53 protein-coding genes and 3 pseudogenes (2 of these 56 running past the window's edge) are annotated in these 56069 nt (G+C 71.0%); 36 read left to right on the top strand and 20 right to left on the bottom strand.

All coding sequences use genetic code 11. The features are described 5' to 3' along the window. A protein-coding gene (locus tag ACFO60_RS27050; RefSeq protein WP_380845072.1) for a TetR/AcrR family transcriptional regulator crosses the window boundary here: on the bottom strand, positions 1-128 show its beginning. It extends 1051 nt beyond the left edge of the window; the window shows 128 of its 1179 coding nt (coding positions 1-128); its start codon is at positions 126-128; the stop codon falls past the left edge of the window. Between the two features lie 150 nt (positions 129-278). Between ACFO60_RS27050 and clpX the strand changes: the two genes are divergently transcribed. Next, positions 279-1559 carry an ATP-dependent Clp protease ATP-binding subunit ClpX gene (gene clpX, locus ACFO60_RS27045; protein WP_380845069.1) on the top strand — a complete coding sequence of 427 codons (1281 nt, stop codon included), beginning with the start codon at positions 279-281 and terminating at the stop codon, positions 1557-1559. A gap of 120 nt (positions 1560-1679) precedes the next feature. Here the strand turns inward: clpX and ACFO60_RS27040 are convergent, their stop codons facing one another. Further along, complete coding sequence (locus tag ACFO60_RS27040; RefSeq protein ID WP_380845066.1) at positions 1680-2819, bottom strand: class I SAM-dependent methyltransferase; 1140 nt, start codon at positions 2817-2819, stop codon at positions 1680-1682. Between the two features lie 302 nt (positions 2820-3121). Between ACFO60_RS27040 and thrC the strand changes: the two genes are divergently transcribed. The 23 genes and pseudogenes from thrC to ACFO60_RS26925 all read left to right on the top strand — a co-directional run bounded on the left by thrC (position 3122) and on the right by ACFO60_RS26925 (position 27343). Then, positions 3122-4174: a threonine synthase gene (gene thrC / locus ACFO60_RS27035; protein WP_380845063.1), complete on the top strand. Its 1053-nt coding sequence runs from the start codon at positions 3122-3124 to the stop codon at positions 4172-4174. Positions 4175-4303: 129 nt separating this feature from the next. Then, positions 4304-5242 (top strand): homoserine kinase, encoded by a 939-nt coding sequence (gene thrB, locus ACFO60_RS27030; protein WP_380845060.1) that lies wholly within the window; start codon positions 4304-4306, stop codon positions 5240-5242. A 452-nt stretch (positions 5243-5694) separates the two neighbouring features. Then, on the top strand, positions 5695-7743 hold the full coding sequence (rho, locus tag ACFO60_RS27025) for a transcription termination factor Rho (RefSeq protein WP_380845057.1): 2049 nt from the start codon (positions 5695-5697) through the stop codon (positions 7741-7743). 233 nt (positions 7744-7976) lie between these two features. Next, a complete protein-coding gene (locus ACFO60_RS27020; protein WP_380845053.1) occupies positions 7977-9269 on the top strand; it encodes a sensor histidine kinase in 1293 nt (430 codons plus the stop codon). A gap of 100 nt (positions 9270-9369) precedes the next feature. Beyond that, positions 9370-10017: a response regulator transcription factor gene (locus tag ACFO60_RS27015; RefSeq protein ID WP_380845171.1), complete on the top strand. Its 648-nt coding sequence runs from the start codon at positions 9370-9372 to the stop codon at positions 10015-10017. A gap of 286 nt (positions 10018-10303) precedes the next feature. Next, the gene (rpmE, locus tag ACFO60_RS27010) at positions 10304-10522 is read left to right on the top strand and encodes a 50S ribosomal protein L31 (protein ID WP_380845050.1); all 219 of its coding nucleotides are present in this window, start codon (positions 10304-10306) and stop codon (positions 10520-10522) included. Positions 10523-10633: 111 nt separating this feature from the next. Further along, positions 10634-11686 carry a peptide chain release factor 1 gene (gene prfA, locus ACFO60_RS27005; RefSeq protein ID WP_380845047.1) on the top strand — a complete coding sequence of 351 codons (1053 nt, stop codon included), beginning with the start codon at positions 10634-10636 and terminating at the stop codon, positions 11684-11686. Between the two features lie 79 nt (positions 11687-11765). Then, complete coding sequence (gene prmC, locus ACFO60_RS27000) at positions 11766-12620, top strand: peptide chain release factor N(5)-glutamine methyltransferase (protein ID WP_380845044.1); 855 nt, start codon at positions 11766-11768, stop codon at positions 12618-12620. A gap of 59 nt (positions 12621-12679) precedes the next feature. After that, positions 12680-13313, top strand: a pseudogene (locus ACFO60_RS26995) (L-threonylcarbamoyladenylate synthase); the annotation flags it as partial. Positions 13314-13956: 643 nt separating this feature from the next. Continuing rightward, positions 13957-15831 carry a hypothetical protein gene (locus ACFO60_RS26990; RefSeq protein WP_380845041.1) on the top strand — a complete coding sequence of 625 codons (1875 nt, stop codon included), beginning with the start codon at positions 13957-13959 and terminating at the stop codon, positions 15829-15831. Positions 15832-15847: 16 nt separating this feature from the next. Continuing rightward, the gene (locus ACFO60_RS26985; RefSeq protein ID WP_380845039.1) at positions 15848-16228 is read left to right on the top strand and encodes a hypothetical protein; all 381 of its coding nucleotides are present in this window, start codon (positions 15848-15850) and stop codon (positions 16226-16228) included. Between the two features lie 120 nt (positions 16229-16348). Further along, positions 16349-17677, top strand: coding sequence for a serine hydroxymethyltransferase (locus ACFO60_RS26980; RefSeq protein ID WP_380845036.1), 1329 nt, complete (start codon positions 16349-16351; stop codon positions 17675-17677). A 60-nt stretch (positions 17678-17737) separates the two neighbouring features. Further along, a complete protein-coding gene (locus tag ACFO60_RS26975) occupies positions 17738-18979 on the top strand; it encodes a glycosyltransferase family 4 protein (protein WP_380845034.1) in 1242 nt (413 codons plus the stop codon). A 254-nt stretch (positions 18980-19233) separates the two neighbouring features. Beyond that, complete coding sequence (locus tag ACFO60_RS26970) at positions 19234-19662, top strand: hypothetical protein (RefSeq protein WP_380845031.1); 429 nt, start codon at positions 19234-19236, stop codon at positions 19660-19662. A 289-nt stretch (positions 19663-19951) separates the two neighbouring features. Next, positions 19952-20743 (top strand): F0F1 ATP synthase subunit A, encoded by a 792-nt coding sequence (atpB, locus tag ACFO60_RS26965; protein WP_380845028.1) that lies wholly within the window; start codon positions 19952-19954, stop codon positions 20741-20743. 83 nt (positions 20744-20826) lie between these two features. Next, positions 20827-21057: an ATP synthase F0 subunit C gene (atpE, locus tag ACFO60_RS26960; protein WP_380845025.1), complete on the top strand. Its 231-nt coding sequence runs from the start codon at positions 20827-20829 to the stop codon at positions 21055-21057. 32 nt (positions 21058-21089) lie between these two features. Then, positions 21090-21629 (top strand): F0F1 ATP synthase subunit B, encoded by a 540-nt coding sequence (locus ACFO60_RS26955; protein WP_380845022.1) that lies wholly within the window; start codon positions 21090-21092, stop codon positions 21627-21629. After that, a complete protein-coding gene (locus ACFO60_RS26950) occupies positions 21629-22438 on the top strand; it encodes a F0F1 ATP synthase subunit delta (protein ID WP_380845019.1) in 810 nt (269 codons plus the stop codon). Before ACFO60_RS26955 ends, ACFO60_RS26950 begins: the two co-directional genes overlap by 1 nt. A gap of 40 nt (positions 22439-22478) precedes the next feature. Further along, a complete protein-coding gene (atpA, locus tag ACFO60_RS26945; RefSeq protein WP_380845016.1) occupies positions 22479-24128 on the top strand; it encodes a F0F1 ATP synthase subunit alpha in 1650 nt (549 codons plus the stop codon). A gap of 3 nt (positions 24129-24131) precedes the next feature. Continuing rightward, a complete protein-coding gene (locus ACFO60_RS26940) occupies positions 24132-25034 on the top strand; it encodes a F0F1 ATP synthase subunit gamma (RefSeq protein WP_380845013.1) in 903 nt (300 codons plus the stop codon). Between the two features lie 9 nt (positions 25035-25043). Then, on the top strand, positions 25044-26471 hold the full coding sequence (atpD, locus tag ACFO60_RS26935) for a F0F1 ATP synthase subunit beta (protein WP_380845010.1): 1428 nt from the start codon (positions 25044-25046) through the stop codon (positions 26469-26471). Positions 26472-26523: 52 nt separating this feature from the next. Further along, entirely contained in the window at positions 26524-26925 is a 402-nt protein-coding gene (locus ACFO60_RS26930) for a F0F1 ATP synthase subunit epsilon (RefSeq protein WP_380845007.1), read from the top strand. A gap of 13 nt (positions 26926-26938) precedes the next feature. Beyond that, entirely contained in the window at positions 26939-27343 is a 405-nt protein-coding gene (locus tag ACFO60_RS26925; RefSeq protein WP_380845004.1) for a DUF2550 domain-containing protein, read from the top strand. Between the two features lie 393 nt (positions 27344-27736). Here the strand turns inward: ACFO60_RS26925 and ACFO60_RS26920 are convergent, their stop codons facing one another. Continuing rightward, complete coding sequence (locus ACFO60_RS26920) at positions 27737-28327, bottom strand: cob(I)yrinic acid a,c-diamide adenosyltransferase (protein WP_380845001.1); 591 nt, start codon at positions 28325-28327, stop codon at positions 27737-27739. Positions 28328-28597: 270 nt separating this feature from the next. Here ACFO60_RS26920 and ACFO60_RS26915 point away from each other — a divergent pair, with 270 nt between their 5' ends. Continuing rightward, positions 28598-28915, top strand: coding sequence for an STAS domain-containing protein (locus ACFO60_RS26915; protein WP_380844998.1), 318 nt, complete (start codon positions 28598-28600; stop codon positions 28913-28915). 244 nt (positions 28916-29159) lie between these two features. Here ACFO60_RS26915 and ACFO60_RS26910 read toward each other — a convergent pair whose 3' ends face one another. The 8 genes and pseudogenes from ACFO60_RS26910 to ACFO60_RS26875 form a co-directional block, all read right to left on the bottom strand. After that, the gene (locus tag ACFO60_RS26910; protein WP_380845180.1) at positions 29160-29564 is read right to left on the bottom strand and encodes a hypothetical protein; all 405 of its coding nucleotides are present in this window, start codon (positions 29562-29564) and stop codon (positions 29160-29162) included. Between the two features lie 9 nt (positions 29565-29573). Further along, a pseudogene (locus ACFO60_RS26905) lies at positions 29574-29741 on the bottom strand (TetR/AcrR family transcriptional regulator); the annotation flags it as partial. 106 nt (positions 29742-29847) lie between these two features. Further along, positions 29848-31335 carry an aldehyde dehydrogenase family protein gene (locus ACFO60_RS26900; RefSeq protein WP_380844995.1) on the bottom strand — a complete coding sequence of 496 codons (1488 nt, stop codon included), beginning with the start codon at positions 31333-31335 and terminating at the stop codon, positions 29848-29850. Positions 31336-31621: 286 nt separating this feature from the next. After that, entirely contained in the window at positions 31622-32239 is a 618-nt protein-coding gene (locus tag ACFO60_RS26895; protein WP_380844992.1) for a response regulator, read from the bottom strand. Then, entirely contained in the window at positions 32236-33525 is a 1290-nt protein-coding gene (locus ACFO60_RS26890) for a sensor histidine kinase (RefSeq protein WP_380844989.1), read from the bottom strand. The genes ACFO60_RS26895 and ACFO60_RS26890 overlap by 4 nt, the downstream gene beginning before the upstream one ends. A gap of 92 nt (positions 33526-33617) precedes the next feature. Continuing rightward, the gene (locus ACFO60_RS26885; protein WP_380844986.1) at positions 33618-34472 is read right to left on the bottom strand and encodes an ABC transporter permease; all 855 of its coding nucleotides are present in this window, start codon (positions 34470-34472) and stop codon (positions 33618-33620) included. Then, positions 34469-35317, bottom strand: a complete 849-nt coding sequence (locus tag ACFO60_RS26880; RefSeq protein WP_380844983.1) for an ABC transporter ATP-binding protein — start codon at positions 35315-35317, stop codon at positions 34469-34471. The genes ACFO60_RS26885 and ACFO60_RS26880 overlap by 4 nt, the downstream gene beginning before the upstream one ends. 163 nt (positions 35318-35480) lie before the next feature. Next, positions 35481-36707, bottom strand: a complete 1227-nt coding sequence (locus ACFO60_RS26875; protein WP_380844980.1) for a glycosyltransferase family 4 protein — start codon at positions 36705-36707, stop codon at positions 35481-35483. A 370-nt stretch (positions 36708-37077) separates the two neighbouring features. Here ACFO60_RS26875 and ACFO60_RS26870 point away from each other — a divergent pair, with 370 nt between their 5' ends. Together ACFO60_RS26870 and ACFO60_RS26865 are read left to right on the top strand one after the other, a co-directional pair. Next, complete coding sequence (locus tag ACFO60_RS26870; protein WP_380844977.1) at positions 37078-37650, top strand: TetR/AcrR family transcriptional regulator; 573 nt, start codon at positions 37078-37080, stop codon at positions 37648-37650. A 72-nt stretch (positions 37651-37722) separates the two neighbouring features. After that, on the top strand, positions 37723-38319 hold the full coding sequence (locus ACFO60_RS26865; protein ID WP_380844974.1) for a DUF4865 family protein: 597 nt from the start codon (positions 37723-37725) through the stop codon (positions 38317-38319). A 70-nt stretch (positions 38320-38389) separates the two neighbouring features. On the opposite strand, the gene nucS is transcribed toward ACFO60_RS26865, so the two are convergent. Further along, a complete protein-coding gene (gene nucS, locus ACFO60_RS26860; protein ID WP_380844971.1) occupies positions 38390-39049 on the bottom strand; it encodes an endonuclease NucS in 660 nt (219 codons plus the stop codon). 119 nt (positions 39050-39168) lie between these two features. Between nucS and ACFO60_RS26855 the strand changes: the two genes are divergently transcribed. From ACFO60_RS26855 to ACFO60_RS26840, 4 genes are all read left to right on the top strand, one after another. Further along, entirely contained in the window at positions 39169-40683 is a 1515-nt protein-coding gene (locus ACFO60_RS26855) for a 3-hydroxyacyl-CoA dehydrogenase family protein (RefSeq protein WP_380844968.1), read from the top strand. A 126-nt stretch (positions 40684-40809) separates the two neighbouring features. After that, on the top strand, positions 40810-41040 hold the full coding sequence (locus tag ACFO60_RS26850) for an ATP/GTP-binding protein (RefSeq protein WP_380844966.1): 231 nt from the start codon (positions 40810-40812) through the stop codon (positions 41038-41040). A 216-nt stretch (positions 41041-41256) separates the two neighbouring features. Beyond that, entirely contained in the window at positions 41257-41961 is a 705-nt protein-coding gene (locus ACFO60_RS26845; protein WP_380844963.1) for an alpha/beta hydrolase, read from the top strand. Positions 41962-42014: 53 nt separating this feature from the next. After that, entirely contained in the window at positions 42015-42773 is a 759-nt protein-coding gene (locus ACFO60_RS26840; RefSeq protein ID WP_380844960.1) for an SDR family NAD(P)-dependent oxidoreductase, read from the top strand. Between the two features lie 18 nt (positions 42774-42791). Here the strand turns inward: ACFO60_RS26840 and ACFO60_RS26835 are convergent, their stop codons facing one another. The 3 genes from ACFO60_RS26835 to mce all read right to left on the bottom strand — a co-directional run bounded on the left by ACFO60_RS26835 (position 42792) and on the right by mce (position 46277). After that, positions 42792-44066 carry an AI-2E family transporter gene (locus ACFO60_RS26835; protein ID WP_380844957.1) on the bottom strand — a complete coding sequence of 425 codons (1275 nt, stop codon included), beginning with the start codon at positions 44064-44066 and terminating at the stop codon, positions 42792-42794. 215 nt (positions 44067-44281) lie between these two features. After that, complete coding sequence (locus ACFO60_RS26830) at positions 44282-45568, bottom strand: DivIVA domain-containing protein (protein ID WP_380844954.1); 1287 nt, start codon at positions 45566-45568, stop codon at positions 44282-44284. A 280-nt stretch (positions 45569-45848) separates the two neighbouring features. Continuing rightward, positions 45849-46277: a methylmalonyl-CoA epimerase gene (gene mce / locus ACFO60_RS26825; protein WP_380844951.1), complete on the bottom strand. Its 429-nt coding sequence runs from the start codon at positions 46275-46277 to the stop codon at positions 45849-45851. A gap of 189 nt (positions 46278-46466) precedes the next feature. On the opposite strand from mce, the gene ACFO60_RS26820 reads away from it, so the two are divergent. Beyond that, positions 46467-47654 (top strand): acetyl-CoA C-acetyltransferase, encoded by a 1188-nt coding sequence (locus ACFO60_RS26820; protein WP_380845168.1) that lies wholly within the window; start codon positions 46467-46469, stop codon positions 47652-47654. A gap of 18 nt (positions 47655-47672) precedes the next feature. Here ACFO60_RS26820 and ACFO60_RS26815 read toward each other — a convergent pair whose 3' ends face one another. Continuing rightward, positions 47673-48161 carry a MarR family winged helix-turn-helix transcriptional regulator gene (locus tag ACFO60_RS26815; RefSeq protein WP_380844948.1) on the bottom strand — a complete coding sequence of 163 codons (489 nt, stop codon included), beginning with the start codon at positions 48159-48161 and terminating at the stop codon, positions 47673-47675. 106 nt (positions 48162-48267) lie between these two features. Here ACFO60_RS26815 and ACFO60_RS26810 point away from each other — a divergent pair, with 106 nt between their 5' ends. Next, the gene (locus ACFO60_RS26810; protein ID WP_380844945.1) at positions 48268-49101 is read left to right on the top strand and encodes an alpha/beta fold hydrolase; all 834 of its coding nucleotides are present in this window, start codon (positions 48268-48270) and stop codon (positions 49099-49101) included. 220 nt (positions 49102-49321) lie between these two features. Here the strand turns inward: ACFO60_RS26810 and ACFO60_RS26805 are convergent, their stop codons facing one another. After that, positions 49322-49549, bottom strand: a complete 228-nt coding sequence (locus ACFO60_RS26805; protein ID WP_380844942.1) for a hypothetical protein — start codon at positions 49547-49549, stop codon at positions 49322-49324. 178 nt (positions 49550-49727) lie between these two features. On the opposite strand from ACFO60_RS26805, the gene ACFO60_RS26800 reads away from it, so the two are divergent. Then, positions 49728-50930, top strand: coding sequence for a sensor histidine kinase (locus ACFO60_RS26800; protein WP_380844939.1), 1203 nt, complete (start codon positions 49728-49730; stop codon positions 50928-50930). Continuing rightward, positions 50927-51613, top strand: a complete 687-nt coding sequence (locus ACFO60_RS26795) for a response regulator (RefSeq protein ID WP_380844936.1) — start codon at positions 50927-50929, stop codon at positions 51611-51613. The genes ACFO60_RS26800 and ACFO60_RS26795 overlap by 4 nt, the downstream gene beginning before the upstream one ends. A 75-nt stretch (positions 51614-51688) precedes the next feature. On the opposite strand, the gene ACFO60_RS26790 is transcribed toward ACFO60_RS26795, so the two are convergent. Together ACFO60_RS26790 and ACFO60_RS26785 are read right to left on the bottom strand one after the other, a co-directional pair. Next, positions 51689-52378 carry a DUF4230 domain-containing protein gene (locus tag ACFO60_RS26790; RefSeq protein ID WP_380844933.1) on the bottom strand — a complete coding sequence of 230 codons (690 nt, stop codon included), beginning with the start codon at positions 52376-52378 and terminating at the stop codon, positions 51689-51691. Positions 52379-52409: 31 nt separating this feature from the next. Further along, on the bottom strand, positions 52410-53882 hold the full coding sequence (locus ACFO60_RS26785) for a hypothetical protein (RefSeq protein ID WP_380844930.1): 1473 nt from the start codon (positions 53880-53882) through the stop codon (positions 52410-52412). A gap of 356 nt (positions 53883-54238) precedes the next feature. On the opposite strand from ACFO60_RS26785, the pseudogene ACFO60_RS26780 reads away from it, so the two are divergent. Next, positions 54239-54742 (top strand): annotated as a pseudogene (locus ACFO60_RS26780) (MarR family winged helix-turn-helix transcriptional regulator); the annotation flags it as partial. 152 nt (positions 54743-54894) lie between these two features. Here ACFO60_RS26780 and ACFO60_RS26775 read toward each other — a convergent pair. Further along, positions 54895-56069, bottom strand: partial view of a S8 family serine peptidase gene (locus ACFO60_RS26775; protein ID WP_380844927.1) — the 3' portion only. Its footprint extends 544 nt past the window's final position; 1175 of the gene's 1719 nt are visible here — the last part of the coding sequence; the start codon falls outside the window, past its right edge — the gene reads right to left on this strand; its stop codon occupies positions 54895-54897.

Here is a 56069-nt window from a genome sequence, read left to right as displayed (position 1 = left end):
TCGGCGCGTTCGGCGATCGCGTCGATCTTCGCGTCGCGGAAGCCGCGCTCGGCGAACTCGTCTCGGGCGGCGGCCAGCACCTTGGCTCGGTTGCGCTCCTGCGTCTGCGCCCTGGTGAGCCGGCCCATCGTCCTCCTCGCTGCGGAACTGCCCCTTCCGTGCGGAGCAAAGATACCGCCGGGCATGCATATGATGTGAACATATGATAACACCATCCGAGTTCACGGCCCGGGTACCCCCGGAAGCGGCCCGCACGACCGATGAGGAGACCTTGCCGAGTGGCACGCACAGGTGACGGCGGCGACCCGCTCAAGTGCACGTTCTGCGGGAAGGGTCAGGGGCAGGTCAAGAAGCTCATCGCGGGCCCGGGACGCATATGCATCTGCGACGAGTGCGTCGAGCTCTGCAACGAGCTCATCGAGGAAGAACTCGGCGGCTCGTCGCCGGCCCGGCCGTGGGAGCCGCCGAAACCGCGCGAGATCCACGAGTTTCTCGACCAGTACGTCGTCGGGCAGGAGGGCGCAAAAAGGACGCTCGCGGTGGCCGTCTACAACCACTACAAGCGCATCCGCGCGGCGCCCGCCCAGCGGGGGCACGGCGCGCCGGTCGAGCTCGGCAAGTCCAACATCCTGCTGATCGGCCCGACGGGGTGCGGCAAGACCTACCTGGCCCAGACTCTCGCGCGGATGCTCGGCGTCCCGTTCGCGATCGCCGACGCCACCGCGCTCACCGAGGCCGGCTACGTCGGGGAGGACGTCGAGAACATCCTGCTCAAGCTCATCCAGGCCGCAGGGCACGACGTCAGGAAGGCCGAGACCGGCATCGTCTACATCGACGAGATCGACAAGGTCGCCCGCAAGAGCGAGAACCCCTCCATCACCCGTGACGTCTCCGGCGAGGGCGTCCAGCAGGCGTTGCTGAAGATCCTCGAAGGGACGACCGCGAGCGTCCCGCCCCAGGGCGGCCGCAAACACCCGCACCAGGACTTCATCGAGATCGACACGAGCAACGTGCTGTTCATCGTCGGTGGCGCGTTCGCGGGCCTTGAGCACATCGTCGAGCGGCGGACCGGCCGCCAGGGCGCCGGGTTCGGCGCGTCCCTCCGAGCCGCCGGCGACGGGGACGGCGCGAACGCCCTGGCGGAGGTCATGCCCGAGGACCTGGTCAGCTTCGGGCTGATCCCCGAGTTCGTCGGCCGGCTTCCGGTGGTGTCGACCTTCCGGCCGCTGGACGGGGCGGCGCTGGCGCGCATCCTCACCGAGCCGCGCAACGCGCTGGTCAAGCAGTATCAGAGGCTTTTCCAGCTCGACGGCGTCGAGTTGGAGTTCACCGAGGACGCCGTCGCGGCGATCGCCGAGCAGGCGCTGCTCCGCCGCACCGGCGCCAGAGCGGCCCGTGCGGTCCTGGAAGAGGTCCTGCTCAACGTGATGTACGAGGTGCCGAGCCGGGACGACGTGGCGCGCGTCGTGGTGGACCGCGAAGCCGTGCTCGACAACGTGCCCCCGACCCTGGTTCCGCGCGAGCCGCCCCGCTGGGAGCGTCGCGAGGACTCCGCCTGACAAGTCCCCGGCGCTCACGCGCGCCCGCGCGTAGGCGCGGGTTCGCGCCCCGCGAAGGCGCGGGTCCGCCCTCGGAGGAGGGCCGGGGAGGACGGGCCCGGCGCGCCGCCGGGCGTCCGGTCAGGGTTCCGAGCGGCTGGGGAGGGCGGGTCGTTGAGGCGGGGGAGAGGCAGGGCCGGCGATGACCACGGGGCGCTGAGGGCCGGACACCGGCGGGGTCTCGCGGAGCGAGGAGTACCGGATGCGACGGTATGCCGTGATCAGGCGCCATGCCCTGGACCGGCGCAGGCGGGCGATCAGTTCCCGGTACTCGGCGAGGCGGCTCTCGAGGTGGCGCATCCGGTGGACGAGACGGGTCGTCTGGGCGCGCAGTTCGGCGTTGCGGCCGAGCAGATCCTGCCCGGCACGGGTCAGGACGGCCTCGCGGCCGGCCAGTTCCGCGCATAGAGCGCGCAGTTCGGCGATCTCGCCGTGCAGGTGCCGCTCGCGCTGGAGGAACGCGGTCTCGGCCCGGCTGAGCGCGAAACCGGGGGTGCCGCGCGGCTCGTCCCTGCGTACGGCGACGCCGGCGAGGTGGTGGCGCAGGACGGTCAGCTCGCGGATCTCGAAGAGCGGTTCCACCAGGTGCCGCAGGCTGCCGTGGTAGAACACCCGGCGCCGCTCGGCGTCGTCCCCGCCGGGCTCGTCCGTCCGGTCGTTCCGGTCCGCCGCGTCGCCTTCGTCCCGTCGCGCCCCTTCGTCCCGTTCTGCCGTCTCGTCCTGGCCGGTTCCGTCGTCCTCGTCCCGTTCCGCCGCTCCGCCGCCGGCGGCGTGGGCGAGACGCAGGACGGCCTCGTTCACGCCGTAGGGGACCGTGAAGACGAGCGTCGCCGCCGGACGGAGGGTGCGGTGGAGGGCCTGGAGCACCTGGACGGGATCGCCGACGCGGTCGAGGATCTCCCCGGCGACGGCCGCGTCGAAACTTTCATCGGGAACGCCGTCCAGCCCGTGCCCGTCCCCGACCGAGAACTCGACGCGCGCGGCGATGTCCGCCGGCAGCCGGCCCGCCCGCAGGCGCGCCAGGGCGAGGGGCGGGGCCGCGAGGTCGATGCCGGTCACCTGGTCGCCTCGCTCGGCGAGCAGCAAAGAAAGGTCGCCGTCCGCGCAGCCCAGGTCGAGGATGGAGACCGGGCGCCCGGGACGGCTCGCGGGCAGGTGGTCGAGGACCCAGTGCAGGCGGTCGCGGTCGTCCCCGGCCCGGACTATGCTCGCGGCGGTCACGGCGAGATTTCCTTCCGAGCATGGTGGTGTTGCCTCAATTGTGGGGCAAAAGCGGTTAAAGAGACAGTGAGCTTCCGGGGGTTCTTCAGGGAAGCGTTCTTGTTCGCTTCCCGTTAACCCCTCGGCGCGCCCGGCCGAGTGCCGGCGATGACGCCCCGCAGAAGCGGTCCAGCCTGTGGACAGCGGACGCGGCGGGGCCCCCGCCCCCCGTAGACTCGTTGCCTGACACCGCTGGTATAGCGGATCCACGGTTACGCGTCCTTGTGCCCACTCGACCCGGGCCGGGCGCGGGAGGAGCGACGATGGCTTGGCGTGGCCTGATCGAGGAATACCGTGACCGGCTCCCCGTGACCACGACGACGCCCGTGGTCACGTTGCTCGAAGGCGGCACCCCGCTGGTCCCGGCGCGGCGCGTCTCCGCGCTGACCGGCTGCGAGGTGTTCCTCAAGGTCGAGGGGCTCAACCCCACCGGCAGTTTCAAAGACCGTGGCATGACCGTGGCGATCAGCAAGGCGCTCGAAGAGGGCGCCAAGGCCGTGATCTGCGCGTCCACCGGCAACACCAGCGCCTCCGCGGCCGCCTACGCCGTCCGCGCCGGGCTGACCTGCGCGGTGCTCGTGCCACGCGGCAAGATCGCCATGGGCAAGCTGGCGCAGGCCCTGGTGCACGGCGCGAGGCTCCTGCAGGTCGACGGCTCGTTCGACGACTGCCTCGAGATGACCTGCAAGCTCGCGGAGAACTACCCGATCGCCCTGGTCAACTCGGTCAACCCGCACCGCCTCCAGGGGCAGAAGACCGCGGCCTTCGAGATCGTCGACACCCTCGGCGACGCGCCCGACGTGCACTGCATCCCCGTCGGCAACGCCGGCAACATCTCGGCCTACTGGATGGGCTACCGCGAGTACGCCGGGGACGCCATGGCCACCCGCACCCCGCGCATGCTGGGTTTCCAGGCCAGCGGGGCGGCGCCCATCGTCGACGGCGCACCGGTCACCCACCCGCACACGATCGCCACGGCGATCCGCATCGGCAACCCGGCCTCCTGGCACCTCGCCGAGGCGGCGCGCGACGAGTCGGGGGGCGCCATCCAGGCCGTCACCGACCGCCAGATCGCCGCGGCGTACAAACTGCTCGCCCAGGAAGAGGGCGTGTTCGTCGAGCTCGCCTCCGCGGCGAGCGTCGCAGGGCTGTTCCAGGCCCATGAGCAGGGGCTCGTCCGCCCGGGTGAGCGTGTCGTGTGCACCGTCACCGGCAACGGCCTCAAAGACCCCGACTGGGCGATCTCCGGCGCGCCCACCCCGTTGACCATCCCGGTCGACGCCTTCGCGGCGGCCGCCGCGCTCGAACTCGCGTAGCGACGCCGGGCGCGCCCCCGCCGCGCGCGCCCGGCGACCGCGCGATCATCGAGGGCGACCTCGCAGCGCGAAATGCCGGGCGCGACCGTATGATCGGCCGAGATCGACCGCATCCCTTTGAGGAAACGCATGTCACCGAGCAGCACCGTCGTGGTCCGTGTGCCCGCCACCAGCGCGAATCTCGGCCCGGGCTTCGACTCGCTGGGGCTCGCCCTCACCCTTTACGACGAGGTCGAGGTCTCCGTTCTCGACGGTTCGTCAGGCGCCGGGGACGACGTCCCGGGCATCGAGGTGCACGTCGAGGGGGAAGGCGCCGGCGAACTGGACACCGGCGAGGGTCACCTGATCGTCAGGGCCATCCGCGCCACCCTCGACCTCGCCGGCGTACCGCAGCCGCGACGCCTGCGGCTGCGATGTCACAATCGCATTCCGCACGCCCGCGGCCTCGGCTCCTCCTCGGCGGCCATCTGCGCGGGCATTCTCGCCGCCCGCGCGCTCGCCGCTCCCGCGCTCTCGGACGACGACGTCTTCGCGCTGGCCACGCGCATGGAGGGCCATCCCGACAACGTCGCCCCCTGCCTGTCCGGAGGGCTGACCATCGCATGGAGCGACCTGTCGGGAACACCGCATAAGCTTGAACTGAGTCCGCATGGGGGCGTCCGACCTGTGGTGTGCGTGCCGAGAACCCGGCTGTCCACCGAGGAGGCGCGCGGGCTCCTGCCGAAGGACGTGCCGCATGCCGACGCTGTGGCGAACGCCGGACGCGCGGCCCTGCTCATCGCGGCGCTGACCCAGCGGCCCGAGAGCGGGCTGTTGCTCGCCGCCACCGAAGACCGCCTGCACCAGGCCTACCGCGCGCCTGCGATGCCGGGCACCGCCGATCTGGTAAAACGTCTCCGCGTGGCAGGGGTTCCCGCCGTTGTGTCAGGCGCCGGTCCAACGGTCCTGGTGTTCGGAACGGCGGATATCCATGATTTGATCGCGTCGGAAGTGGGTAGTGACTGGCACATCCAGCCATTGGACGTCGATCGGTCCGGCGCGAGCGTTGAATCTCCCGAGACACGCTGATGCATCTTCGACCTTCAGGGAATAGCAGTGTGCGCTGGTGATGTTAGGCTGATAGCCGCACCAGATGCCCCCGTTGCGGGTGCGTGCTTGTCAGCCATACATCGCTGGATCGCGCCTTGCGTCGCAAGACGCAGGCCGCACAGCGGGCTTCCCGAATTCATCGCCTCCGGTTGCTCCACATCCGGTTGGCGCGTCGAGAAGCGGCGTAATCGGGGACATGCGCGTTCGACTGGCATCGACATCTGGTCGGCGGTAACCAGCCGGGGGGCGACCCCCGGGCCCCCAACGGCTCACGAATCTCGACGGTGACGGCCACGCGCCGGTTCGACGCACCGGTTTACCGACATCTTTGAGATTTCGTCCAGCCCGACCCGGTCTGTCCCGCCGGGTCGCATCACCGGGACGCCTGGCTGATCGTGGCCGACGCCCGACCCCTGGGAAGGACCTTTTAGTTGAGCGACACCACCGAACTCCTCTCCGACGCCACCGGCACAGCGCCGTCGGCCGCCGGCGACACCCCCACCCGCGCCGCGGCCAGGCCGCGCCGTCGCTCCGGCACCGGCCTCGCGGCCATGGTGCTGCCCGAGCTGCAGGCTCTCGCGTCGAGCCTCGGCATCAGCGGGACCGGACGGATGCGCAAGAGCCAGCTCATCGCGGCCATCCAGGAGAAGCAGGGCGTATCTGCTGACGGTGCCTCCACCTCCGCCCCCGCCGAGCCTGTCGCCGCCCCGGCTCCCACGGTCACGGCCGAGCCGGTGGCCGAGCGCCCCACCCGTACCCGTCGGGAACGTTCCCGCCCTGCGCCGGTCGAGACCGCCGTCGAGACCCGCGAAGAGCGCGTTCCCGCCGTCGAGACGCAGGCCCCTGAACAGGCCCCCGTCGCCGCGGCCGCCACCGCCTCGGCCCCGGTCGAGGCCCCGCAGTCCGAGGGCCGCCCCGAGCGCGGCGAGTCCCGCCGCGAGCGCGGCGAGCGCCGCGGCCGTGGCAGCGACCGTCGCGAGCGTGGCGACAACCGCCCCGACAACCGCAACGACAACACGCGTCCCGAGCAGCGCGCCGCCGACGCGGGCGACGCCCCGGGCCGCCGTGAGCAGTCTCGCGACCAGGGCCGTGACCAGTCCCGTGACCAGGGCCGCGAGCAGTCTCGCGACCAGGGGCGCGAGCAGACCCGCGACCAGGGCCGTGACCGCGACCAGGGCCGCGAGCAGACCCGCGACCAGGGCCGCGACCAGGGTCGGGACCGCGACCAGGGCCGCGATCTCCAGGGTGACGACGACCGCCGCGGCCGCCGCGGCAGGTTCAGGGAGCGCAACCGGCGCGGCCGCGACCGTTTCGACAGCAACGAGCCCGTGATCGGTGACGACGACGTCCTCATCCCGATCGCCGGCATCCTCGACATCCTGGACAACTACGCGTTCGTCCGCACCAGCGGCTACCTGCCCGGCGCCAACGACGTGTACGTCTCGCTCGCGCAGATCCGCCGCAACGGCCTGCGCAAGGGCGACGTCATCACCGGAGCGGTGCGCCAGCCCCGCGACGGCGAGCGCCGTGAGAAGTTCAACGCCCTTGTGCGGCTCGACACCGTCAACGGCATGGACCCCGAGCAGTCGCGCAACCGCCCCGACTTCTCCAAGCTCACCCCGCTCTACCCGCAGGAGCGGCTGCGCCTGGAGACCGACCCCAACATCCTGACGACGCGCATCATCGATCTGGTGGCGCCCATCGGCAAGGGCCAGCGCGGCCTCATCGTCTCCCCGCCCAAGGCCGGCAAGACGATGGTGCTCCAGGCGATCGCCAACGCGATCACCCGGAACAACCCCGAGTGCCACCTGATGGTCGTCCTGGTGGACGAGCGTCCCGAAGAGGTCACCGACATGCAGCGGTCGGTGAAGGGCGAGGTCATCCACTCGACCTTCGACCGTCCCGCCGAGGACCACACCACCGTCGCCGAGCTCGCCATCGAGCGCGCCAAGCGGCTGGTGGAGCTCGGCCACGACGTGGTCGTGCTCCTCGACTCCATCACCCGCCTCGGCCGGGCCTACAACCTGGCCGCCCCGGCGTCCGGGCGCATCCTGTCCGGTGGTGTCGACTCGACCGCGCTGTACCCGCCCAAGCGGTTCTTCGGCGCGGCGCGCAACATCGAGAACGGCGGCTCGCTGACGATCCTCGCCACGGCGCTGGTCGAGACCGGCTCCAAGATGGACGAGGTCATCTTCGAGGAGTTCAAGGGCACCGGCAACGCAGAGCTGAAGCTCAACCGCTCCCTGGCTGACAAGCGCATCTTCCCCGCGGTGGACGTCGACGCGTCCGGCACCCGTAAGGAAGAGATCCTGATGTCCAGGGACGAGCTGCAGATCGTCTGGAAGCTCCGCCGCGTGCTGCACGCGCTCGACATGCAGCAGGCGCTGGAGCTCCTGCTGGAGAAGATGCGCGAGACGCAGTCCAACGCCGAGTTCCTGCTCCAGGTGCAGAAGACGACGGTCAGCTCCGATCGCGACTGACCTTCGTCCGCTCCACCCACGGCAAACGCACTCGCCCGGCCAGGCCGGAGCTCTCGCTCCCGCGCCCGGCCGGGCCTTTGCGTTCACCCGGCCGGCGCAAGCGGTCCATGAGGTGGGGCTGGCCACAGCCCTCCTCGGGTGGTAACTCCATGGCGTGGGGCGCGGCGGCTTGGCAGGCTCTTCCCGTACGACCTGACAGGCCTGCGGGCGCGGCTCGACGTGAGGGGTGTGGCATGGCCGGCGAGGCGGTGACGGGGCGCCCGCCCCTGCGCATGCGGGTGCCGTTCGGCTCCCGCGGCCCGCTGGGCCTGCTGGTCGACCCCATGACCTGGCGGGCGGTGCCCTACCTGCTGCTCAGCATGTTCTGGGGCGTCGCCTGGTTCGTCATCCTGGTGTCAGGGCTGACGCTCTCCTTCGCCCTGCTGGTGATCTGGGTGGGCCTGCCCATGCTGGTGGTGACCATGCTGGTCTGGCGGGGCGGCGCCATGCTCGAGCGGCGGCTGCTGCGCCTGGCGTTCGGCGTCACCATTCCCCACCCCTACCAGCCGAGCGAAGGCGAGGGCGTCATGCGCGCTCTGCGCCGGCTGTTCGCCGATCCCGCCACCTACAAGGATCTCGGCTACCTGTTCCTGCTGCTCCCGCTCGGGCTGGTCGAGTCCTTCGCGACGTTCGCCATGGGAGCCTCCTCCATAGAGCTGATCGCACAGCCCGTCCTGGTCCTGTACGGCGTGCGCACGCAGATCAACGACCGGCTCGTGCTCGACACCGTGCCCGAGGCGCTGCCCTGGGCGCTCGGCGGCCTGGTCCTGCTGTGCGCCACGCTGTACGTGGTGCGCGGCATGGCCTGGCTCCATGGCACGCTGGCCATGGCGCTGCTCGGCCCCGGCGACGAGGCACGGGTGAAGCATCTGCGTGCCAGCCGGGCCAGGGGCGTGGACGCCGCCGAGGCGGAGCGCCGCAGGATCGAACGCGACCTGCACGACGGCGCGCAGCAGCGGTTGCTGGCCGTGGCCCTCGACCTCGGCAGGGCACAGGCGAAGTTCGACACCGAGCCCGACGAGGCGCGTGCGCTGCTGGCGCAGGCCCACCTGGGCACCAAGGCCGCCATCGCCGAGTTACGCGACCTGGCGCGCGGCATCTATCCCGCGATCCTCACCGACAGGGGCCTCGACGCCGCCCTGTCGGCGCTGGCCGCCCGCGCGCCGGTGCGCGTGGAGGTCAGGGTGGAGATCGCCGACCGGCCGCCCGCGGCGGTCGAGAGCATCGCGTACTTCATCGTCGCCGAGTCGCTGGCGAACATCGCCAAGCATTCGGTGGCGACGGAGGCGTCGGTCCGGGTGGGCCGCCAGGAACAGCGCGTGGTGGTGGAGGTACGCGACAACGGCGTCGGTGGCGCCCACGCCCGGCCGGGGGGCGGGCTGGCGGGTCTCGCCGACCGCGCGGCCACCATCGACGGCACGCTCGCGATCGAAAGCCCGTCCGGGGGCCCCACACTCATCAGGGCGGCGTTACCGTGCGAGTGGTGAGGTCCCCGGCGCCGGCCGTTCCCTGGCGCCGGCCGTTCCCCGGTGCCGCCGGACCGGGTGGGCGTGACGGCGTGATCGAGTGAGGGTGGGGGTGCCCGGGGTGCGGGTGGTGATCGCGGAGGACTCCGTCCTGTTGCGCGAGGGCCTGATCAGGCTGCTCGGCGACGGCGGCATCGAAACGGTCGCCGCGGTGGGCGACGGGCCGGCTCTGGTCGAATCGGTGCGCGCGCATCGGCCCGACCTCGCGGTCGTCGACGTGCGGATGCCGCCGAGCCACACCGACGAAGGGCTCCGCGCCGCCCTGCAGGCGCGGTCGCTGGTGCCCGGCCTGCCCGTGCTGGTGCTGTCGCAGTACGTCGAGGAGCGGTACGCCACCGAGCTCATCGGCCGGGGCGCCGCCGCGGTCGGCTACCTGCTCAAAGAGCGCATCGCCGACGTGACGGAGTTCCTCGACGCGGTCCGGCGGGTCGCCGCGGGCGGGACGGTCATCGACCCCGAGGTGGTGGTCCAGCTGCTGAGCCGCCGCGGGAGCCATGAGCGCCTGGACTCCCTGACGGCCAGGGAGGCGGAGGTGCTGGGGCTGATGGCCGAGGGGCGGTCGAACAACGCGATCGCCGCCCGCCTGGGCATCAGCGAGGGCGCCGTCGAAAAACACATTTCCGGCATCTTCGGCAAGCTCGGCCTCGACCCCGCTCCCGACGATCATCGCCGCGTCCTGGCCGTGCTGGCCTACCTGCGCAGAGTGTGACCGCCGAACTCCGGCACCGGGCACTGTTACCGAACTTTTGCGGTCGCACGGGGGTGATTTCGCCGAACCTGTGCGGCCGGGGGCCTAAGCTCGGCGGGTCACCCCGGCAGCCGGGAGGGCAGGTGCCGGGTCCGGCCTTCGCCGGGAATGAGCGATGGCCTGGCGGGGTTACAGGATCTGGCACACTGGTAGCCGACCGAACGGCGGTTCCGGTTCCCGCCCGTCCGCGTGTCAGCTGACCGCGAGAGACGAAGGCGACCCGGCGACCGCGCCAGAGAGGATTGAGATGAAGCCCGACATTCACCCGACTTATGCCACCACGCAGGTGACCTGCAGCTGTGGCGCCAGCTTCACCACCCGCAGCACCGCCAAGAACGGCGTCATCCACGCCGACGTGTGCTCCGCCTGCCACCCCTTCTACACGGGCAAGCAGAAGATCCTGGACACCGGCGGCCGGGTGGCCCGCTTCGAGAAGCGCTTCGGCAAGAAGCCCGCGAGCAAGTAGCTCCGCGACCGACGCCGGCTCGGCATGCCCCCGCGCACGGGGGCATGCCCGGGTCGGCGTTCTTGGTGATGACCCAGGTTCTCGCCGGTGGTGAGGGAAGAAGGACGCACGGTGAATCTCGACGAGTTGCTCAACGAGTACGCGGAGCTTGAGCAGAGGCTCGCCGATCCCGCTGTGCACGCCGACCAGAACCAGGCCCGCACCCTGGGCAAGCGCTACGCGCAGCTGACCCCCATCGTGTCGGTCTACCGCGAGCTGGAGGGCGTCCGCGACGACCTCCAGGCGGCCAAGGAGCTCGCCACCGAGGACTCGGCGTTCGCCGAGGAGGCCACGCAGCTGGAAGGGCGCATCGCCCCCCTGGAGGAACGACTCAAGCACCTGCTGATCCCGCGCGATCCCAGCGATGACAAGGACATCATCATGGAGATCAAGGCGGGGGAGGGCGGCGAAGAGTCGGCGCTGTTCGCCGGCGACCTGCTGCGCATGTACCTCCGGTACGCCGAGCGCGTCGGCTGGAAGACCGAGATCATCGACGCCCAGCACTCCGATCTCGGCGGCTACAAGGACGTCACCGTCGCGGTGAAGGGCAAGGGCGCCGACGGCGTCTGGTCGCGCCTGAAGTACGAGGGCGGCGTCCACCGGGTCCAGCGGGTGCCGGTCACCGAGTCGCAGGGGCGCATCCACACCTCCGCGGCCGGCGTCCTGGTGTATCCCGAGGCGGAGGAGGTCGACGTCCAGATCGACCCCAACGACCTGCGCATCGACGTCTTCCGCAGTTCCGGTCCCGGGGGCCAGAGCGTCAACACGACCGACTCGGCGGTGCGCATCACCCACGTCCCGACCGGCGTGGTCGTCTCCTGCCAGAACGAGAAGAGCCAGCTCCAGAACAAGGAGTCGGCGCTGCGCATCCTGCGTGCGCGGCTGCTGGCGATCGCGCAGGAAGAGGCCGACGCCGCCGCTTCGGCCGAGCGCAAGTCGCAGGTGCGGACGGTCGACCGCTCCGAACGCGTCCGCACGTACAACTATCCGGAGAACCGCATCTCCGACCACCGCGTAGGTTTCAAGGCGTACAACCTCGACCAGGTGCTGGACGGCGACCTGTCCGCGGTCATCCAGGCGCTCACCGACGCCGAGACGGCCGACAAGCTCGCCGCGCACACCTGACCCCGTGAACCCACCCGACCCGCGAAGTGGCCAGACACCCTCCACGACCCCGTCGACGACGTATCTTGCGAAAACTCCCATGACGCTGCTGATGGACGAGATAGCCCTCGCCACCGCCCGGCTCGCCGAGGCGGGGGTGCCCTCACCGCGCACCGACGCCGAGGAGATCGCGGCGTTCGTCCACGGTGTGCGGCGCGGCCAGCTCCACACGGTGCCCGATTCGGAGTTCGACGCCCTGTTCTGGGAGGGCATCGCACGGCGGGAGGCACGCGAGCCGCTTCAGCACATCACCGGACGTGCCTACTTCCGCTACCTGTCGCTCGAGGTGGGGCCCGGCGTGTTCGTGCCGCGCCCCGAGACCGAGGTGGTGGCCGGCTGGGCCATCGACCGGCTCCGTGAGATGGACGTCGCCTCCCCGCTCGTGGTCGACCTCGGCACCGGCTCGGGCGCCATCGCCCTGTCGATCGCCCAGGAGGTCGCGCTCGCGCAGGTGCACGCCGTCGAGGTCGACCCGGTCGCCTACGGCTGGGCCAAGCGCAACATCGTCGAGCACGGGCAGGGGCGCGTCTCCCTGCACCCGGAGGACCTCGCCGACTGCCTGCCCGAGCTGAACGGCCAGGTGGACCTGGTCATCTCCAACCCGCCCTACATCCCGCCGGGCGCGGTGCCGCGCGACCCCGAAGTGCGCGACTACGACCCGTCCCGTGCCCTGTACGGCTCGGGGGAGGACGGGCTGGACGAGGTCCGCGCCGTCGAGCGCACGGCCCGGCGCCTGCTGCGGGCGGGCGGTCTGGTGGCGGTGGAGCACGCCGACCAGCAGGGGTCGGCGGTCTATCTGGAGTTCTCCGAGGACCGCGGCTGGCGTGACGCGCGAGACCACGCCGACCTGGCCGGCCGCGACCGCTTCGTCACGGCCCGTCACGGCCAGGAATGACGGCCGACGCGGGGGATCCCGGCTCGGGCCGGCCCGCCCGCATGGGAGGATGACAAGTCGTGAGCCGACGTTATGACTGTTCCACCACCGAGCAGCGTGCTGCCGGGATCGCCGACGCCGCGTCCGCCATACGGGCCGGCGAGCTGGTGGTCATCCCGACGGACACGGTTTACGGCATCGGGGCCGACGCCTTCACGCCCTCGGCCGTCACCGCCCTTCTCGAGGCCAAGGGCCGCGGCCGGGACATGCCCGTCCCCGTCCTGGTCGGCACGGTACGGGCCGCCTCCGCCCTCATCGAGGATCTCGGCACCTACGGGCAAGATCTGATCGACAACTTCTGGCCAGGGCCGCTGACGATCATCTGCCGGGCGAGCCGCTCGCTCAACTGGGATCTGGGTGACACCAAGGGCACCGTCGCGGTCCGCATGCCGCTGCACGCCGTCGCGCTTGAGCTCCTCAAGGAGACGGGGCCGATGGCGGTGAGCAGCGCCAACCGGTCCGGCGCGCCGCCCGCGACGACCGCCGCCGACGCCGAGGAGCAGCTCGGGGAGTCCGTGGCCGTCTACCTCGACGGCGGCGCCTGCGCCGACACCACGCCTTCCACGATCATCGACCTCACGACGGCCGTGCCACGGGTTTTGCGCCAGGGCGCCATCCCGGTCGAGAAGCTGCGCAGCGTCATCGGCTACGTGGCCACCGACGCGGGCCCGGACACCGATGTCTCGGGTCTGGCGGGCGCCAAGGAAGCCCTCACCGAGGCCACCGCGACCACCGACACCGCCGAACCCACCGACACGCCCAAGCCCGCCGACACGGCCGACACGGCCAAGCCCGCGGACACGACCGACACGGCTGACACGGTGAAGCCCGCGGACACGGCCGACACGGCTGACACGGTGAAGCCCGCGGACACGGCGGAGCCGGTCGATGCCGTCAAGCCCGCGGACGCGGCCGGGTCCGCCGATACGGCCAAGCCCGGTGTCTCCGCCGAGCCGGCCGAGACGGTGAAGCCCGCGGACGCGGCCGAGCCGGTCGACGCCGTCAAGCCGGTCGACGCCGACGGGGCGGCCGGGGTGGGGCAGGTTCCGCCCGCCGAGACGCGAGGGCAGGCCGACAAGCGGCCGTGACGGCCGAGGTCCGTGCCGTCACCGCCGTGACTCATGCCGTATGGCTATCGTGCGGGCTCGTGGCCGGAGCGTCTCAGTAGCGTGAGGTGCGTCTGTGCTCTTGAGCGATCGCCTGTGGCAGGGGAGCATGGCTGCGAGCGGGCGCGAGCCCTTTGGAGTCGCAATGGGCGCACCAAGGGGAGCGGCGGTCACGACCACGGGAGACGCCCATGGGCAAGCTGGACGGAATGGACCCGAAGCTGGTCCGTGAGCTGTTGGCCGAAGTGGGACGCGCCGGGAAGCAGATGCGCAGCGTCGAGGCGCGTGTCACTCAGCTGACCGGCGCGGCCGGCCTGTCCGTGCCCACCACGTACCGGCCGGTCCAGGTCGCCGACGCCGGCGAGACGCTCGTCCGCGATGTCAGCGCCCGGCTCGTCCTTCTGGAGAAGAAGGAGAAGCAGAACGACACGGTGACCGGTCCCAAGAGCATGAACCAGACCGATCCCGACAAGCATGACTCCAAGTCCGGCGACGGCAAGACGGACAAGACGGAGAAGACCCACACGGCCGACAAGGACGGACATTCGAAGTCCGACAAGGGTGGCAAGGACGCTCCGCCGACGGCCGACAAGGACGACTCACCCAAGAACGACAAGAGCGACAAGGGCGACAAGAACGACGCCCCCAAGGCCGACAAGCCGGACAAGAACGACGCCCCCAAGGCCGACAAGAACGACGCGCCGAAGGCGGACAAGCCGGACAGGGACGATTCGCCGAAGAACGACAAGAACGATCAGCCCGACCAGAAGCACGAGCCGAAGGCCGATAGGTCCGATCCTCCGCCCAAGGCGGACAAGCACGACGCGCCCACGTCCGACCCGCAGGACAAGACGGACAAGCCAGACAAACACGAGCCGCCGAAGGTCGACAAGCCCGACAAGGACGACGCCCCGAAGGTCGACAAGCCCGACAAGCCCGAACCGCCGAAGGCCGACAAGCCCGACAAGCCGGAGGGGCCGCCGCAAGGTGGCGAGCCACAGTACGTGTCTCCATTGGCGGAGAGTCCGCAGGCCGGCCCGGACGCGCAGCAGCAGATCCCGCCCACCGAGAGACCTGACGCTCCCGACCAGCAGCCCGTCACGCCCGATCGGCAGCCGGATGTGGTGGATCGGGAGCCGGTGTCGCCTGATGGGCAGCCCGACGCGCCTGATCGGCAGCCCGTCGCGCCTGATGGTCAGCCGGATGTGGTGGATCGGGGGCCGGTGTCGCCTGATGGGCAGCCCGACGCGCCTGATCAGCAGCCCGTCGCGCCTGATGGTCAGCCGGATGTGGTGGATCGGCAGCCGTATGCGGCCGATCAGGGGCCCGGCACGCCCGCCCAGCAGAGTGTGCCGCCCGACCAGCGGCTCGACACGCCGAATGTCGACAACCCCGACGACATCGACACCACGCACGAACGGACGCGGGTGATCGAGGTCGACGGGGTGCGGGTCGTCGAGGTCACCATGAAGCCTCCGAGCGCCGAGCATCTTCGCTGGCTGATGCAGAACATGGACAAGATCCCGCCGATGGAGCAGCCGGTGGTCGTCCCGCCGGACGGTGCGCAGCCGGGGCACCCCCAGCCCGATGGGCCGGTGGGCCACATCCAGCCCGAAGAGCCGTCCGGTTCGGCCAGGCCGTCGGCTCCGCTCCCGCCGGACACGCCCGACCCGGCCGCGGGCTCGGGTACGCCCGACTCGGCCGCCGGCTCGGGTTCGTCCCATTCGGCCGCAGGGTCGGGTTCGTCCCACTCGGCCGCGGGTCCGGCTTCGTCCTACTCGGGCGCCGATGCGGGTTCGTCCGACCGTGGAACGGGTGCTTCGCACGGTCGGCCCGACCAGGGGACCGGGTCTTCCGAAGGCGTACGAGGAGCGAGTGGCGATCAGGGGCAGCGAGGTCCTCAGGGGCTCGTACAGCAGGAAGGGCACCTCAGGTCCGGTCTGTACTCGCCATCCGGGGTAGAGGGCCGATACGGCCATTTCAGCGCCGACGATGGCCATGGCGTGACGTCCGCGTCGGATGTCCCGTCAGAAGACGCCGAGCCTGGCTCGTCGACCGATTCGTGAAGGAGGGCCGCCAGAGATGCACGCCGATCCCCCGGCTCCGCAGCCGCTCCAGCCCGGTGAAGGGCCGCCGACCTCCTCGGCCGACCCGTTCAACCCCGATGGGCAGGCGACCAGCTGGCGGTTCAACCCCGAGTACCAGAAGCTCGTCGATCTGTGGCAGCAGGTGCTGCCGCTGCTCGAAGGGCTGACCACTTCCCTGGACAAGGCGCAGCAGATGAGTCGCAGCAGGGACGTCTGGGACGCGCCGGTCGCGGAGCGGTACGTGCAGGACATGAACGAGTGGCGCAACCGCCTGAGCATGTACCGCCAGTCGGTGCTCAGCGCGATCAGCGACCAGGCCGCGGACACCCCCCGGTGGGTGCCGGTCGCGGCGGGTGCCCCGCACGCCTACAGCTGACCGCCCGAGACGGTCCCCGAGCGGTCGCCGGGGGGCCGCGGATGGCCGGCCTTACAGTGGGGAGACCAGTGTCCTTACCTCGTGCGGTCCCGTACGGGGGGAAGGAGTGGTGAGCCGGCCATGCGTACGACACGGCGCGACCACGAACGCGATCACGAACGCGACCACGAGCCTGCCGGCGTCGCCGGCGGTGACGCGGAGTTCTACGGACCCGACTTCGCGCAACTGAGGCGGCAGGATCCCGAGATCGCCCGAGTGCTGATCGACGAGGTGGAGCGGCTTCGCGGCGGCCTGCAGCTCATCGCCAGTGAGAACCTCGCCTCGCCCGCCGTGATCGCGGCCCTGGGTTCCACTCTGACCAACAAGTACGCCGAGGGTTACCCGGGCAGGCGGTACTACGGAGGTTGCGAGGTCGTCGACCGGGCCGAGACGATCGCGGTCGAGCGGGCGAAGGCGCTGTTCGGCGCCGATCACGTCAACGTCCAGCCGCACTCCGGCGCGTCGGCGAACCTCGCCGCGTACGCCGCGCTGCTGCGGCCGGGCGACACGGTCCTGGCGATGGCGTTGTCGCACGGCGGCCATCTGACCCACGGATCCAAGGTCAACTTCTCGGGCCGCTGGTTCGACGTGGTGGCGTACGGGGTGCGGCGCGACACCGAGACCATCGACTACGACGAGGTGCGCGACTTGGCGGTGCGGCACCAGCCAAAGATGATCATCTGTGGCGCCACGGCGTATCCGCGGCTCGTGGACCACGCGGTGTTCCGGGGCATCGCCGACGAGGTCGGCGCGTGGCTGCTGGTGGACGCCGCCCACACGATCGGCCTGGTGGCGGGCCGGGCGGTCCCCTCGCCCGTGCCGCACGCCGACGTGATCACGTTCACGACGCACAAGGCGATGCGCGGGCCGAGGGGCGGCGGCATCCTCTGCACCGCGGAGCTGGCCTCGCGCATCGACCGCGCGGTCTTCCCGTTCACGCAGGGAGGGCCCCTGATGCACGCCGTCGCTGCCAAGGCGGTGGCCTTCGGGGAGGCGCTGCGGCCGGACTTCCGGGCGTACGCAGCGCAGGTGATCGCGAACGCCCGGGCGCTGACCGACGCGCTGGCGGCCGAGGACATGCGCCCGGTTTCCGGCGGGACCGACACCCACCTGGCGCTCATCGATCTGCGGGACCTCGGGGTGACCGGGGTGGCGGCCGAGCGGAGTTGCGCGGCCGCGGGAATCATCCTCAACCGCAACGCCATCCCCTACGACCCGGAGCCGCCGACGGTGACCTCGGGCATCCGGCTCGGCACCCCCTGCGTGACGACGCAGGGCATGGGGGTGAGCGAGATGAAGGAGATCGGGTCGATGGTGGCGCAGGCCGTGCGCCGTCCAGGTGCGATAACGTCGGTGGCCGAGCGGGTGACCCGGCTCACGCGGGGTCATCCGGCGTATCCACGTGGTTAATGTGCAGTTCTGTGCAATTTTCCGGTCACATTTGGCCGAACAATCCGGGAAACTGGGGTCGTGCGCGAATACCTCCTCATGGCGTCGGTGACGGCGGTGGTCACCTACCTGCTGGTGCCGCTGGTCAGGGTTTTCGCCCTGCGCATCGGCGCCGCGCCCGAGATCCGCGAGAGAGACGTGCACACGGTCCGCACGCCACGCCTCGGCGGCCTGGCGATGTACGCGGGCATGCTGGCCGGCCTGTTCGTCGCGAGCCGGCTGGAGCACATCGGCCCCAAGCTCGCCGATCCGCGGATGGGCGACGGCCAGACGGTCACCGCCCTCGCCCTGGCCGGCGGGGTCATCGTGCTCATCGGCTTCCTGGACGACTGGTGGGGCATGGACGCCTTCGTCAAGCTGGGCGGCCAGATCGCCGCGGCGGGGCTGCTGGTCGCCTTCAAGCTCACCCTGCTGTGGATCCCGCTGCCGAACGGCGGGACGGTCAGCCTGGACAACACGCTGACCACGATCATCACCATTCTCGTGGTGGTCGTCGCCATCAACGCGGTGAACTTCGTGGACGGCCTGGACGGCCTGGCCGCCGGCATCGTCTGCATCGCGGCGATGGCCACCTTCGCCTGGACCGTCGCGCTGACCGACAGCCTCGACCAGGGACGTCTCAGCGTCACGGCGGCGATCACGGCGATCCTCATCGGAATGTGCCTGGGCTTCCTGCCGCACAACTTCCATCCCGCCAAGATCTTCATGGGCGACACCGGGGCGATGCTGATCGGCCTGGTGCTGGCCACCTCGGTCGTCACGGTCACCGGCACGGTCGACTACAACGGGGCCGGCGACATCAACCGCTTCCCGGTCGTCCTGCCCATCCTGCTCCCGCTCGCGGTGATGGTGCTCCCGCTGGCGGACCTCATCATGGCCGTGGTGCGGCGCACGTCCTACGGCAAGTCGCCGTTCGCGCCCGACCGCGGTCACCTGCACCACCGGCTGCTGCAGATCGGCCACTCGCATCGCCGTACCGTGCTGATCATGTACGCGTGGACGTTCCTGTTCGCCGCGACCGTCGTGGGGCTGTCGGTCGGCGGCGTCCCGCTGATCGTCTTCCCGGTGGTCGTGCTGCTGGCGCTGGCCGTGCTGGTGATGATGGGCCTGCCGGTGTGGCGGTCCGGCCGGGGCGGACGCGGCGGCGGCGCCCATGCGGTGCGCCCGGGACCGCAGCCGGGGCCCGGCCCGGTCCCCGAAGATCCCTCGGTTCCCGGCGCGGCCACGACGTCGTCCTCGGCCACGGTCACCACCACCGGCTGACCCACCCCGGGCCGGTCACCCGACCCGTCCGCAGGCGCCGGTCTCATCCCTCGCGCCCGGGGCGCGCCAAGGAGGTCGGCGCAGATCATCATCTGCTCTCGCCTGGCCGTTCACCTCCACGAAATCGCAGGTAAAGGCGGCCCTCCCTGAGCTTGTGATATCTTTCACTAGCGGTGGGCCCGGCAAGGTCCGGGCATCGCTCGCCCTGTAAGGTAGCAATCGCTCGCTTGCCAACCGATGCCCTGGAGCGCCCGATGCAGGACAACGATCTCCGAATGCTCAGAGCGGCCGCGATCCCGACGGCTCTGGTCGGGCTGATCGCCGTCGTGGTCGCCGCGTTCCTCGTGGGCTCCAAAGGGGCGCTGGGCGCGGGCATCGGCGTCGTCGTCGTGGCGGCCTTCTTCACCATCAGCCTGATCGCCGTCGCCTACGCCGCGCGCATCTCCCCGGTGATCATGATGGCGACCGCGATGGGCACCTATCTGGTGAAGATCCTGGTGCTGGCGGTGCTGCTCGAACGCTTCGCGGACGCCACCACGTGGGACCCCCAGTCGTTCAGCCTGACGGTCATCGCCTGCACCATCTGCTGGACCATCGGCGAGGCGCGCGGCTTCCTGCGCCTTCGCATGCTCTACGTCGACCCTGAGGTCAAAGTTCCCGGTTCGATCGAGGAGAAGAGGTGAGCCGTCATGTTCCGCGACGCCGCTTCCCTTACAATCTCATCGGCAGACGGGGCATGACGAGTCGTCGTCGGGCGCCCGAGATGACGATCTCTCGAGGCTGGCTCGATATGACTAGTCAGGGCCGCGCCTGCTATTGTCGCGTGCGCGGTAAACAAGGTCGGGGAACATCTGTCGGAGCCATCGAGCCCTGGCCCCCCCGCTCTCTTTCTACTTCTCATCCGGCCCGCCCGTCCGCGGTGTGGTCACTGGATGGCCACTTGACCGATCAACACGACGAAGGGAACGACGAGTGAGCGCCACGCTGACGCCTCTCGCCTCCGATGAGTTCACGGCTCCGGGGCTCGGCATTTTCGACTGGCCGCCGCTCGTCGAAGGTGCTGCCTGGTTCAACAAGCCGGCTCTGCTCGCGCTGGTCGGCACCCTGCTCGTCATGGTGCTCACCTATGCCGCCTTCGCCCGGCCGAAGCTCGTGCCGCGGGGCTTCCAGAACGTCGGTGAGCTCGCCTACCAGTTCGTCCGCGAGCAGATCGCCCGGCCGAACCTCGGCAAGGACAGCGACCGCTGGATGCCGCTGCTGTTCACCCTGTTCCTGTTCACGCTGGTCATGAACCTGTTCGGGTCGGTCATCTTCATCCAGTTCCCGGTGATGTCCCGCATCGGCTATCCGGCGATCCTGTCGCTCTTCGTCTGGCTGCTGGTCATGTACCTGGGCATGAAGCACCAGGGGCCGATCGGCTTCTTCAAGAACGTGATGTTCCCCCCCGGACTGCCCGGCTGGATCTACGTGCTGATCGCGCCGATCGAGTTGATCTCCACCTTCTTCCTGCGCCACATCACGCACGCGGTCCGGCTGTTCGCCACGATGATGGCCGGTCACCTGATCATCGCGCTGTTCTCCGAGGTCGGATGGCACTTCCTGGCCGTCAAGCTGACCCCGCTGGGTGCGCCTCTCGGCGTCCTCGGCGTCGCGATGACCATCCTGCTGACCGCCTTCGAGCTGTTCATCCAGGCGCTGCAGGCCTACGTGTTCGCGCTGCTGGCGGCGATGTTCATCAACGACGCGCTGCACCCCGCCCACTAGAGTCCCGCGCTCGCACATCGTTCCTCCCCGACCGACAACTCCGGTGGACTTCCCCACTGGTCGATAGAAAAGGAAACCTAAGCATGTCTGGTGTTCTCGCCGAAGTGACCGGCAACCTCGGCTCTATCGGGTACGGCCTCGCTGCGATCGGCCCCGGCATCGGCATCGGCATCATCTACGGCCAGGGTGTGCAGGCCATCGCCCGCCAGCCCGAGGCCTACGGCCTGATCCGTCAGAACATGATCCTCGGCTTCGTCTTCGCCGAGGCGCTCGCGCTCATCGGTATCGCGCTCGCGTTCGCCTTCCGGGCCTGACACAAGACCTGCTCTGAAGGAAGGCGGCATCCATGTACGCGATAGCGGCAGAAGAAGCGGTGAACCCACTCCTCCCGCACCCGGCCGAGATGGTCATCGGTGGAGTGTCGTTCCTGATCGTTCTGTTCTTCATCGGCCGCCTCCTTGTGCCCCGCATCCAAAAGACGCTGGAGATGCGGACCGAGGCCATCGAGGGCGGTCTCAAGAAGGCCGAGGAGGCCCAGGCCGAAGCCCAGCAGACGCTGGAGGACTACCGGGCCAAGCTGGCCGAGGCCCGGCACGAGGCCGCCCGCATGCGCGAGGAGGCACGCGAGCAGGCCGCGCAGATCAAGGCCGAGCTGCGTGAAGAGGCCCAGACCGAGGCGCGACGCCTGATCGAGGCGGCGCACGCCCAGATCGAGGCCGACCGCCAGCAGGCGTTCACGCAGCTGCGCGCCGAGCTCGGCCGCCTGTCCATCGAGCTGGCGAGCCGCATCGTCGGCGAGTCGCTGGAGGACCAGGCCCGGCAGAGCGGCGTCGTGGATCGCTTCCTCAACGAGCTGGAGTCCGCCGGCGAGGCGGCGGTGCGCTGATGAGAGGTCTGAGCCGTAGCTCGTTCGCCGAGGTCGAGGAGCGCTTCAACGCGGTGGCGGCCACGGCCGACCTCGGCCGGCTGGCGGAAGACCTGAGCTCGGTCGCCGTCCTGCTCGACGCCGAGCACGGGCTGCGCCGCAACCTCGCCGACCCCGCCCGGCAGGCGGAGCAGAAGGCCGAGGTCGTGCGCGCCCTGCTGGGCGGCAAGATCAGTGACGCGGCTCTCGAGACGGTCATCGCGGCCGTCTCGGTCAGGTGGTCGAGGTCGCCCGACCTGTCGGACGCGCTCGAGCGTCTCAGCGTCATCGCCTCCGCCGCCGAGGCCGAGTCCGCCGGCAGGCTGGACGACGTGGAGGACGAGCTCTTCCGCTTCGGCCGCATCGTCGAGGCCACCCCGGCGCTGCGCATGGCGCTCGTGGACCCCGCCGTCCCCGCGGACGCCAAGCGGGGGCTGATCGCCGATCTGCTGAGCGACAGGGTCGCGCCGACGTCCCTTCGGCTGATCACGCAGCTCGCTTTGCACCCGCGAGGGCGTAGTTTGGAACGAGGGCTGGAGGAGTACGGCCAGCTCGTGGCGGAGCAGCGACAGCAACTTGTCGCCGTGGTGCGCAGCGCGGTTCCGCTGACCGACGGGCAGAGGCAGCGCCTCACCACCTGGTTGCGCACCACGTACGGACGGGACATCCACCTCAACACCGAGGTGGACCCGCGGGTGCTCGGTGGGTTCTCGGTCCGGCTCGGCGACGAGCTGATCGACACCACGATCGCAGGACGTATTGAAGAAGTCCGCCGCCGGTTGGCCGGCTGAGAGTGTCAGGGCGGCCGATGATTAGGGAGACTGAAGAGAGATGTCGGAGCTGACGATCCGGCCGGACGAGATCCGGGACGCGCTTGAGCGCTTCGTTCAGGCGTACGAGCCGGAAGGCGCGGCGCGCGAGGAGATCGGGACCGTCGTGGACGCCGGCGATGGCATCGCCCACATCTCCGGCCTTCCCTCGGCGATGGCGAACGAGCTGCTGGAGTTCGAGAACGGCACGCGCGGCCTGGCGCTGAACCTGGACGTCCGCGAGATCGGTGCGGTCGTCCTGGGCCAGTTCAGCGGCATCGAGGAGGGCCAGTCGGTCCGCCGCACGGGCGAGGTCCTGTCCGTGCCGGTGGGCGACGGGTTCCTCGGCCGCGTGGTCGACCCCCTGGGCAACCCGCTCGACGGCAAGGGCACGATCGAGGCCGAGGAGCGCCGCCCGCTGGAGGTGCAGGCGCCGTCCGTCGTCCAGCGGCAGCCGGTGAAGGAGCCGCTGCAGACCGGCCTCAAGGCGATCGACGCCATGACGCCGATCGGCCGCGGCCAGCGCCAGCTGATCATCGGCGACCGCGGCACGGGCAAGACCGCGATCGCCGTGGACACCATCCTCAACCAGCGCGAGAACTGGGCCACCGGCGACCCGACGAAGCAGGTCCGCTGCGTCTACGTCGCGATCGGCCAGAAGGGCTCGACGATCGCGCAGGTGCGGGCCCGCCTGGAGGAGGCGGGCGCGATGGAGTACACCACCATCGTCGCCGCCCCGGCCTCCGACCCGGCCGGCTACAAGTACCTGGCGCCCTACACCGGTTCGGCCATCGGCCAGCACTGGATGTACCAGGGCAAGCACGTGCTCATCGTGTTCGACGACCTGACCAAGCAGGCCGACGCCTACCGCGCCGTGTCGCTGCTGCTGCGCCGCCCGCCGGGTCGTGAGGCGTTCCCCGGCGACGTCTTCTACTTGCACTCCCGTCTGCTGGAGCGCTGCGCCAAGCTCTCCGACGACCTGGGCGGCGGCTCGATGACCGGTCTGCCGATCATCGAGACCAAGGGCAACGACGTCTCGGCGTTCATCCCGACCAACGTGATCTCCATCACCGACGGTCAGTGCTTCCTGGAGACCGACCTGTTCAACTCGGGCGTCCGCCCGGCGATCAACGTCGGTGTGTCGGTGTCCCGAGTCGGCGGCTCGGCGCAGATCAAGGCGATGCGCAAGGTCGCCGGCACGCTGCGCCTGTCGCTTTCGCAGTACCGCGACCTCGAGGCCTTCGCGGCCTTCGCCTCCGACCTGGACGCGGCCTCCCGCGCCCAGCTGGAGCGCGGCGCCCGCCTGGTCGAGCTGCTCAAGCAGCCGCAGTACACCCCGTTCGCGGTCGAGAGGGAAGTCGTCTCGGTCTGGGCCGGCACCAGCGGCGAGCTGGACGACGTCCCCCTTGAGGACATCCGGCGCTTCGAGGCGGAGTTCCTGGAGAACCTCTCCACCTCCTACAAGGGCGTCCTGGACGCCATCCGGGAGACCAAGGAACTCGGCGACGACACGGTCACGACCCTCAAGGACGCGATCACCGAGTTCAAGAAGGGCTTCCAGACCTCCTCCGGCGAGATGCTCGTGCAGGACGAGCCGATCGAGGCTCTGAGCGCGGACGAGGTCGGCCAGGAGAAGATCGTGAAGCACGTCCGCACGGCCGAGAAGAAGTAGCTCATGGGTGCCCAGCTAAGACTGCTGCGGCGGCGGATCCGGTCGGTCAAGTCCACGGCGAAGATCACGCGCGCCCAGGAGCTCATCGCCTCCTCCCGCATCATCAAGGCGCAGCAGCGCATGGAGGCGGCCGTCCCGTACGAGCGTGAGATCACTCGCGCGGTGTCGGCCGTCCTCAGCAACAGCGCTGAGATCGACCACCCGCTGACCGTCGCCAAGGAGCGGCCGGCCTCGGCGGGCGTGCTCATCATCACCAGCGACCGCGGCTTCGCCGGAGGCTTCAACGCCAACGTCCTGCGCGAGGCCGAGGCGCTGGCCGGTCACCTGCGCGGTCGCGACATCGAGGTCAAGCCGTTCGTCGTCGGGCGCAAGGGCATCACCTGGCACCGTTTCCGCAGCCGGGAGATGAACGGTGAGTGGTCGGGCTTCTCCGACAACCCCACCTACGCCCACGCCAAAGAGATCGCCGGCGCGCTGGTCTCGGCCTTCGAGGACGAGAACGGCATCGACGAGATCCACGTCGTCTACACCGGGTTCGTCTCGATGCTGACGCAGGACGTGCAGGTCACGCGCATCCTTCCGCTCCAGGTGGAGGAGACCACCGAAGAGCCGGCCGAGGGTCCGCTGCCCTACTACGAGTTCGAGCCGACCGCGGGCGAGGTGCTGAACCAGCTCCTTCCCCGCTACATCGAGTCGCGCATCTTCAACGCGCTGCTGCAGTCGGCCGCCTCCGAGCACGCCTCGCGCCGCCGGGCGATGAAGTCGGCGACCGACAACGCCAACGAGCTCATCCGCGTGTTCACCCAGCAGATGAACCAGGCTCGCCAGGCCGAGATCACCCAGGAAATCAGCGAGATCGTCGGCGGAGCGAACGCGCTCGCCGACGCCTCTGCGGGGAAAGAGTGAGAAACCACAATGACTGTTGAGACCGTCGCGACCGCCGTAGGTCGTGTGGCCCGGGTCACGGGTCCCGTCGTCGACGTGGAGTTCCCCGTCGAGGCCATGCCCGAGATCTACAACGCCCTGAACGTCGACGTCACGATCGGCGAGACCACCAGGACGCTGACCATGGAGGTCGCCCAGCACCTCGGCGACAACCTCGTCCGCGCCATCTCCATGCAGCCCACCGACGGCCTGGTGCGCGGCGCCGCCGTCAGCGACAGCGGCGGCCCCATCTCGGTGCCGGTCGGCGACGTCGTCAAGGGCCACGTGTGGAACGCGCTCGGCGAGCCGCTGGACACCGACAAGGCGTCCCTGCAGGTCAGCGAGCGCTGGGGCATCCACCGCCCGTCGCCCGCCTTCGACACCCTCGAGTCGCGCACCGAGATGCTGCCCACCGGCATCAAGGTCATCGACCTGCTCACCCCGTACGTCAAGGGTGGCAAGATCGGCCTGTTCGGCGGCGCCGGCGTCGGCAAGACCGTCCTCATCCAGGAGATGATCCGCCGCGTCGCGCTGAAGTTCTCCGGCACGTCGGTGTTCGCCGGCGTCGGCGAGCGCACCCGCGAGGGCAACGACCTGTGGCTGGAGATGGAGGAGGCCAACGTCCTGAAGGACACCGCCCTGGTGTTCGGTCAGATGGACGAGCCGCCGGGCACCCGCCTGCGCGTCGCCCTGTCGGCGCTCACCATGGCCGAGTACTTCCGCGACGTCCAGAAGCAGGACGTGCTGCTGTTCATCGACAACATCTTCCGGTTCACCCAGGCCGGTTCCGAGGTGTCGACGCTGCTCGGCCGCATGCCCTCCGCCGTGGGTTACCAGCCGACGCTCGCCGACGAGATGGGCGTGCTCCAGGAGCGCATCACCTCGACCCGCGGTCACTCGATCACCTCCATGCAGGCGATCTACGTCCCCGCGGACGACATCACCGACCCGGCCCCGCACAACGCGTTCGCGCACCTCGACGCGCAGACCGTTCTGTCCCGGCCGATCTCGGAGAAGGGCATCTACCCCGCGGTGGACCCGCTCGACTCCACCTCCCGCATCCTCGACCCCCAGATCGTCGGCGAGGAGCACTACCGGGTCGCCCAGGAGACCAAGCGCATCCTGCAGAAGTACAAGGAACTGCAGGACATCATCGCCATCCTGGGCATCGACGAGCTCTCCGAAGAGGACAAGGTCACCGTCCAGCGGGCGCGTCGCATCGAGCGTTTCCTGTCCCACCCGATGTACGCCGCCGAGGCGTTCACCGGCCAGCCGGGAGAGTTCGTGCCGGTCGACGAGACCATCCACTCCTTCAAGGGACTGTGCGAGGGCGAGTACGACCACCTGCCCGAGCAGGCGTTCTTCATGGTCGGCGGCATCGACCAGGCCCTCGCCAAGGCCAAGGAACTGGCCCGCTGACGACTGGGTGCCGGTACGGCCGGGCCGTACCGGCATTCGAGGAAGGTGTGTGATGGCAAAACTCCGCATCGGAGTGGTTTCGCCGGAACGTGAGATCTGGTCCGGCGAGGCCGACATGGTGATTGCCAAGACCGTGGACGGCGAGATCGGTATTATGCCGAACCACGCGCCCGTGCTCGGTGTCCTCGTCGAGGGCGGCGTTCTCCGCGTCCGTCGAGGCGACGGCGACGAGCTCGTCGCCGCCGTCCACGGCGGGTTCATCTCGGTGGCCAACAACGACGTGTCGGTGCTGGCCGAGTCGGCCGAGCTCGGCTCCGAGGTGGACGTAGCGGCGGCGCGCGACGCGCTCCAGCGCGCGCTCGCCTCCGTCGAGACCGACAACGAGGACGCCGACGCCCAGATCGAGGCCAAGCGTGCTCGGGCCCGGCTGCGTGCGGCCGGCGAAGAGGTCTGATAAATACACCGACATGAACGTGGGGGCGGCAATGGCGGCGCTTGACATACTGGTGAGCGTTGTGGTCATCGCCGCCCTGATCGTTCTACGCGGCATCGTGCTCGCACGATCCCGGGGCAATGTCGTATGCAGTCTGAGGACCAAAGATCGCGCCTGGAGGAGTGGAGTAGCCCGCTACGCGGGCGGGGAACTTCACTGGATCCCCTTCCTAGGAGTGCGACTGAGGCCGCGCCACGCGATCGCGAGGCGCGGCCTCACGGTTTCCACCCGTCGCCCCCTCGCGGGGGACGAGGGCCCGGCCGGCTACTGGACGGTCGACTGCGCCGGCGTCTCGCTGGCCATGAGCGAAGACGCCCTCACCGGCTTCCTCGCCTGGGTGGAGTCCGCCCCACCCAGCGCCCACCTCGACGCTGCGTAGCTTTGCTGTGTTTGCTTTGCCTCGCTTCGCTCGGCGGGCTCGGGGCGCCTTTGAGGCGACGCCCTTCGTCGTCGTTCACGAGCGCTCGTCCTGTGTTTGCTTTGCCTCGCTCCGCTCGGCGGGCTCGGGGCGCCCTTGAGGCGGCGCCCTTCGTCGTCGTTCACGAGCGCTCGTTCCTCGCACTCGCTCTCTCCTCCTCAGGACACCGCCGCGCCCCGAGCAGCGCTTGCTCTGCCTCGCTTCGCTCGGCGGGCCCGGGGCGCCCTTGAGGCGGCGCCCTTCGTCGTCGTTCACGAGCGCTCGTCCCTCGCACTCGCTCACTCCTCCTCAGGACACCGCCGCGCCCCGAGCGGCGTGGCTTGGCCTCGATTCGCTCGGGGCGGGTGAGGGGGGTCAGCGGGTTGCGCCGGGTTTCCAGAGGAGTTCCTGGCCGTCGGCGGTGACGCGGCAGAGGATGAACATCAGGTCGCTGAGGCGGTTCAGGTAGGTGGCGGTCAGCGGATTCACGTCGTCGTGCGCCTCGAGAGCCGACCAGGCCGTCCGCTCGGCTCGCCGGACGACCGTGCGGGCCACGTGCATGAGGGCGGTGCCGGGGGAGCCGCCGGGCAGGATGAAGCTGCGCAAGGGCTTCAGTGCCTCGTTGAAGCGGTCGCACTGAGCCTCCAGCCATTCGACGTACGACGGCTCGACGCGCAGCGGCGGGAACTCGGGGTCGGGCGTGACCGGCGTGCACAGGTCGGCCCCGACGTCGAACAATTCGTTCTGGATGCGGGCCAGCACCTCGGCGACCTCGGCGGGCAGGTCGCCCATGGCCAGGGCGACGCCGATGGCGGCGTTGGCCTCCTCCACGTCCGCGTAGGCGGCGAGCCGGGGGTCGGTCTTGGGCGTGCGGCTCATGTCCCCGAGGTTGGTGCTGCCGTCGTCTCCCGTGCGCGTGTAGATCTTCGAGAGGACGACCGGCTTGTCGTTGTCGGCTCGCGTCATGCCGCCCAGCGTAACGGGAGCGGTTGTTGCGCCTCGCTCCGCTCGGGGTTCCACTCCCTCCACCACAGGACGTCGCCGCCGCGCGCCGGTCTCCCTCCGTTCGGCGGGGGCGGGGCGTTCCTGGGGCGTCTCAGGGGCAGGAGAGACGACCTGTTGCCCGCTTGCCGGGGGTGACGCCTGAGGGCTTGACCCAAGAGAAGGCATGGGGGAGGTGTCAGCGGGCAGGGAGACCATGCGGCCTGGACAGGTCGCCGGACATGAGGAGGCGGCATGCGAAGCCGGATGAGTCCGGGAAGCCAGGAGGTCCGCGTCGGGTCCCGGCTCGACGTGGGCACCGTCGCGATGCTGCGGCCGCGCCTGCACGAGGCGGTCGAGAGCGGCGACGGTGACATGATCGTCGATCTCTCCGACCTGGAGATGATCGACTCTGCCGGCCTGGGGGTACTCGTCGGCACGCATCGCCGCGCGCTACGCGCGGGTCGCCGCCTTGTTCTACGGGGGGTGCCACCGCGTGTCATGCGGGTGCTCGCCATCACCCGGCTGCACCGGGTGCTCCGGGTCGAGCTTCCTGTGGCCGCTGTGGCCTGATCGCGCCTCCGGCGCGCGCCAGGGCTGCCGCCGGCGTCGCGCATATGGGGAGGCGCCCTGTGGCGCCGTCTCGAACCCGGGGAGTGGGGGTCGTCAAGGCGCCTGCTCCCCGGTCGTTCAGGGCGGTCCCGGCTCCGTCCGGAGCGACGACGACGCCGCCTAGAACTGCTCTGCGGGTTTCGTGGCGGTGCGGTCCGGCGGTTCTCGCCGTGTCCGCCCGCCGTCCGAGGGCCCGCTGTGGAGCTCAGGTGCCGAAAGAGCGGCGGAAGATGTGGACGGCCGTCTCGACGAGGTGGTCCAGGGGCGGCCGTTCCTCGGCCAGCACCCATTCGATCAGCAGCTCCTGCAGCGCGCCGACCACTCCGAGCGCGAGCAGGTGGGTCTTGTCGGGGAGGCCGCCGGGCAGATCACCGAGGCTCGCCTCGATGATCTCGGTGAATCCCTTCACCGCGCGCTGCCGCTGGGCGGTGAGGATGTCTCCGGCGCGCCGCACTTCCAGGTGCATGATGCGGGCGCGGCGCGGGTCGTGGGTGACGAAGGAGATGTACTCCTTGATGCCGGCGCAGATCCTGCTGTCGGGATCGGCCGGCGCGTCGCCGATGGCCTTGGAGACCGCGAGTATGGTCTCCTCGACGCAGCGGTCGTACACCGCACGCATAAGATCTTCGCGTCCCGTGAAACATTCATAGAACGCGCGGTTGGAGATGCGTGCCGAGGCACACAGCCGCTCGATGGTGGTAGCGATGAAACCCGCGTGTGCGAACAGCGTATATGCGGCGGTCAGCAACCGCTCCCTGCGGTCGGCTAATCGCTGTTCCGCTGTCATACCGCGGTAGTCGCGTCCGGTCGCCACTGCTCACCTCGCGTCCTGCTGGCCCCGTAGGAACCCATCATTATGGACGCAAGATCGTTTTTCGGGAAGTATAGGACAACTACCTCTTGCGTCTGCCGTGCAGGAATGTGATCAGTTTCACAAGGCGTTCCATGTCGGCCGGCGTGCGGCTGAAGGACGTGATGGTCATCCCGGGCAGGGGGAAACGCTGCCGGGCGATCGACTTCGGCCGCGCGAACTCGCGCAGACCGTCCGCGCCGTGGATGCGCCCGAACCCCGAGTCGCCCACGCCGCCGAAGGGCAGCGACGGCACGCCCGCGAAGGAGATCACCGAGTTGATCGCCGTCATCCCGCTGAGCATCGTCCGTGCCAGCTCCGTCGCGCGCCGGGCGTCGCCGGAGAAGATGGTGCCGCCGAGGCCGTAGGACACGGCGTTGGTCTTCTCCATGGCCTCCTCGGCGCTGGCGACCTTGCGCACGGTGATCGTCGGCCCGAAGGTCTCTTCCCGCACCGCGCTGGAGTCCTCGGGCACGTCGGTGAGCACCACCGGGTCGACGTACGGAGGCCGCACGGACTCGGTGCCGCCCACGACGGCCGTGGCCCCCTCGGCGAGGGCGTCGCCGACGTGCCGGCGGATCACCTCGGTCTGCGCCGGCATGGTGATCGGCCCGTAGTCCTCCCCGGCGCGTACGGCACGCGCCCGCTCGGTGAGCTCGCGCATGAAGGCGTCGTAGACGCGCTCGACCACGTACACGCGCTCGACGCCCACGCAGGTCTGTCCGGCGTTGGACATCGCTCCCCAGAGTGCCGCGTCCGCCGCGGCGGCGACGTCGGCGTCCGCGTCGACGATGAGCGCGTCCTTGCCGCCGCACTCGGCCACCATCGGCGTGAGGTTGGCCGCGCAGGCGGCCATCACCCGCTTGGCGGTGGCCGTCGAGCCGGTGAAGGCGATCTTGCCAACGCCCGGATCGCCCGCGAGCGCCGCCCCGGTCTCGCCGAGCCCGGTGACCACCTGGAACACCTCGCGCTCCGGGACGCATCGCCGGAACAGCTCGGCCAGCAGCACGCCGACCCCGGGGGTGAGCTCGCTGGGTTTGAACACCACGGCGTTGCCGGCGGCGAGGGCGTAGGAGATGGAGCCCATGGGAGTGAAGACGGGGTAGTTCCACGGCCCGATGACGCCGACAACGCCCAGGGGCAGGTACTGCAGAGTGGCGGCGAGGTTCGCGCCGAGCAGGCCCGGCGAGACGCGGCGCGGGCCGAGGACCTTACGGGCGTTGCGCGCGGCCCAGTCGAGGTGCGTGATCGTCAGCACCGTCTCCAGCGTGGCGTCGCCGATCGGCTTGCCGGTCTCCTTGCGCACCAGGGCGGCGATGCGGCCGAGGTTGGCGACGAGCACCGCCTTGTAGTCGAGGAGCCGCCGCTTGCGCGCGTCGAAGCCCAGCCCGGCCCACCAGCGGGCCGCCTCGCCGGCGCGCCGCACGGCCGCCTGGACGGCCTCGGCGTCGTGGCGGGGGTGGGTGCCGACGACGGCGCCCGTCGCGGGGTTCAGGGAGTCGAAGGCGGCCTGCTCGGTGGCGGTCGTCATGGCGTCTCCTCCTCGGGCCTCGCGGCCTTGCTCGCGCTCCGGATGCGCCCTCCGGGGACCACGACGGCCCCCATCGGGGACCTGTGGTCACCTTAGTCCTGCCGCGACACCGGAGACCATCTCCCCGGAATATTGTTCCGCAGCCCGCAGCCCGCAGCCCGCAGCCCGCAGCCCGCAGCCCGCAGCCCGCAGCCCGCAGCCCGGACGGGCGGTGCGCGCCGTGTCGTACCCCGCGTAGCCGGTCGCACTCCGCGGTCGGTGTCCGCGGGCGGTTCCCCGCCGCCGGCTAGAGCAGGCCGCGGGAGAGGGCGGTGGTGACGGCGGCGGTGCGGTCGGAGACGCCGAGCTTGCCGAAGACGCGCAGCAGGTGGGTTTTGACCGTCGTCTCGCTGATGAACAGCTCCCGGCCCACCTCGGCGTTGGTGAGGCCCCGTGCCACCAGCGCCAGCACCTCCGTCTCTCTCGGGGACAGCGACTCGGCGGCCGGGGCACGCATGCGCGAGACCAGCCTGGTCGCGACCGCCGGGGACAGGACGGTCTCGCCCCGCGCCGCGCCGAAGACGGCGGCGACCAGGTCGGCGCGCGAGGTGTCCTTCAGCAGGTAGCCGGCCGCGCCCGCCTCGACCGCCCGCACGATGTCCTGGTCGGTCTCGTAGGTGGTCAGGACGATCACCCGCGTCTCCGGGCGCGCGGCGAGGATCGGCGGGATGGCGCCCACGCCGTCGCCGCCGGGCATGCGCAGGTCCATCAGGATCACGTCCGGGCACAGCTCGGCGGCGCGCACCACCGCCTCACCGCCCGAGCCGGCCTCACCCGCCACGGTGATGCCGGAATCGGCCTCCAGCATGCCGCGCAGGCCCTCACGGACCACGGGGTGGTCGTCGACGATGAGCACGTTTATCACGCGATGTCGTCCTTCTGGGGAAGCCGGACGGTCAGTGTGGAGCCGTGCCCGGGTGCGGTGTCCAGTTCCACGGTGCCTCCGGCCTGCTCGACGCGGCCGCGCATGGCGCGCAGGCCGAATCCGGCGGCGGGGGAGAGGCCGTCGAACCCGGCCCCGTCGTCGCGCACCCGCAGAACCACCTCGTCCTCGCGGTAGGAGAGTTCGACGGCGGCCGAGGCGGCCCGGGCGTGCTTGCGCACGTTGGCCAGCCCTTCCTGCGCCGCCCGGATCAGCACCACCTCGGCGCCGGCGGAAAGGGCCCGCGAGCGGCCCTCGACGGCGCAGGAGACCGGGATGCCGAGTTCCTCGCCGACGCGCGCGGCGACGCGGGCCAGCGCCTCGTCCAGCGTCGAGCCGTCCAGCGGGGGCGGGCGCAGGGCGGCGATCAGCCCGCGCGCCTCGTCCAGGTTCTCGCGGGCGGTGCGCATGGCGAGCGCCAGATGCCGGGACGGGTCGGGCTGGGCCTCCGCCGCCTGCAGCAGCATGATGATGCTGGTGAACCCCTGGGCGAGCGTGTCGTGGATGTCCCCGGCCAGCCGCTCGCGCTCGGCGAGGGCGCCGCGCTCGCGCGAGAGCCGCTCCACCTCGGCCCGGCTGGCCGAGAGCTGCTCGATCAGTTCGGCCCGCTCGGCGCTCTGGTTGACGATGCGGGTGATCCAGCGGCCGCTGACCATGGAGAAGGTCGCCCCCACCACGCCGGTGACGGTGAAGACGATGACGTCCCCGAGCTGGACGCCGGGCGTCACGAGGTAGCGGACCGCCGGGACCGTGTTGAGCAGCACCACGACGGTGACCGCCCACCGCACCGGCAGGACCATGAACAACTGCGGGCACAGGGCGAACAGGACGAACGCCGCGGCGGGCGCGACGATCGCGGCGGGGACGAACGTCGCCAGCGCGATGCCCGCGTAGAGCATCCCGAATCGGATGTCGTCGCGTCGCGCCTCGAGCGCGGGCCGCCCGACCAGCAGGTAGGCGACGGCGCACACGCCCAGGGAGCCGATGGCCACGGCCTTGGTGATCCCCGCCACGCGCCCGTCGACGGCCACCAGGCCGACGGACACCACGAAGGTCACCGCGTAGAGCGTCTCCCAGCCGCGCAGGAGCTGCCAGGCGTTGGCGACCGGACCGTCCGCCCCGTGCGCGGTCGCGCTCGCGGGGACGTCCGTGCTGGACGGGGCCCCGCGCCCTCGGCGCCTGCGGGACCCGCCGATCGAGGACGCGGCTTCCGCGCCGTCCGTGGACACGCGAGCCGGGCCGGCCGCGGACACGCGAGCCGGGCCGCCCGGGGGCGCGTGACCCGGACGGCCGGGGAGAAGGCCGGAGAATGTGCGCCGCGTCATCCGTCGCGGCGGCTCTTCCAGCGGAACGTCGTCAGGCACAGGACGAGACCTCCGGCGGCCCACGCTGCCAGGACCAGGGCCACCCGGTCCAGTTCGTAGGATCCGGACGGTTCCAGGGCGGCCCCCGCGTCGCCCAGGAAGACGGACCTGAATCCCTGACACATCCACTTCAGCGGGAAGAACGAGGCCAGCCTGACGAGCCAGTCGGGCAGCTCGCTGATGGGGATGAACACCCCCGAGACGAACTGGAGCACCACGAACGGCAGGCTGATCACCGCCGAGGCGCTGCGGGCCGACCGCGGCAGGCCGCTGACCGCGATGCCCAGCAGTGAGGAGGCCGTGATGCCGAGCAGGAAGACCCAGGCGAAGGTGACCCAGTGGGACAGGTCGGAGGGCGGCGAGACGTCGTAGGCCACCACGCCGATGGCCAGCAGGATCGCCACCTCCAGGAAGGCCACCAGCAGGACGTGCAGGATCTTGCCGACGAAGTAGGCGCTGGGCGGCATGGGGGTGCCGTACAGGCGCTTGAGCGTGCCGTCGTCGCGGTCGACGGCGATGCCGATGCCGAGGTTCTGGAAGCTGGCGCTCATGACCCCCGCGCCGATGAGCGCCGCGGTGTAGAGCTGTGAGGCGGTGATCGCGGTGCCCCCGGGCCGCCCCGTGAAGATCGATCCGAAGATCGCGAGCAGCACGATCGGGAACGCGAACGTGAAGACGACCGCGTCCCTCTCGCGGAAGAACATCTTGGTCTCGACACCCGCTCTCGACCAGCCGAGGGCGAGCGCCGAGGGCCGGCGCGCCGGGACGGCCGGGGGCGCGGCCGCCGTGGAGGCGGTGACGGCGCCGCTCATCGGGGCACCTCCGCGATGAGGTTCATGTAGACGTCCTCCAGTGAGGGCCGGGTCACGGTCAGTTCGGGGATCTCTCCGCCCAGCCGGCCGCTCAGCTCCACGATCGTCTCGGTCGGGGCGCCGGTCTCGACGCGCCGCCGTTCGCCGCCCTCCAGCCAGCTGACCGTGGCCTTGGCGCTCGCCCGGCCGCCGAGCGTGGCGGGGCGGCCCTCGGCCACGATGCGGCCCTGGGCGATCACCGCCACCCGGTTCGCCAGCGCCTCGGCCTCGTCCAGGTAGTGCGTGGTCAGCACGATCGTGGTGCCGTCGCGGGCCAGGTCCTCGATCAGCTCCCAGAACCGGCGCCGCGCCTCGGGGTCGAAGCCGGTGGTCGGTTCGTCGAGGAACAGCAGCCGCGGGCGGCCGACGATGCCGAGGGCCACGTCGACGCGCCGCCGCTGGCCGCCGGAGAGCTGCCTGATGCGCTTGCCGGCCTGCTCCGTCAGGCCGACCCTGGCGATCACCTCGTCGGGGTCCCCGGCCGTGGGGTAGTAACCGGCGAAGTGGCGGACGGTCTCGCGCACGGTCAGCTCGGCCGTGTCGTTCGCCGTCTGGAGCACGATGCCGATCCGATCACGCCACTGCCGGGTCGGGTGGGCGGGGTCGACGCCGAGCACGGAGACCTCCCCGGCGTCCCGCCGGCGGTATCCCTCCAGGATCTCGACCGTGGTGGACTTGCCCGCCCCGTTCGGGCCGAGGATGGCGAACACCTCGCCCTCCGCGATCGTCAGGTCGATGCCGTCCACCGCCCGCACCTCGCGATAGCGCTTCGTGAGGCCGCGGACCTTCACTGCTGTCTGCGTCATGTCACCGAGCATCGCGGACGCGTGGCCGGTGCGGCACCACCGGTGGACCGACCCCGGTGTCCTCCGTTCGATGGACAACCGGGGACGGGGAGAACGTTCCAGCGCAGGCCGCAGGCCGCAGGCCGCCTGAGAGCGCGCTCGCCGGAGCGCTCACGGACGACGGTCAGACGGGCGTGCCGAGCGAGCAGTCGGGGAGCGGCCGGCGTTCGTCCAGGTCCGCCAGCAGGGCCTCCCACTGCGCGCCGATCACCTCCATGTCGTAGTCCGCCGCGGTGCGCAACGCGCTGGCGCCCAGCTTGCGGCGCAGCTCCTCGTCCTCGATGAGGCGGCAGATGCCCGCGGCGAGCTCGGCGGCCTTTTTCGACCGGATGAGCAGCCCGTCCTGCTCATGGGTGATGATCTCCTTGGGGCCGTGCGGGCAGTTGAAGCTCACCACCGGCACGCCCTTGCTCATCGCCTCCAGGATGGTCATGCCGAAGCCCTCGTAGCGCGAGCTGACCGCGTAGATCGACGACTTGGACAGCTCGACGCCGATCTCGGGCGTGGGGCCCATCAGGACGATCTTGTCCGACAGCCCGGCCTCGTCGATGCGGTTCTGCAGCTTCTCCTCGCGTTCGGGGGTGCCGCCGCCGTAGATGCGCAGCACCCAGTCGGGGTGCGTCACGGCGACCGTCTTCCAGGCGTTGACCAGACGGTCGAACCCCTTGGCCCACACGATGCGGCCGATGCCGACCACGACCTTCTCCTCCAGAGAGGAGACCTCGCCGGCCAGGTCGGGAATGGCGTTGGGGATGCGCAGCAGGCGCTTGGGCGGGTTTCCCTTCAACGCCTTGGTGTACTCCTTCAGATCGGCCTTGGTGAGCGTCGTGAAGGCGTCCAGCCTGCCGTACCGCCTCTTGATCTGGGCCTGCAGCTCGGGGCCGTGGGACTCCAGGGTGACGTGCTCCTGGCCGATGGTGAGCACCTCCGGCGGCGCGAGCAGGCCCATGGCCAGGTTGAAGGCCGGACGCGTCCCGATGACGACGCCGCCCCTGAGGGAGCGCAGGTAGCGAGCCAGCCGAAGGTCGGTCAGCAGGCTCATGTTGAGATAGGCCTTCTCCTCTTCGGGGACCAGCCTGCTCGGGCGGCGGGCGAGGAACTCGGCGAACCGGCCGCGGGGGACCATCCGGTCGTCCAGGAACCGCACCCGCACGCCGGGCGGCATCTCGAAGAACGGCTCCTCGTTGGTGCGGGTCAGACTGACGATCTCCACGTCGTGGTCGCGCGCCAGGTAGCCGGCCAGGTTCAGCACGGTCCGGATCGTTCCGCCCATCCCGTACGCGTGCAGCAGCAGGATGTGCACGTTCTTGGTGCTCCGCGGCCGAGCCCCGCGCGCGCGTCGCGCGTTCACCAGATCGAGCAGCGTGACCGCCGCTCGTGCGATCGCCTTCCGTCCCCACGTTAACACCCCGAAGACCCCTCGAATCGTGCGGTCATTGACATGCCCCTCGTATCCTCTTATGCCATGTCGATCCGGAGGCATGCGTGACCCCGGTGAACAAAGAGCTACTTCCCGCGGTAGGTAAGGATTCTGTTAGCGCACCCCTTGCCCTACCTCCGCTCGCAAGATCTAGACGCTCTAGGTCGTCTCTTACGTTGCACCGATTTCTCAGAAATTCATGCCGTAACTGACCGGTCGCGAACAGTGCGGTAAAGGAGGGCGTCGACTTCCGCGCCTATCCGGTGTGTCTTCTGTACCTACTGGTATGTACAGTGGTCGCGTGGACACGGTCGAACGGCTCATCCAGAGCACCCAGGAACTGCTGTGGGAGCGCGGGTACGTGGGCACCAGCCCCAGAGCCATCCAGCGACGAGCCGGCGCCGGACAGGGCAGCATGTACCACCACTTCAGCGGCAAGCCCGACCTCGCGCTCGCGGCGGTGCGGCGCAGCGCCGAGCAGATGCGGGCCGCGGCGGACGCCGCGCTCTCCGCTCCGGGCACGGCGGTCGAGCGGGTCTCGGCCTACCTGCTGCGCGAACGGGAAGTCCTGCGCGGCTGCCCGATCGGGCGCCTCACCCAGGATCCCGACCTCATCGCCAGTCCGGACCTGCGGCAGCCGGTCGACGAGACCTTCGCCTGGCTGCGCAGGCGCATGGCCGAGGTGCTCGCCGAAGGAAGGGCCGGCGGGGAACTGGCTCCCGGGCTGGTGCCCGAGGAGACCGCCGCCGCCGTCGTCGCGGTGGTGCAGGGCGGCTACGTGCTCGCCCGTGCCGCCGCCTCGCCCGAGCCGTTCGACCAGGCCGTGCGGGGCGCGCTCGCCCTGCTCGCCGCCGGGGCGCCGGCCGCCTCCTAGCGGCCGCCACTGTTCGAGCCGGTCCCGATCGCCTCGGGGGCCGGCCGATATCGAAGGGGACGGAGAGTCGTCATGCATGCCATGCAGTACGAGATCACGCTGCCGGCCGATTACGACATGCGGGTGATCCGCCGCCGCGTCGCGACCAGAGGCGGCGCGCTCGACGCCTTTTCCGGTCTCGGCGTCAAGGCGTTCGCGATCCGGGAACGAGGGGTCGACGGCTCGCCGGTCAACGAGTACGCGCCTTTCTATCTGTGGAACTCACTCGACGGAATGAACCGATTCCTATGGAGTGACGGGTTTCGCAATCTTTGCGATGATTTCGGGCGGCCGGTCGTCCAGCATTGGACGGGCGCCGCCTTCGAACGGGGACCGGCCTGGGCCCGCGTCCCGCGCACGGCCACCCGTTCCATCGAGGCCGTCGCTCCCGGAAGCGACGCCGCCGCCGCCGTCGGCCGGGCGATCGACGGCCTGCGCGAGCGGGCCGCCACGCCGGGCGTCCACTCCACGGCCCTGGCGGTCGACCCCCGGCACTGGGAGATCGTGCACTACACCCTCTGGGAGCCGGACGCCCCGGAGGTCCCCTGCGGCGCCGCCACGGCCCGCTACACCGTCTTGCACCTGTCGGCGCCCGAGGTCGCCCGCCTCCCGACCGGCCGGCACTGGTAGGCCGGACGCCGCCTGCCGGCCCGCGCCTCGCCGATAAGGGAGAAGGGATCGATGGGGCGGCGACGCGGCGTCAGAACAGGGTGTCGGTGCGCTCGATGCCGCGCAGGGCGTCGTAGTCGAGCGTGACGCAGTCGATGCCGCGGTCGGCGGCCAGCACCCTGGCCTGGGGCTTGATCTCCTGGGCGGCGAAGACGCCCTTGACCGGCGCCAGCAGGGTGTCGCGGTTGAGCAGCTCAAGATAGCGGGTGAGCTGTTCCACCCCGTCGATCTCGCCGCGCCGCTTGATCTCGATGGCGACGGTGCCGCCCAGGTGGTCGCGGCACAGGATGTCCACCGGCCCGATCGCCGTCGGGTACTCCCTGCGGATCAGCGTCCAGCCGGCGCCGAGGGTGGCGATGTTGCCGGCCAGCAGCTCTTGCAGGTGGGCCTCGACGCCGTCCTTCCGCAGGCCGGGATCGACGCCGAGCTCGTGGGAGGAGTCGTGCAGGATCTCCTCCATCGTCAGGATGAGCTGCTCGCCGGTCTTGCCGTGGGTGACCGTCCAGAGCCCTTCCTGCTCGCGCAGCTTGCACGGAGGGTTCATCCAGTTGAGCGGTTTGAACGCCCGGTCGTCCGCATGCACCGACACCGAGCCGTCGGCCTTCAGCAAGATCAGACGAGGCGCCATCGGGAGATGCGCCGTGAGCCTTCCCACGTAATCCACGCTGCAACGCGCGATGACCAGCCGCATGACGGCCAACCTTACCCCCCGTCCCGCTCGGCGGTGCGCCGTTCGCGAGGGGCGCCGGGCGGGAAGGGCCGCGCCTTTCTGGGAGACTTGCCGCCAGGACGCGTCGGCAGGGGGGCAGCATGGCACGCACGTTCCAGACCGTCGGGGTGGTCGGTCTCGGCACCATGGGCGCCGGCATCGCCGAGGTGTTCGCCCGCGCGGGGCTGCGCGTGGTCGGCGTGGAGGTGGACGCCCAGGCGCTCGACCGCGGCAGGGGCAACCTCCACAGGTCCACCGAGCGGGCCGTGAGCCGGGGGAGGCTGAGCCAGGACGAACGCGACGGCCTCCTCGCCAGGACGACCTTCACCGGTGAGCTCTCCGACCTCGGCGACGCCGACCTGGTGATCGAGGCCATCCCCGAGGTGATGGACTACAAGCGCGCCCTGTTCGCCGACCTCGACCGCGTCTGCCGGCCGGACGCCGTCCTCGCCACCAACACCTCTTCCCTGCCGGTCACCGCGATCGCGGCGACCACGTCCCGGCCCGGCCAGGTCGTCGGCATGCACTTCTTCAACCCGGCCCCCGTCATGGGGCTCGTCGAGGTCGTCCGCACGGTCGTCACCGAGGACGGGGCGGCCGACGACGTCGCGGCGCTCGCGCGGCGCGTCGGCAAGACGCCGGTGATCGTGGGAGACCGGGCCGGGTTCGTGGTCAACCGGCTGCTGTTCGGCTACCTCAACCACGCCGTGACGCTGCTGGAGCGCGGGGTGGCGGCCAAGGAGGACATCGACACCGCCATGAAGGCCGGCGCCGGCCTGCCGATGGGCCCGTTCACGCTGCTCGACCTGATCGGCCTGGACGTCTCCCACGAGGTGTGCGAGGTGCTGTTCCAGGAGAGCCGCGACCGCGTGCACGCGCCCGCTCCGCTGCTGCGCGAGCTGGTGACCGCCGGGCTGCTCGGGCGCAAGAGCGGCCGGGGCTTTCACGACTACGACGGCGCGGCGGCCCGTGCCGCCGCCGAGCCCGCCGCCACCCGGCGCGCCGCCGGTGCCGCCGCCGGGGCCGGCGGCAGGCTCGGCGTGGCGTCGGTCCACGTGTTCGGCGAGGGTGCCGACGATCTTTCCTCCAGGCTCTCGGCCGCCGGGTTCGAACCCGGCGAGGCGGACGAGGCCGACGTGGTCATCGCGCTGTCGGGCACCCCGGTCGTCGAGCACGCCGCGCGGCTGCCGCGTCCTGAGCGCCTGACCGGGCTCCACCTGGTGGGCGAGCGGGTGGCCGAGGTGGTCTCGACGGTGCTCACCGCCCCGGAGGCGGCGCGCGCCGTCGCCGACCTGGTCAAGGTGCTCGGACGCACCCCGGTGGCGTGCGCCGACCGCGCCGGGTTCGTGGTGGGCGCGCTGCTCTACCCCTACCTCAACGACGCGGTCCGCATGTACGACTCCGGATACGCCTCCGTCGAGGACATCGACACCGCGATGCGGCTCGGCTGCGGATACCCCGCGGGACCGTTCGAGACCCTCGAAGCCGTCGGCCTGCGGACGGTGCGCGACGGCCTGCGGGCCCTGTACGCCGAGTACCGCGAGCCGTTCTTCGCGCCCACTCCCTTGCTCGATCGCCTGGTGACCGCCGGCGTGACGAGCGTCGGGGAACGGTGACGGAAGAACACCCGCGACGTCGACGTTTGTGCCGATATGAGTCCCCGCCGTGCCCGCCGTTCCGACCCTCGAGACAAGGGTCGCGGTCCAGACGCGCCGCGCCCGCTCGACGGCGTTCTGCGCGGCATGGAGCGGGTAGAGGAGGGACCGGACGGCGAGTGGAAGGTGCGCAACGTCTCCGGGGCCGGCGCGGACAAGTCATACCGCTGCCCGGGGTGTGACCACGAGATCCGTCCCGGGCTGCCGCACGTGGTGAGCTGGCCGAACTGGACCGGCGGAGAGGGGGAGCGCCGCCACTGGCACACCGCCTGCTGGCGCAAGCGGGTCGACCGCGGCCCCGGCCGTTCCCGCTACTGATCCCTCCCGCGCCCGTCGCTCCCGGTCGTTCCTCCGTCCCCGTCCCCCGCCTCACCCAGCCGCCCGCCTCACCCGTCCGCCGCTCCTTCTCATCCGCTTCGTTCACCGCCCGCCCCGCTCACGCCCGCCCGTTCACGCCCGCCCGTTCACCGCCCACCCCTTTCGGCCGCCCGGACCGCCGGGCCGGCCCCGCGACCGCTACCCGAGGAGTCCGCATTGGAGATCCGCTCGTCGACGGTGCTGCCCGCCGTGCGGGAGGACATCGAGCTGCACACGGCCGACGGCCTCACCCTGGTGGGCGAGCTGGCGCTGCCCCCCGAGGGGCGCCCGGTGGCCACGCTCATCTGCCTGCACCCGCTCCCCACGGCCGAGGGCATGATGGACAGCCACGTCCTGCGCAAGGCCTCCTACCGGCTGCCCGCTCTCGCCGGCGTCGCGGTGCTGCGCTTCAACACCCGGGGGACCGCCTCCGAGCGCGGGAAGTCCGAGGGCGCGTTCGACGAGGGGGAGGGCGAGCGGTTCGACGTGGCCGCGGCCCTCGAGTACGCCGAGTTCCACGACCTGCCGAGCCCTTGGCTGCTCGGCTGGTCCTTCGGCACCGAACTGGCGCTCAAGTGGGGGCACGACCCGCTGGTCAAGGGCGCGATCCTGCTGTCGCCGCCGCTCAAGCGGGCCGGCGACGCCGACCTCGCGGCGTGGGCCGAGTTCGGGCGGCCGCTGGTCGCGCTGGTGCCCGAGTTCGACGACTACCTGCGGCCGGAGGAGGCGCGGCGGCGCTTCGCGGCCGTCCCCCAGGCGGAGGTGGTCGGCGTGGACGGCGCCAAACACCTGTGGGTCGGCGAGCCGTACGTGCGCATCGTCCTCGACGAGATCGTCAAGCGGGTCAACCCGGCGGCCTCGCCGTTGCCGACCGAGGTGTGACGGCGGGCGCGGCAGCCCATAGAATCTTGTTCGGTTCCAGCGAGGAGGCTGCTATGCAGGCGTTCGATCTATCGGGGCGCAAAGCGTTCGTCACCGGCGCTTCGCGAGGCATCGGCCGCGCGATCGCCCTGGCCTACGCCGAGGCGGGCGCGGACGTGGTGCTGGTCGCGCGCTCGCCCGAGACCCTGGCCGCGGTGGCCAAGGAGGTCGAGGCGCTGGGCCGCGTCGCGCACGTCATCCCGTGCGACCTGTCCGACCGGGACGCGGCCGCGGCGGCGGTGCGGCAGGCGCTCACTGCGTTCGGCCACCTCGACATCGTCGTCAACAACGCGGGCGGCTCCAACTTCATCGTCCCGTTCAAGGACCTGCGGCTGTCCGGCTGGGACAAGATCATGAAGCTCAACCTGGACTCCGCGATGGCGGTGTGCCACGCCGTCGCGCCCCACCTGCTGGAGCGCGGCAGCGGCTCGGTGATCAACGTGGCCTCCGTCGCGGCGCAGGGCGCCCCCTTCATGGCCCCGTACGCCGCGGCGAAGGCCGGCGTGGTCGCCCTGACCAAGACCCTGGCGCTGGAATGGGCCGCGAGCGGCGTGCGCGTCAACGCCCTGTGCCCCGGCTGGACCGCCACCGACCTCAACAGCAGCCTGCGGGCGGACGAGAACGCCGGCCGGGCCATGGTGGCGAACGTCCCCATGGCGCGCTGGGGCACTCCCGAGGAGATGGCCGGGCCGGCCGTCTTCCTCGCCGCGTCCGCGTCCTCCTACCTGACCGGGCAGGTGCTCTTCGTGGACGGCGGGCTGACCACCACCTGACCGGTCCGGGGGCGGCCGCTAGAGCCGGGCCTGGCGGGGGAGGACGACCTCCCGGACGATCAGCGCCACCGCGGCCGCCACCGGGATCGCCAGCAGCGCGCCCACCGCGCCGAGCAGCGCCCCGCCGAACAGCGCGGCGATCACCGACACCGCGGGGGCCACGTCCACCGACCGGCTCATCACGCGCGGATAGATGACGTAGTTCTCGACCTGCTGGTAGACCACGAAGAAGATCACGCAGGCGATGCCGAGCGGCCACGACTGCAGGAACCCGACCGCCGACACGAGCACCGCGCCGACCGTCGCGCCCACCAGGGGGATGAGGTCCATCACGGCGATGACGAGGGCCAGCGCCAGGGCGTACCTCGCGCCGGCGACCGTCAGGAACAGCCACGACAGCCCGCCCGCGATCACCGAGATCAGCACGTTGCCCGCCACGTACCCGCCGATGCCGTCGAGGATCTCGTCGCCGATGGCGCGCGTGCGCGGGCGGCGGCTAGCGGGAACCAGCAGGAGCAGGTACTCCTTGATCGTCGGCAGCGAACCCAGGAAATAGAGGGTCAGCACGAGCAGGGTGAATCCGGAGAAGAAGGCGTTCAGCACGACCGCCCCGGCGCCTAGGATGCCCCCGGCCACGGCCGTGCCGAGCCCTCCGCTCGTGACGTACGCCTGGAGGTTGGCGAGGATCTTGTAGTCCTCGTCGAGCTGCCTGATCGTCGGGTTCGCCGACAGGCTCTCCACGTATTCCGGCACCGCGCTCAGGAAGTCGCTGGTCTCCTGGCCGACCGGCGGGACGATCGCCAGGCCGAAGAGCGCGAAGAGCATGATCACGCCGAGGAAGACCACCGAGATCGCCCAGCGACGGCTCATGCCGCGCCGCTGCAGCATCTCGACGACCGGGTTGAGCCCCACCGCCAGGAACGCGGCCACCACGATCAGCACGATCACGCTGCGCGAGCTGACCAGCGCCTGCGCGAGTCCCCACGCGGTCAGCACGCCGAGCGCCGCCGTCAGACCCCACAGGAAGGGCCCTCTGGCCAGCGGCTTGCCGGGCATGCCGTACGGCAGGTCGGCCGGCGCGCGGTCGTCGGCCGGGTCCCCGGCGGCGGACGGCGCCCCGCGGGCGTGAGAGGCCGTGGTCCGCGCGGACGATCTCCCGCGAGCCGCGGAGGGGGCGGCCAGCGCGGGCAGGACGTCGGTCACCTCCGCCGCGTCGGCGTGGCCGCCACGCGCGCCCCGGGCCCTCCCTTGAACGTCGGACGCGGGCATCGCGTCCGGAGGAAGGTCGCGCACGATTCGCTCCTCGGCGTCGGGGGAAGGCGGGGCCCGGCAGGGGGCGCACAACAAAGGAGAGCCTAGCGACCTATGATCGCCAGGCTCTCCTGTGAACCGTCCCCAAAGCCCCGTCGTGTCCTTCGGCCTCGCTCCGCTCGGCCGGCTCGGGGTGCCTGCGAGGCGCCCAGAGCCTGCTTCGGCCTAGCTGTGTCCGGCCGGCGCGAAGGTGCGGGTCACTCCTGCCACCACTCGGAGTCGTCCTCGGCCGGGGCGGCGCTGCGCTGCGGGGCCGGGGAAGGCTTCTCGCTCATGGTGGGCGTGGCCGCCAGTGCCGGCTTGGGCGCGGGCGCGGCGACCGCCGGAGCCTCGTCCATGCCCGGCAGGGCGGCGCCGCCGAGGAGCTGGCGGAGCTGGGCGAGGTGGCTGGTGATGCTGTCGCGCTGGCGGGTGAGCTCGTCCACCTGGCGCTGGGCGAGGGTCCTGTTGCGCTCGGCCTCGGACTTGGCCTCGGACACGATGGAGTCGGCGCTGGCCTTGGACTCGGCGACCATCTGGTCGGCGTTCTTGCGGGCGTTGGCGAGCAGCTGCTTGGCGTGGGTGTCGGCCTCGCGCCGGGTCTGCTCGGCCTGCTGGGTGGCCTTGCTCGCCCGCTGCTCGGCCGTCGCGGCCCGCTGCTCGGCCTCGGCGACCATCTTCTGCGTGTTGGCCTGCGCGGTGGCGTGGCGCTCGGCCTCCAGGCGCTCGGCCTCCTCGCGGCGGGAGGCGAGCTGGATCTCGAACTCGGCCTCGTCCTGCGCGCGCTTGGCCTCGGACTCCTCCAGGACCCGCTGGGCCTGGGCGCGCATCTCGTCGGCCTGACGCTTGGCCGTGGTGAGGACCTCGTCGCGCTCGCGCTTGGTGGACGCGCGCAGCTGCGCCACCTCGCGCTCGGTGGTGGTGCGGAGCTTGGCGATCTCACGCTCGGCGTCGGCGCGCTTCTCGGCGACCTCGTGGTCGGCCGTGGCGCGGAGCTTGGAGACCTCGCGCTCGGTGGTCGAGGTCAGCTCGTCGGCCTCGCGCTTGGCGGTCGAGCGGATCTCCTCGGCCTCCCGCTCGGCCATGGTGCGCATCTCGTCGGTCTCGCGGGTGGCGAGCGCCCGCTTCTCGGCGGCCTCGTGCTCGGCGGCCGCCCGGACGTCCGCCGCGTCCACCTTCGCCGCGGCCTTTATCTCGTTGGCCTCGGCCCTCGCGGCCTGGACCAGCTCGGTGGCCTGCTCCTCCGCGAGACGCAGCAACTGCTCGATGCGGGCGCCGAGACCGGAATAGGTCGGGCGTTCCTGCTCCTGCAGCTGCCGCTGGGAGTCGGACAGTTCACGCTGCAAGGCGGAGAGCTGCTCACGGGCCTGCCGCAGGTCGGTGTCGAGCTGCTTGAGGTGGTCGTGCACCTGATGCCGGTCGTAGCCACGGAGAACCACGTCGAATTCCCGCGTGGGGGCGTCTTCAAAGAAATTATTCAGCTGGGCGTCGATGTCGGACTGCATGAGGCTCGATCCTGGGTTGTCGAGACGGCTACACGGGCCGGACGGGGGGGCGGACATCCGAGCCGGGGACCCGGTGCCTACAGGCGTGCTCGCCCGGGCACTCGCTCGCAGGGGCGCGCTGTCGCTCGCGCCCCCAGTGTCCTCGTGCCCCGGCTCGCCCGTCCATGGCGGGTCCACGTACCGGATGGTAGGCCAGCGTACTCCGGTGTTGCCGAATTGGAGGTCCCGTCCGACTTTCTGCGCGACTTGTTACGAATAAGCCATTGTTAAGTTTCGTCAGCTAGGACGGACGAGGAGGGGACTCGACCAGCTCTGTCAAGACTCCTCCCACATCTTTCGGATGAAGAAACGCGATTGAGGTGCCCATTGCGCCGTGACGGGGGTGCAGATCGATCAAACGCACCCCCGTGCCGCCGATCGCCTCGAGGGCGCTGGTGACATCGCTCACACCGTAAGCCACATGGTGGACGCCCTCACCCCGTTTGGCCAGGAACTTGCCGACCGGTGTGTCGGCGTGCACCGGCTCCAGGAGCTGGATGTAGGAGCCGCCGCCCTCGCCGTCCGCCACGTGCAGCATGGCCTCTTTCACCCCCTGCTCTTCGTTGACCTCGCGACTGACCACGGTCACCCCGAAGGTCGACTCGTAGAACGCGATCTTCTCTTCGAGATTCTCGCAGGCTATGCCCACGTGGTCGATTCTCAGCAGCATTGCGTGTCCTCTCATCGGTGGGGCGGCGGCGGGGCCGGAATGCCCCTGGGGAGGCTCCGCCGAGCCGGTGGGCGCGCTCCGGCGAGACCTCGCTGGGGTCGTCCTGTGTGTCGTAGGTATGGTGGCAAAGTCGCCGAAGACCCCATCATGGAGGCCCTGGTGTCCCATTCTTCCGCCGGCTCGCCTGGCATGTCGCGATCGGTCATCGTAGCCGGGGCCCGCACGCCCGTCGGCCGTTTGCTCGGCGCGCTCTCAGATCTTTCCGCCGTCGAGCTCGGCGGGCTGGCGATCAAGGCGGCGCTCGAGCGCTCCGGCGTGGCGCCCGAGCAGGTCGAGTACGTGATCATGGGGCAGGTGCTGCAGGCGGGCGCGGGCCAGATCCCGTCGCGGCAGGCGGCCGTGAAGGCGGGCGTCCCGATGAGCGTGCCGTCGCTGACGATCAACAAGGTGTGCCTGTCCGGCTTGGACGCCATCGCGCTGGCCGACCAGCTCATCCGCGCCGGCGAGTTCGACATCGTGGTCGCCGGCGGCATGGAGTCGATGACCAACGCGCCACACCTGCTTCCCGGGCTGCGCAAGGGCGTCAAGTACGGCGGGGCCGAGGTCCTCGACGCGATGGCGTTCGACGGGCTCACCGACGTGTTCGACCAGGTGTCGATGGGCGAGTCCACCGAGCGGCACAACACCCGCCTCGGCATCGGGCGCGAGGAGCAGGACGCCTTCTCCGCCCGCTCCCACCAGCTCGCGGCTGCCGCCGCCAAGGACGGCAGGTTCGACGACGAGATCGTCCCGGTCACGCTGCCCCAGCGCAAGGGCGACCCCCTGGTCTTCTCCGCCGACGAGGGCGTACGCGGCGACGCCACCGCCGAGACGCTGGCGCGGCTGCGGCCTGCCTTCGCCAAGGACGGCACGATCACGGCCGGTTCGGCGTCCCAGATCTCCGACGGCGCCTGCGCGGTCGTGGTCATGTCCCGCGCCAAGGCCGAGGAGCTGGGCCTGACCTGGCTCGCCGAGATCGGCGCCCACGGCAACGTCGCCGGGCCGGACAACTCGCTGCAGTCGCAGCCGGCCAACGCCATCCGCCACGCTCTCGGCAAGCAGGGGCTGACCGTGGACGACCTGGACCTGATCGAGATCAACGAGGCGTTCGCGGCGGTCGTGCTCCAGTCGGCCAAGGAGCTCGGCGTGCCGGAGGACAAGGTCAACGTCAACGGCGGCGGCATCGCGCTCGGCCACCCCATCGGAGCCTCGGGCGCGCGCATCGTCTTGACCCTCGCCCACGAGCTGCGCCGCCGGGGCGGCGGCACGGGCGCGGCCGGCCTGTGCGGCGGAGGCGGCCAGGGCGACGCCCTGATCATCACCGTCCCCGCCTCGTGACCTTCGCCGGGCGGGCGGTCAGGCCTTGTCGGCGGCGTACGCGCTCGCGGACGCCGTGACCTCGCGCAGGGTGCGCTGAAGGGCGCCGACCGCGGAGCCGTCGATGCCCACGGCCTCTCCGATGGCGCCGGGGATGTGGCGCGCCCGGGCACGCAGGGCGCGGCCCTCGCCGGTGAGCACCAGCTCGACCGTACGCTCGTCGTCGGCCCTGCGCCGCCTGCTCAGCAGGCCGCGGGCCTCCAGGCGCTTGAGCAGCGGCGAGACGGTGTTGTAGTCGAGCTGCAACTGGTCGACGACATCGCGGACCGTGCTGCCGTCGTGCCGCCACAGCACCAGCATCACCAGATATTGCGGATAGGTGAGGCCGAGCGGCTCGAGCAGCGGGCGGTAGACGGCCGTGAGGCTGCGCGACGCCGTGTACAGGTGGAAGCACAGCAGCTCTGAAAGGGCGCCGGCGGCGGGGCCCTGCGCGGGGGAGCCTGCCGCGCCCTGTGTGCCTGGTGTCATGCCATGAGCTTACGTCAATCAGCGCTCCCGATTAAATCGTGCACGAGTTAATCGTGTACGCTGCGATGGCACCGGACGATAACGTCATCCCTTGGAAGGAAGCACCATGTCGTACGTCACCGTGGGCACCGAGAACTCCACCCCCATCCAGCTCTATTACGAGGACCACGGCTCCGGGCAGCCGGTCGTGCTGATCCACGGTTACCCGCTCGACGGGCACTCCTGGGAGAAGCAGACGGCCGCGCTGCTCAAGGCCGGCTACCGCGTCATCGCCTACGACCGCCGCGGCTTCGGCCGGTCCAGCCAGCCGACGACCGGCTACGACTACGACACCTTCGCCGCCGACCTCGACACCCTGCTGCGGGAACTCGACCTGAGCGACGTGGTGCTCGTCGGATTCTCCATGGGCACCGGCGAGGTCGGCCGCTACCTGGGCAAGTACGGGTCGTCGCGGGTGAGCAAGGCCGCCTTCCTCGCCTCGCTCGAGCCGTTCCTGCTGAAGACCGACGACAATCCGACCGGCGTCGACCGGTCGGTCTTCGACGGCATCCTCGCCGCCGTGACCGCCGACCGGTACGCCTATTTCGACGCCTTCTACGCCGACTTCTACAACACCGACGAGAACCTCGGCTCCCGGCTCAGCGAGGCCGCCCTGAGGGCGAGCTGGAACGTGGCTGCCGGCGCGTCGGCGTACGCCTCGTCGGCCTGCGTGCCGACCTGGCTCACCGACTTCCGCGCCGACATCCCCGCCGTGGACGTGCCGGCGCTGATCCTGCACGGCACCGCCGACCGCATCCTGCCCATCGACGTCACGGCCCGGCCCTTCCACCGGCTGCTCCCGCAGGCCACCTACGTGGAGATCGAGGGCGCCCCGCACGGCCTCCTGTGGACCCACGCCGACGAGGTCACCGAGGCACTGCTGGCCTTCCTCGAGAGCTGACCGGCGGAATCTCCCCGGACGGGTGCGGCCGCTCCCCTGCGGCCGTCCCCGCCGGTCTCACCGAGGCCGGGCGGCCGGCTCACCCGGGCCAGGCGCGGTTCGCCGGGATCCGGCCCGGCCGGGCACACGAGGGGGGAGTGCCCGGCCGGGCGGGCGCCTCCGTCCGGGAGCCGTCCACACGGCGCGACCGGCATGAAGACACGCGACGTGCCGGGGCGGCTCACCGCCGGCGGGAGGCGGCGATGAGGAGAAGCAGGAGGCCGAACGCGGCCAGCACCAGGTTGGCGTACAGCTCGTAGCCGGTCAGGAAGCCCAGCCGGGGGATGACGACGCGGTCGAAGAAGTTGAGGACGATCCCGAGGAAGGGCTGCACGGCCACGCGGTTGACGGCCCCGCTGATGCCCTGGGCGGCCAGTACCAGCCCGAGCAGCTGAATGTTCCTGCGCATGGCCTGACGCTATGGAGACGCCCGCCCGGCGGGTAACGGCCATGCGGGCCCGGGCCGCCGACCGTCGTAGCCCTCGCCCGCCGCCGGCTCCGACGAAAGTCGCCTCCGTACGAACTTGCGTACCGACCGGCCCGCCGCGCTGGGCGGGGCCGGCCGCCCCGCCGTAGGCTCGCGGCAGATGAACGGATCCGTCACCGCCTCCCCGCACGCCGCCTCCCCTCCCCGGCGGCCGGTCCGCGACGCGGTCGTGGACATCCTCGCCTTCCTGGTGGCGGCCGCCTTCGGCATCCTGACCGCGGCCGAGCGCCTCGACGCGACCATGCCCTCGCCCGCGTGGCTGTTCGACCTCGACCAGTTCATCGGCGCGCTGGGCTGCGCCTCGCTGTGGCTGCGCCGCCGGTGGCCGGTCGAGCTGGCGCTGGTGCTGATCGTCGCGTCGGCCTGGTCTGAGATGGTGGCGGGCGCGATGCTGGTGGCGCTGTTCACCGTCACCGTCCACCGGCCTCCGCGCGTCTCCGGGGCCGTCTTCGCGCTGAGCCTGGTGTCCGCGCTCGTCTACACCTTCCTGCGTCCCGAGCCCGAGCTGCCCTTCCCGCTGCTGTTCCTCTTCGGGTTCAGCATCCAGGGCGCGGTGGTGGGCTGGGGGTTGTTCATCCACCAGCGGCGCCGTCTGGTGCTGTCGCTGCGCGACCGCGCCGTCCGCGCCGAGACCGAGGCCCACCTGCGCGCGCTGCAGGCCCAGCACCAGGCGCGGGAGGCGATCGCCCGCGAGATCCACGACGTGCTCGGTCACCGGCTGTCGCTGCTGAGCGTGCACGCGGGTGCGCTGGAGTACCACCCGGGCGCGTCCCCCGAGGACATCGCCGGCGCGGCCAAGGTGATCCGCGAGAGCGCCCATCAGGCGTTGCAGGACCTGCGCGAGGTCGTCGGCGTCCTGCGCGCCCCGGTGGGCGAGCTGCCCCGGCTCGCCCTCGCCGACGTCCGTCACCTCGTCGCCGAGTCGCGCCTGGCCGGCATGGGGGTGAAGCTCGCCGAGGAACTCGCGGGCCCGGCCCCCGACCGTGCCGGCCGCGCCGCCTACCGCATCGTCCAGGAGGGCCTCACCAACGCGCGCAAGCACGCGGCCGGCGCCGAGGTGCGCGTCCGCGTGGCCGGCGCCCCCGGCCGCGGTCTGGAAGTGGAGGTCCGCAACCCCGTCCCCGCACCGCCTCCGCCCGCCCCCGCGCCGACGGCGCACTCTGCGTCGGACCTCTTGCCGGGGACGGGCCAGGGGTTGATCGGGCTCGCCGAGCGGGTCTCCCTGGCCCAGGGGCGCCTGGAGCACGGGCCCACCCCCGAGGGCGACTGGCGGCTGTGGGCCTGGCTACCGTGGCCGGCATGACCCCGACGGAGCCCCTTGCGGTACGCGTGCTCATCGCCGACGACGACCCGCTGGTGCGCGCCGGCCTGGTGATGATGCTGGGCGGCGCCCCCGACATCACCGTCGTCGCCCAGGCCGGCGACGGCGCGCAGGTGATGCCCCTGGTCGACCGGCACGCCCCCGAGGTGGTCCTGATGGACATCCGCATGCCGGTGCTGGACGGACTGGCCGCCACCCGGGCTCTGCGCGCCCGTCCCATGGCGCCGGAGGTCATCGTGCTGACCACCTTCGACGCCGACGAGCACGTCCTCGGGGCGCTCCGCGCCGGAGCCTCCGGCTTCCTGCTCAAGGACACCCCGCCCCGCGAGATCGTGGCCGCCGTGCGGCAGGTGGCGCGCGGGCTTCCCGTGCTGTCGCCGGAGGTGACCCGGCGCCTGATCGCCAGGGTCGCCGACGAGGGCCACGACCGGCGGCGCGCCCAGGCCAGGCAGCGCCTGGCGTCGCTGAACGAACGCGAACGCCAGGTCGCCCTCGCGGTCGGCCAGGGCAGGTCCAACGCCGAGATCGGCGCCGTGCTCTACCTGGGCGTCCCGACGGTCAAGACCCACGTCTCCAGCGTCCTCACCAAACTGGACCTCAACAACCGGGTCCAGATCGCGCTGCTGGTCCACGACTCCGGCCTGCTGGACGACGAGGAGGACTGACTCTCACGACCTCCGGGCGCCGGCGACGACTTCGGCGGCGCACCCTCGCGCCGGCACGCGCGCGGGGCTGGCGGCTCAGGGCTCGTCGGTGTACTTGACGGTGACCTTGGTGAAGCCGAGCGACTTCAGCATGCCCTCCAGCATGAGCTTGGTGTTCTGATCGGCGCGGTTGCGCAGGTCGCTGCTCTGGGCGGCTTCCGCGATCTTCTTCTCGGCCAGGACGTACAGCTCCTGCTGGTTCTGCGGGGACGACGAGAGCATCTCTTGCACCCGGTCGAGGAGCCCGCGCTGCTGGGCGAAGACGTAGGACCGCTTGTTGTCGAGGTTCGGCTTCTCGAGCTCCGCACGGGGGATGCGCACGGTGACCTCGGTGCGATCGGCGGAGACGGTGATCGCGTCCTTCGGCATGCGCGAGAAGTCGACGTAGGCGTCCACCCCGCCGGCTCCCACGAACAGCGTGCGCGAGCCCTTGACGGCGTCCGGCAGGAAGGGCGCGTCCTTCTCCAGGTCGACGATGACCTGGAAGTTGCCCGTGGCGGCCTGGAACCGGCTCATGTTCTGGATCGACTGCAGCAGCACCGGCTGGCTGCGGTCGATGGTGTTCTCCTGGAACGGGTTGAGGTACGACCAGGTCAGCTTGGCTCCCACGACGAGGAGCACGAGCACGGTGAGAACGCCCGCCAGGTAGCGCCAGCCGCGGCGGGACCGGCGTGCCGCCGGTTCCGCGGCCGCCGGCGTCTGGGGGGTCGACGTCTGGCGGTTCACGGCGGTTCTCCTTCCCGGGATGCGAGGTTTCTCACCTCCTGGAGGTCACCGGCGCCTGACCGGTGTCGGAGGGGCGGGGCATGGTCGGGTACGGCGAACCGGGAACGGGAGACCCGGCCGGATAACGGGTGACGGCGGCCGGCCCGGACGGCGCCGGAGCGGCACGGCCCGCCTCGCGGGACATCGGCCGCGCCGACGGCCGCCCGGCCGCGCCTCCGGCGGGGGCGGCGGCCCCGCCCGGAACGGTCGTCGCGCCGCCGGGAACGGCCGCCCCGCCTCCGCCGAAGTGCGACCCTCTCAGCCGGCAGGTGGCGAAGTCGGTGTAGAACATGCGCAGCCAGTCGCGGCGCTGGCTCTCGGCCAGCGCCGAGAACCACGCGGCGGCGGCCTGGTGACCCGCCAGCGGGCCGATCGGCAGCGGCTCGCCGCGCAGCCAGGCGGTCACGACGGCACGGTAGCCGTCGGCGCGGGCCTCGCCGCACGGCGGGGCCAGGCGCTCGACGAACTCCGCCGCGGCCCTGGTGGCGTACCCGGGGGTGAGGTCGTCGACGCGGATGGTCACCGCGCCGGGGGCGGCCGGGCGGACGTCCTCGCGCGGCCGCTGCTCGACGCGGGAGAAGGCGGCGGGCGTGCCGGTGAGGCGGGCGGCGATCGTGGTGAAGGCGGCGCCCAGCTCGGTGAGGCCGCCGCCCATGCCGGGGTGGACGCACACCGTGATCGGCCACTCCTGACAGCTGTAGACCATCGGCTCGGTGACGGCGACGGCTCGCGTCTCGCCGAGGACGCGCGCCATGCCCGTGCCGGCCGCGAGCACCGCCAGCAGCGCCGAGGCCAGGGCGAGCGCGCGCCGGGTCACGATGGCCGCCCAGGTGAGCAGCAGCGCGGCGGTCAGGCCGAGCAGCCACAGCGACTGGTTGGCGAACGCCGCCCGGCTCAGCCCCTCGAACGGGTCGTACGGCTCGGATGTGGCGGGCGCGAGCTTGACGGTCCAGCCGGGGCCCGCGGCCAGCGAGGCGAACAGCCCGTAGCTGCCGACGCCCGCCGCGAACGGTGTGATCATCCAGGGCGCGGCCCAGCCCGCGATCCAGCCGATCACCGCGTACAGGGACAGGCCGGCGGCGCCCATGGCGAGGCCGGTGGGCGACAGGCGGCCCGCCTGCTCGGTCAGGACGGCCTTCATCGCGAGCATGGTGACGGTGGCGCCGAACGCGCCGACGACGACCACCAGGACCGCGAGCGGGGCCCTCAGCACCCGCCAGGCGCCCGGCGGCCGGTCACGGGCGGCACGGCGCTTGCGCACGGCCACCCACGCCGCGAACGCGGCGGCGACCGGCCCGGTCAGCCGGAGCGAGCCGATGACCGCGACGACGATGTTCTCCCATGCGGAAATGCCTGGAACCAGGACGCTCCACGCGGCGAGCAGGCCGAGCGCCAGCAGCATGCCTATCGCCACCAGCGCGCTGTGCTTCAGCTCTTCGCGCGAAACGCCCCTTTGCTCAAGCACGGCTCCGCGTGCGCCGGAGAACCGGCCACGCCACCCGTGCGATCGCACACATGCTCTTCATTTGGAAACCCCCGTGCCTGGATGAGCGGCGCGTCTCTGCGCCGGTGCCGGCCCCCTTGGCACCCGGCGCCCGACCTCGCACGCCACGCCGTACACCCGCGTGGATCGCATGACCGCGCCTCGCGTCGTACGGCGCGGCTTTCCCCGTGCTTTGGGTCGGACTTTGCCGCGCCTCACCTCTTGACATGCACACCATAACGGAGCGTGATGTTTGGCGTCCCGGTTCTTGGGTAACCCATGGAACTCAGTGACCCTGCGTCAGTGTCGGCGGCAGGCGCTAGCGTAGCGTTGTGTCCATCGGTGTACCGAAGCCGCTTAACCTGCCCTTCGACCCCATCGAGCGCGCCGCTGAGACCTGGCGCGCCCGTTTCGGGCCGTCCTCCGCCATGGCCGCCGTCACATCGATCATGAGAGCGCACCAGATCCTCATCGGGCAACTGGACACGCTGCTCAGGCCGCATGACTTGACGTTCGCGCGCTATGAGGCGCTCGTGCTGCTGACCTTCAGCAGAACCGGGGCGCTGTCGCTCTCGCGCATCGGCGAGCGGCTCATGGTCCACCCGACGAGCGTGACCAACACCATCGACCGCCTCGAGCGGGCGGGGCTGGTCCGGCGCATGCGCAATCCCAAGGACGGGCGCGGCGTGCTCGCCGAGATCACCGCCAAGGGGCGCGAAGCGGTCGAGCGGGCGACCGCCGACCTGATGGGCGCCGACTTCTGCATGACGATGTACGGCGAGGACGATCTGGGCGAGATCTTCGGCCTGCTGCGCACCATGCGGGTGGCCGCCGGCGACTTCGCCTCTCTCGACGAGGGCGAGCTGGTGCCGGGGCGGTCCAACGGGCGGCCGGTGCGGCGCGGCGGGCGGCAGGGCGAGAACCCGAAGGGGCCCGTCCCGAAGGACGGACCCCTTGAGGCCGGCTGACGCCGGGTCGAGCGTGACGCCGTGATCTATCGGCCGACGGCGCGCAGGGCGTCGACGATGCCCTTGCCGTAGAAGCCGTTGGACGCCGTGGTGCCCTCGCACACGTGGGTGGCCGTGGCGGTGGTGCCGTTCGGCAGGTGGCGGGTGTAGGTGTAGGCGGGCGGGTTCGGGCAGGCCGTCCTGGTGGCGGTGCCCTTCAGGATCTGCTCGACCAGGTCGGGCGCGAGCGTCTTGCCCCCGCCCCAGTCCCGGTGGCCGTACTTGCTGACGATCAGCGCCGCGACGCCGACCGCGCGGGGCGAGGCCATCGAGGTGCCCTGCAGGTACTGGTAGTACGCGCAGGTGGCGCCCGAGCAGTCCTTGACGACGTAGTTCACGGTCGGGTTGCCGTCGGCGTCGATCTCGCCGTTGGCGATGGCGAGCGACTTGGGATAGGCCGACAGCGTCGCCTTGGTGATGTCGCGGGTGTTGTCCGGGGTGTCGTAGACGTCGCCGCCGGGGGAGGCCACGTCGACGTACCCATCGCCGTAGTCGGAGTAGTACGCCTTGCGCTTGCTGATGCCGGTGGAGGACACCGAGATCACGTGCTGGCCCTCGCTCGGCATCGAGACGCAGCTCGGCGGGATGGTCCGGGTGCGGGGCGCCTCACCGGGCACGTCGGCGAAGTCGGGGCTGCTCGCGTCGGTGACCACCTTGGTGTAGTCGGTCGCCCCGTTGCCGGCGGCGGAGATGAGCGTGACACCGTGGCGGTGGGCGTAGTTCAGCGCCCGCTGGGTGGCCTTGATGATCGTCGCCTGCTCGAGCCGGTCCTCGGCGGAGTCGGCCGGATTGTCGACGCAGTTGAACAGCCACGGGTCGATGTAGTAGCTCATGTTGACCACGTCGACGCCGATGTCGCCCGCGTAGGTCAGCGCGTCCACGCTCGGCTGAAGGAAGAAGTAGCCGGAGTCCTGGCCGGCGCGCAGGTTCACCAGCGTCACCTTGGGAGCCACGCCCGCGATGCCGAGCTTGTTGATCGGCGAGGCGATCGACGAGGCCACGTGCGTGCCGTGCCCGTCCTCGTCCACGTCGCTGGGGTCGTTGCAGGACTGGTCGGGCTCCTCCTCGCAAGGACCGTCGATCGGCTCGCCGTTGGCGTCGAAGGGGACGTCGACGGTGAAGTTGCGGCTGAGGGCCTTGTTGAAGTTCGGGGCGATGTCGG

The sequence above is a fragment of the Sphaerisporangium dianthi genome (genome assembly GCF_042654065.1).
Classification (GTDB): domain Bacteria; phylum Actinomycetota; class Actinomycetes; order Streptosporangiales; family Streptosporangiaceae; genus Sphaerisporangium; species Sphaerisporangium dianthi.
This window is presented reverse-complemented; position numbering and strand designations above follow the sequence as displayed.

What these genes read in the sequence shown, in the direction of transcription:
- thrC (WP_380845063.1), top strand. Translation starts at nt 3,122, where the DNA reads ATGGCTTGGCGTGGCCTGATCGAGGAATACCGTGACCGGCTCCCCGTG.
- thrB (WP_380845060.1), top strand. Translation starts at nt 4,304, where the DNA reads ATGTCACCGAGCAGCACCGTCGTGGTCCGTGTGCCCGCCACCAGCGCG.
- ACFO60_RS27020 (WP_380845053.1), top strand. Translation starts at nt 7,977, where the DNA reads ATGGCCGGCGAGGCGGTGACGGGGCGCCCGCCCCTGCGCATGCGGGTG.
- rpmE (WP_380845050.1), top strand. Translation starts at nt 10,304, where the DNA reads ATGAAGCCCGACATTCACCCGACTTATGCCACCACGCAGGTGACCTGC.
- prmC (WP_380845044.1), top strand. Translation starts at nt 11,766, where the DNA reads ATGACGCTGCTGATGGACGAGATAGCCCTCGCCACCGCCCGGCTCGCC.
- ACFO60_RS26990 (WP_380845041.1), top strand. Translation starts at nt 13,957, where the DNA reads ATGGGCAAGCTGGACGGAATGGACCCGAAGCTGGTCCGTGAGCTGTTG.
- ACFO60_RS26985 (WP_380845039.1), top strand. Translation starts at nt 15,848, where the DNA reads ATGCACGCCGATCCCCCGGCTCCGCAGCCGCTCCAGCCCGGTGAAGGG.
- ACFO60_RS26980 (WP_380845036.1), top strand. Translation starts at nt 16,349, where the DNA reads ATGCGTACGACACGGCGCGACCACGAACGCGATCACGAACGCGACCAC.
- ACFO60_RS26970 (WP_380845031.1), top strand. Translation starts at nt 19,234, where the DNA reads ATGCAGGACAACGATCTCCGAATGCTCAGAGCGGCCGCGATCCCGACG.
- atpE (WP_380845025.1), top strand. Translation starts at nt 20,827, where the DNA reads ATGTCTGGTGTTCTCGCCGAAGTGACCGGCAACCTCGGCTCTATCGGG.
- ACFO60_RS26955 (WP_380845022.1), top strand. Translation starts at nt 21,090, where the DNA reads ATGTACGCGATAGCGGCAGAAGAAGCGGTGAACCCACTCCTCCCGCAC.
- ACFO60_RS26950 (WP_380845019.1), top strand. Translation starts at nt 21,629, where the DNA reads ATGAGAGGTCTGAGCCGTAGCTCGTTCGCCGAGGTCGAGGAGCGCTTC.
- atpA (WP_380845016.1), top strand. Translation starts at nt 22,479, where the DNA reads ATGTCGGAGCTGACGATCCGGCCGGACGAGATCCGGGACGCGCTTGAG.
- ACFO60_RS26940 (WP_380845013.1), top strand. Translation starts at nt 24,132, where the DNA reads ATGGGTGCCCAGCTAAGACTGCTGCGGCGGCGGATCCGGTCGGTCAAG.
- atpD (WP_380845010.1), top strand. Translation starts at nt 25,044, where the DNA reads ATGACTGTTGAGACCGTCGCGACCGCCGTAGGTCGTGTGGCCCGGGTC.
- ACFO60_RS26930 (WP_380845007.1), top strand. Translation starts at nt 26,524, where the DNA reads ATGGCAAAACTCCGCATCGGAGTGGTTTCGCCGGAACGTGAGATCTGG.
- ACFO60_RS26925 (WP_380845004.1), top strand. Translation starts at nt 26,939, where the DNA reads ATGAACGTGGGGGCGGCAATGGCGGCGCTTGACATACTGGTGAGCGTT.
- ACFO60_RS26920 (WP_380845001.1), bottom strand. Translation starts at nt 28,327, where the DNA reads ATGACGCGAGCCGACAACGACAAGCCGGTCGTCCTCTCGAAGATCTAC.
- ACFO60_RS26915 (WP_380844998.1), top strand. Translation starts at nt 28,598, where the DNA reads ATGCGAAGCCGGATGAGTCCGGGAAGCCAGGAGGTCCGCGTCGGGTCC.
- ACFO60_RS26900 (WP_380844995.1), bottom strand. Translation starts at nt 31,335, where the DNA reads ATGACGACCGCCACCGAGCAGGCCGCCTTCGACTCCCTGAACCCCGCG.
- ACFO60_RS26885 (WP_380844986.1), bottom strand. Translation starts at nt 34,472, where the DNA reads ATGAGCGGCGCCGTCACCGCCTCCACGGCGGCCGCGCCCCCGGCCGTC.
- ACFO60_RS26880 (WP_380844983.1), bottom strand. Translation starts at nt 35,317, where the DNA reads ATGACGCAGACAGCAGTGAAGGTCCGCGGCCTCACGAAGCGCTATCGC.
- ACFO60_RS26865 (WP_380844974.1), top strand. Translation starts at nt 37,723, where the DNA reads ATGCATGCCATGCAGTACGAGATCACGCTGCCGGCCGATTACGACATG.
- nucS (WP_380844971.1), bottom strand. Translation starts at nt 39,049, where the DNA reads ATGCGGCTGGTCATCGCGCGTTGCAGCGTGGATTACGTGGGAAGGCTC.
- ACFO60_RS26855 (WP_380844968.1), top strand. Translation starts at nt 39,169, where the DNA reads ATGGCACGCACGTTCCAGACCGTCGGGGTGGTCGGTCTCGGCACCATG.
- ACFO60_RS26850 (WP_380844966.1), top strand. Translation starts at nt 40,810, where the DNA reads ATGGAGCGGGTAGAGGAGGGACCGGACGGCGAGTGGAAGGTGCGCAAC.
- ACFO60_RS26840 (WP_380844960.1), top strand. Translation starts at nt 42,015, where the DNA reads ATGCAGGCGTTCGATCTATCGGGGCGCAAAGCGTTCGTCACCGGCGCT.
- ACFO60_RS26830 (WP_380844954.1), bottom strand. Translation starts at nt 45,568, where the DNA reads ATGCAGTCCGACATCGACGCCCAGCTGAATAATTTCTTTGAAGACGCC.
- mce (WP_380844951.1), bottom strand. Translation starts at nt 46,277, where the DNA reads ATGCTGCTGAGAATCGACCACGTGGGCATAGCCTGCGAGAATCTCGAA.
- ACFO60_RS26820 (WP_380845168.1), top strand. Translation starts at nt 46,467, where the DNA reads ATGTCGCGATCGGTCATCGTAGCCGGGGCCCGCACGCCCGTCGGCCGT.
- ACFO60_RS26815 (WP_380844948.1), bottom strand. Translation starts at nt 48,161, where the DNA reads ATGACACCAGGCACACAGGGCGCGGCAGGCTCCCCCGCGCAGGGCCCC.
- ACFO60_RS26810 (WP_380844945.1), top strand. Translation starts at nt 48,268, where the DNA reads ATGTCGTACGTCACCGTGGGCACCGAGAACTCCACCCCCATCCAGCTC.
- ACFO60_RS26805 (WP_380844942.1), bottom strand. Translation starts at nt 49,549, where the DNA reads ATGCGCAGGAACATTCAGCTGCTCGGGCTGGTACTGGCCGCCCAGGGC.
- ACFO60_RS26800 (WP_380844939.1), top strand. Translation starts at nt 49,728, where the DNA reads ATGAACGGATCCGTCACCGCCTCCCCGCACGCCGCCTCCCCTCCCCGG.
- ACFO60_RS26795 (WP_380844936.1), top strand. Translation starts at nt 50,927, where the DNA reads ATGACCCCGACGGAGCCCCTTGCGGTACGCGTGCTCATCGCCGACGAC.